At 48.6% G+C, this 56,456-nt stretch carries 58 protein-coding genes (1 of these 58 running past the window's edge); 24 read left to right on the forward strand and 34 right to left on the reverse strand.

From position 1 onward, the window contains the following. Nucleotides 1-104: 104 nt before the first annotated feature. Nucleotides 105-707 carry an alpha/beta family hydrolase gene (locus ACJAYR_RS08120; RefSeq protein WP_415236134.1) on the reverse strand — a complete coding sequence of 201 codons (603 nt, stop codon included), beginning with the start codon at nt 705-707 and terminating at the stop codon, nt 105-107. A 103-nt stretch (nt 708-810) separates the two neighbouring features. On the opposite strand from ACJAYR_RS08120, the gene ACJAYR_RS08125 reads away from it, so the two are divergent. Next, nucleotides 811-1,620: a sterol desaturase family protein gene (locus ACJAYR_RS08125; protein WP_415236135.1), complete on the forward strand. Its 810-nt coding sequence runs from the start codon at nt 811-813 to the stop codon at nt 1,618-1,620. Here ACJAYR_RS08125 and ACJAYR_RS08130 read toward each other — a convergent pair. Next, entirely contained in the window at nt 1,617-2,600 is a 984-nt protein-coding gene (locus tag ACJAYR_RS08130) for a CHAD domain-containing protein (protein ID WP_415236136.1), read from the reverse strand. The genes ACJAYR_RS08125 and ACJAYR_RS08130 overlap by 4 nt on opposite strands. Before the next feature lie 62 nt (nt 2,601-2,662). Between ACJAYR_RS08130 and ACJAYR_RS08135 the strand changes: the two genes are divergently transcribed. Continuing rightward, a complete protein-coding gene (locus ACJAYR_RS08135; RefSeq protein WP_415236137.1) occupies nt 2,663-3,502 on the forward strand; it encodes a MaoC family dehydratase N-terminal domain-containing protein in 840 nt (279 codons plus the stop codon). 36 nt (nt 3,503-3,538) lie between these two features. Here the strand turns inward: ACJAYR_RS08135 and ACJAYR_RS08140 are convergent, their stop codons facing one another. From ACJAYR_RS08140 to ACJAYR_RS08150, 3 genes are all read right to left on the reverse strand, one after another. Then, nucleotides 3,539-4,057 (reverse strand): copper chaperone PCu(A)C, encoded by a 519-nt coding sequence (locus ACJAYR_RS08140; RefSeq protein WP_415236138.1) that lies wholly within the window; start codon nt 4,055-4,057, stop codon nt 3,539-3,541. 14 nt (nt 4,058-4,071) lie between these two features. Further along, nucleotides 4,072-4,683 carry an SCO family protein gene (locus ACJAYR_RS08145; RefSeq protein ID WP_415236139.1) on the reverse strand — a complete coding sequence of 204 codons (612 nt, stop codon included), beginning with the start codon at nt 4,681-4,683 and terminating at the stop codon, nt 4,072-4,074. 83 nt (nt 4,684-4,766) lie between these two features. Continuing rightward, nucleotides 4,767-5,120, reverse strand: coding sequence for a hypothetical protein (locus ACJAYR_RS08150; protein WP_415236140.1), 354 nt, complete (start codon nt 5,118-5,120; stop codon nt 4,767-4,769). A gap of 350 nt (nt 5,121-5,470) precedes the next feature. Here ACJAYR_RS08150 and ACJAYR_RS08155 point away from each other — a divergent pair, with 350 nt between their 5' ends. Genes ACJAYR_RS08155 through ACJAYR_RS08170 form a run of 4 tightly spaced genes read left to right on the forward strand, consistent with a single transcriptional unit; the run spans nt 5,471 to nt 9,253 of the window. After that, nucleotides 5,471-6,421: an ABC transporter permease gene (locus ACJAYR_RS08155; protein ID WP_415236199.1), complete on the forward strand. Its 951-nt coding sequence runs from the start codon at nt 5,471-5,473 to the stop codon at nt 6,419-6,421. Further along, the gene (locus ACJAYR_RS08160) at nt 6,418-7,269 is read left to right on the forward strand and encodes an ABC transporter permease (RefSeq protein WP_169546259.1); all 852 of its coding nucleotides are present in this window, start codon (nt 6,418-6,420) and stop codon (nt 7,267-7,269) included. The genes ACJAYR_RS08155 and ACJAYR_RS08160 overlap by 4 nt, the downstream gene beginning before the upstream one ends. Before the next feature lie 2 nt (nt 7,270-7,271). Then, the gene (locus ACJAYR_RS08165) at nt 7,272-8,267 is read left to right on the forward strand and encodes an ABC transporter ATP-binding protein (protein ID WP_415236141.1); all 996 of its coding nucleotides are present in this window, start codon (nt 7,272-7,274) and stop codon (nt 8,265-8,267) included. Beyond that, entirely contained in the window at nt 8,264-9,253 is a 990-nt protein-coding gene (locus tag ACJAYR_RS08170; protein WP_415236142.1) for an ABC transporter ATP-binding protein, read from the forward strand. The genes ACJAYR_RS08165 and ACJAYR_RS08170 overlap by 4 nt, the downstream gene beginning before the upstream one ends. On the opposite strand, the gene msrB is transcribed toward ACJAYR_RS08170, so the two are convergent. Continuing rightward, complete coding sequence (gene msrB, locus ACJAYR_RS08175) at nt 9,254-9,655, reverse strand: peptide-methionine (R)-S-oxide reductase MsrB (RefSeq protein ID WP_415236143.1); 402 nt, start codon at nt 9,653-9,655, stop codon at nt 9,254-9,256. Between the two features lie 130 nt (nt 9,656-9,785). Here msrB and ACJAYR_RS08180 point away from each other — a divergent pair, with 130 nt between their 5' ends. Then, the gene (locus tag ACJAYR_RS08180; RefSeq protein WP_415236144.1) at nt 9,786-10,172 is read left to right on the forward strand and encodes a DUF2794 domain-containing protein; all 387 of its coding nucleotides are present in this window, start codon (nt 9,786-9,788) and stop codon (nt 10,170-10,172) included. 1 nt (nt 10,173) lies between these two features. On the opposite strand, the gene ACJAYR_RS08185 is transcribed toward ACJAYR_RS08180, so the two are convergent. The 5 genes from ACJAYR_RS08185 to ACJAYR_RS08205 all read right to left on the reverse strand — a co-directional run bounded on the left by ACJAYR_RS08185 (nt 10,174) and on the right by ACJAYR_RS08205 (nt 17,173). Continuing rightward, nucleotides 10,174-11,502, reverse strand: a complete 1,329-nt coding sequence (locus tag ACJAYR_RS08185) for a tetratricopeptide repeat protein (RefSeq protein WP_415236145.1) — start codon at nt 11,500-11,502, stop codon at nt 10,174-10,176. Next, on the reverse strand, nt 11,499-12,977 hold the full coding sequence (locus ACJAYR_RS08190) for a M81 family metallopeptidase (RefSeq protein ID WP_415236146.1): 1,479 nt from the start codon (nt 12,975-12,977) through the stop codon (nt 11,499-11,501). The genes ACJAYR_RS08185 and ACJAYR_RS08190 overlap by 4 nt, the downstream gene beginning before the upstream one ends. Nucleotides 12,978-13,123: 146 nt before the next feature. Further along, entirely contained in the window at nt 13,124-13,831 is a 708-nt protein-coding gene (locus tag ACJAYR_RS08195; RefSeq protein WP_415236147.1) for a Bax inhibitor-1/YccA family protein, read from the reverse strand. A 79-nt stretch (nt 13,832-13,910) separates the two neighbouring features. Then, complete coding sequence (locus ACJAYR_RS08200) at nt 13,911-16,460, reverse strand: ABC transporter permease (protein WP_415236148.1); 2,550 nt, start codon at nt 16,458-16,460, stop codon at nt 13,911-13,913. Then, on the reverse strand, nt 16,457-17,173 hold the full coding sequence (locus tag ACJAYR_RS08205; RefSeq protein ID WP_415236149.1) for an ABC transporter ATP-binding protein: 717 nt from the start codon (nt 17,171-17,173) through the stop codon (nt 16,457-16,459). The genes ACJAYR_RS08200 and ACJAYR_RS08205 overlap by 4 nt, the downstream gene beginning before the upstream one ends. 10 nt (nt 17,174-17,183) lie before the next feature. Between ACJAYR_RS08205 and ACJAYR_RS08210 the strand changes: the two genes are divergently transcribed. From ACJAYR_RS08210 to thpR, 3 genes are read left to right on the forward strand one after another with little or no spacing between them, the layout of a single operon-like run. Then, nucleotides 17,184-17,849 carry an arylesterase gene (locus ACJAYR_RS08210; protein WP_415236150.1) on the forward strand — a complete coding sequence of 222 codons (666 nt, stop codon included), beginning with the start codon at nt 17,184-17,186 and terminating at the stop codon, nt 17,847-17,849. 40 nt (nt 17,850-17,889) lie between these two features. Further along, complete coding sequence (locus tag ACJAYR_RS08215) at nt 17,890-18,933, forward strand: NADP(H)-dependent aldo-keto reductase (protein ID WP_415236151.1); 1,044 nt, start codon at nt 17,890-17,892, stop codon at nt 18,931-18,933. A 12-nt stretch (nt 18,934-18,945) separates the two neighbouring features. Then, a complete protein-coding gene (gene thpR, locus ACJAYR_RS08220) occupies nt 18,946-19,530 on the forward strand; it encodes an RNA 2',3'-cyclic phosphodiesterase (RefSeq protein WP_415236152.1) in 585 nt (194 codons plus the stop codon). A gap of 80 nt (nt 19,531-19,610) precedes the next feature. Here the strand turns inward: thpR and ACJAYR_RS08225 are convergent, their stop codons facing one another. Together ACJAYR_RS08225 and ACJAYR_RS08230 are read right to left on the reverse strand one after the other, a co-directional pair. Beyond that, nucleotides 19,611-20,498 (reverse strand): polyamine aminopropyltransferase, encoded by an 888-nt coding sequence (locus tag ACJAYR_RS08225; protein WP_415236153.1) that lies wholly within the window; start codon nt 20,496-20,498, stop codon nt 19,611-19,613. A 9-nt stretch (nt 20,499-20,507) separates the two neighbouring features. Then, nucleotides 20,508-20,984 carry a low molecular weight protein-tyrosine-phosphatase gene (locus tag ACJAYR_RS08230; protein WP_415236154.1) on the reverse strand — a complete coding sequence of 159 codons (477 nt, stop codon included), beginning with the start codon at nt 20,982-20,984 and terminating at the stop codon, nt 20,508-20,510. A 72-nt stretch (nt 20,985-21,056) separates the two neighbouring features. On the opposite strand from ACJAYR_RS08230, the gene ACJAYR_RS08235 reads away from it, so the two are divergent. Next, the gene (locus ACJAYR_RS08235) at nt 21,057-21,350 is read left to right on the forward strand and encodes a 4a-hydroxytetrahydrobiopterin dehydratase (protein ID WP_415236155.1); all 294 of its coding nucleotides are present in this window, start codon (nt 21,057-21,059) and stop codon (nt 21,348-21,350) included. Nucleotides 21,351-21,371: 21 nt separating this feature from the next. Here ACJAYR_RS08235 and ACJAYR_RS08240 read toward each other — a convergent pair whose 3' ends face one another. Then, on the reverse strand, nt 21,372-22,133 hold the full coding sequence (locus tag ACJAYR_RS08240; protein WP_415236156.1) for an SDR family NAD(P)-dependent oxidoreductase: 762 nt from the start codon (nt 22,131-22,133) through the stop codon (nt 21,372-21,374). Between the two features lie 122 nt (nt 22,134-22,255). Between ACJAYR_RS08240 and ACJAYR_RS08245 the strand changes: the two genes are divergently transcribed. Then, complete coding sequence (locus ACJAYR_RS08245) at nt 22,256-22,642, forward strand: YkvA family protein (RefSeq protein ID WP_415236157.1); 387 nt, start codon at nt 22,256-22,258, stop codon at nt 22,640-22,642. On the opposite strand, the gene ACJAYR_RS08250 is transcribed toward ACJAYR_RS08245, so the two are convergent. From ACJAYR_RS08250 to ACJAYR_RS08280, 7 genes are all read right to left on the reverse strand, one after another. Further along, nucleotides 22,639-23,577, reverse strand: a complete 939-nt coding sequence (locus ACJAYR_RS08250) for a DMT family transporter (RefSeq protein ID WP_415236158.1) — start codon at nt 23,575-23,577, stop codon at nt 22,639-22,641. The two genes, ACJAYR_RS08245 and ACJAYR_RS08250, sit on opposite strands and share 4 nt — an antisense overlap. Beyond that, nucleotides 23,574-24,467 carry a DMT family transporter gene (locus tag ACJAYR_RS08255; RefSeq protein ID WP_415236159.1) on the reverse strand — a complete coding sequence of 298 codons (894 nt, stop codon included), beginning with the start codon at nt 24,465-24,467 and terminating at the stop codon, nt 23,574-23,576. The genes ACJAYR_RS08250 and ACJAYR_RS08255 overlap by 4 nt, the downstream gene beginning before the upstream one ends. Nucleotides 24,468-24,647: 180 nt before the next feature. Beyond that, nucleotides 24,648-25,277 (reverse strand): CoA transferase subunit B, encoded by a 630-nt coding sequence (locus tag ACJAYR_RS08260; RefSeq protein ID WP_169546240.1) that lies wholly within the window; start codon nt 25,275-25,277, stop codon nt 24,648-24,650. Nucleotides 25,278-25,291: 14 nt separating this feature from the next. Next, nucleotides 25,292-25,990, reverse strand: a complete 699-nt coding sequence (locus tag ACJAYR_RS08265) for a CoA transferase subunit A (protein ID WP_415236160.1) — start codon at nt 25,988-25,990, stop codon at nt 25,292-25,294. A gap of 205 nt (nt 25,991-26,195) precedes the next feature. After that, on the reverse strand, nt 26,196-27,440 hold the full coding sequence (locus ACJAYR_RS08270; protein ID WP_415236161.1) for a class I SAM-dependent methyltransferase: 1,245 nt from the start codon (nt 27,438-27,440) through the stop codon (nt 26,196-26,198). A gap of 5 nt (nt 27,441-27,445) precedes the next feature. Next, the gene (locus tag ACJAYR_RS08275) at nt 27,446-28,426 is read right to left on the reverse strand and encodes an NADPH:quinone oxidoreductase family protein (RefSeq protein WP_415236162.1); all 981 of its coding nucleotides are present in this window, start codon (nt 28,424-28,426) and stop codon (nt 27,446-27,448) included. 83 nt (nt 28,427-28,509) lie between these two features. Next, complete coding sequence (locus tag ACJAYR_RS08280) at nt 28,510-29,553, reverse strand: asparaginase (protein ID WP_415236163.1); 1,044 nt, start codon at nt 29,551-29,553, stop codon at nt 28,510-28,512. 73 nt (nt 29,554-29,626) lie between these two features. Between ACJAYR_RS08280 and ACJAYR_RS08285 the strand changes: the two genes are divergently transcribed. The 4 genes from ACJAYR_RS08285 (at nt 29,627) to ACJAYR_RS08300 (ending at nt 33,310) form a co-directional block, all read left to right on the forward strand. Next, a complete protein-coding gene (locus tag ACJAYR_RS08285) occupies nt 29,627-30,163 on the forward strand; it encodes an RNA methyltransferase (RefSeq protein ID WP_415236164.1) in 537 nt (178 codons plus the stop codon). Between the two features lie 112 nt (nt 30,164-30,275). Continuing rightward, nucleotides 30,276-30,803, forward strand: a complete 528-nt coding sequence (locus ACJAYR_RS08290) for an invasion associated locus B family protein (protein ID WP_415236165.1) — start codon at nt 30,276-30,278, stop codon at nt 30,801-30,803. Between the two features lie 45 nt (nt 30,804-30,848). Continuing rightward, complete coding sequence (gene rlmN, locus ACJAYR_RS08295) at nt 30,849-32,000, forward strand: 23S rRNA (adenine(2503)-C(2))-methyltransferase RlmN (RefSeq protein WP_415236166.1); 1,152 nt, start codon at nt 30,849-30,851, stop codon at nt 31,998-32,000. Nucleotides 32,001-32,101: 101 nt separating this feature from the next. Next, the gene (locus tag ACJAYR_RS08300) at nt 32,102-33,310 is read left to right on the forward strand and encodes an argininosuccinate synthase (RefSeq protein ID WP_169546232.1); all 1,209 of its coding nucleotides are present in this window, start codon (nt 32,102-32,104) and stop codon (nt 33,308-33,310) included. 61 nt (nt 33,311-33,371) lie between these two features. Here the strand turns inward: ACJAYR_RS08300 and ACJAYR_RS08305 are convergent, their stop codons facing one another. From ACJAYR_RS08305 to ACJAYR_RS08330, 6 genes are all read right to left on the reverse strand, one after another. Further along, nucleotides 33,372-33,674 (reverse strand): hypothetical protein, encoded by a 303-nt coding sequence (locus tag ACJAYR_RS08305; protein WP_415236167.1) that lies wholly within the window; start codon nt 33,672-33,674, stop codon nt 33,372-33,374. 11 nt (nt 33,675-33,685) lie between these two features. Continuing rightward, on the reverse strand, nt 33,686-34,570 hold the full coding sequence (gene folD / locus ACJAYR_RS08310; protein ID WP_415236168.1) for a bifunctional methylenetetrahydrofolate dehydrogenase/methenyltetrahydrofolate cyclohydrolase FolD: 885 nt from the start codon (nt 34,568-34,570) through the stop codon (nt 33,686-33,688). 13 nt (nt 34,571-34,583) lie between these two features. After that, a complete protein-coding gene (locus tag ACJAYR_RS08315; RefSeq protein WP_415236169.1) occupies nt 34,584-34,925 on the reverse strand; it encodes a DUF167 family protein in 342 nt (113 codons plus the stop codon). Further along, the gene (locus ACJAYR_RS08320; RefSeq protein WP_415236170.1) at nt 34,903-35,187 is read right to left on the reverse strand and encodes a YggT family protein; all 285 of its coding nucleotides are present in this window, start codon (nt 35,185-35,187) and stop codon (nt 34,903-34,905) included. The genes ACJAYR_RS08315 and ACJAYR_RS08320 overlap by 23 nt, the downstream gene beginning before the upstream one ends. Before the next feature lie 121 nt (nt 35,188-35,308). After that, a complete protein-coding gene (locus ACJAYR_RS08325; protein ID WP_415236171.1) occupies nt 35,309-35,950 on the reverse strand; it encodes a hypothetical protein in 642 nt (213 codons plus the stop codon). Between the two features lie 103 nt (nt 35,951-36,053). Further along, on the reverse strand, nt 36,054-36,413 hold the full coding sequence (locus tag ACJAYR_RS08330) for a VanZ family protein (protein WP_415236172.1): 360 nt from the start codon (nt 36,411-36,413) through the stop codon (nt 36,054-36,056). A gap of 205 nt (nt 36,414-36,618) precedes the next feature. On the opposite strand from ACJAYR_RS08330, the gene ACJAYR_RS08335 reads away from it, so the two are divergent. The 6 genes from ACJAYR_RS08335 (at nt 36,619) to ACJAYR_RS08360 (ending at nt 44,394) form a co-directional block, all read left to right on the forward strand. Continuing rightward, nucleotides 36,619-38,073 (forward strand): undecaprenyl-phosphate glucose phosphotransferase, encoded by a 1,455-nt coding sequence (locus ACJAYR_RS08335; RefSeq protein ID WP_415236173.1) that lies wholly within the window; start codon nt 36,619-36,621, stop codon nt 38,071-38,073. Nucleotides 38,074-38,473: 400 nt separating this feature from the next. Then, nucleotides 38,474-39,103: a hypothetical protein gene (locus tag ACJAYR_RS08340; protein WP_415236174.1), complete on the forward strand. Its 630-nt coding sequence runs from the start codon at nt 38,474-38,476 to the stop codon at nt 39,101-39,103. 318 nt (nt 39,104-39,421) lie between these two features. Further along, on the forward strand, nt 39,422-41,083 hold the full coding sequence (locus tag ACJAYR_RS08345) for a GumC family protein (RefSeq protein ID WP_415236175.1): 1,662 nt from the start codon (nt 39,422-39,424) through the stop codon (nt 41,081-41,083). 9 nt (nt 41,084-41,092) lie between these two features. After that, entirely contained in the window at nt 41,093-41,902 is an 810-nt protein-coding gene (locus ACJAYR_RS08350; RefSeq protein WP_415236176.1) for a CpsD/CapB family tyrosine-protein kinase, read from the forward strand. Between the two features lie 90 nt (nt 41,903-41,992). Next, nucleotides 41,993-43,546, forward strand: coding sequence for a VPLPA-CTERM-specific exosortase XrtD (gene xrtD, locus ACJAYR_RS08355; protein WP_415236177.1), 1,554 nt, complete (start codon nt 41,993-41,995; stop codon nt 43,544-43,546). A gap of 11 nt (nt 43,547-43,557) precedes the next feature. After that, a complete protein-coding gene (locus tag ACJAYR_RS08360) occupies nt 43,558-44,394 on the forward strand; it encodes a PhzF family phenazine biosynthesis protein (RefSeq protein ID WP_415236178.1) in 837 nt (278 codons plus the stop codon). A gap of 13 nt (nt 44,395-44,407) precedes the next feature. Here the strand turns inward: ACJAYR_RS08360 and ACJAYR_RS08365 are convergent, their stop codons facing one another. Beyond that, complete coding sequence (locus ACJAYR_RS08365) at nt 44,408-45,718, reverse strand: HlyD family type I secretion periplasmic adaptor subunit (RefSeq protein WP_415236179.1); 1,311 nt, start codon at nt 45,716-45,718, stop codon at nt 44,408-44,410. A 33-nt stretch (nt 45,719-45,751) separates the two neighbouring features. Then, complete coding sequence (locus ACJAYR_RS08370; RefSeq protein WP_415236180.1) at nt 45,752-47,860, reverse strand: type I secretion system permease/ATPase; 2,109 nt, start codon at nt 47,858-47,860, stop codon at nt 45,752-45,754. 274 nt (nt 47,861-48,134) lie between these two features. Here ACJAYR_RS08370 and ACJAYR_RS08375 point away from each other — a divergent pair, with 274 nt between their 5' ends. Both ACJAYR_RS08375 and ACJAYR_RS08380 read left to right on the forward strand, forming a co-directional pair. Beyond that, nucleotides 48,135-48,767 carry an XrtA/PEP-CTERM system exopolysaccharide export protein gene (locus ACJAYR_RS08375; protein ID WP_219821770.1) on the forward strand — a complete coding sequence of 211 codons (633 nt, stop codon included), beginning with the start codon at nt 48,135-48,137 and terminating at the stop codon, nt 48,765-48,767. Nucleotides 48,768-48,848: 81 nt separating this feature from the next. Further along, nucleotides 48,849-50,291, forward strand: a complete 1,443-nt coding sequence (locus ACJAYR_RS08380; protein WP_415236181.1) for a TIGR03016 family PEP-CTERM system-associated outer membrane protein — start codon at nt 48,849-48,851, stop codon at nt 50,289-50,291. A 265-nt stretch (nt 50,292-50,556) separates the two neighbouring features. Here the strand turns inward: ACJAYR_RS08380 and ACJAYR_RS08385 are convergent, their stop codons facing one another. The 5 genes from ACJAYR_RS08385 to ACJAYR_RS08405 all read right to left on the reverse strand — a co-directional run. Then, entirely contained in the window at nt 50,557-51,501 is a 945-nt protein-coding gene (locus ACJAYR_RS08385) for an ExeA family protein (RefSeq protein ID WP_415236182.1), read from the reverse strand. Between the two features lie 113 nt (nt 51,502-51,614). Further along, nucleotides 51,615-54,035 carry a tetratricopeptide repeat protein gene (locus ACJAYR_RS08390; RefSeq protein ID WP_415236183.1) on the reverse strand — a complete coding sequence of 807 codons (2,421 nt, stop codon included), beginning with the start codon at nt 54,033-54,035 and terminating at the stop codon, nt 51,615-51,617. Between the two features lie 246 nt (nt 54,036-54,281). Then, complete coding sequence (locus ACJAYR_RS08395) at nt 54,282-55,484, reverse strand: glycosyltransferase (protein WP_415236184.1); 1,203 nt, start codon at nt 55,482-55,484, stop codon at nt 54,282-54,284. Between the two features lie 7 nt (nt 55,485-55,491). Further along, entirely contained in the window at nt 55,492-55,989 is a 498-nt protein-coding gene (locus ACJAYR_RS08400; RefSeq protein WP_415236185.1) for a glycosyltransferase, read from the reverse strand. Beyond that, nucleotides 55,986-56,456, reverse strand: partial view of a UDP-N-acetylglucosamine--LPS N-acetylglucosamine transferase gene (locus ACJAYR_RS08405; protein ID WP_415236186.1) — the 3' portion only. 15 nt of this gene lie beyond the right edge of the window; only the last 471 of its 486 coding nucleotides appear in the window; the start codon falls outside the window, past its right edge; the stop codon is at nt 55,986-55,988. The genes ACJAYR_RS08400 and ACJAYR_RS08405 overlap by 4 nt, the downstream gene beginning before the upstream one ends.

Here is a 56,456-nt window from a genome sequence, read left to right on the forward strand (position 1 = left end):
GCGTCTGACAATGAATATACTCTTGCCTTACCGATCTTGAACTGCCTTGGTAAATCCATCAGCCGGGTGGATAATTAAGGACCGCTTCACGTCACAACGGCCAGTTATATAAACTGCTTCACAGCATCAATAGCCGCGTCCCAATTTTCTATCTCGGTCCGGCCGGACGCTTTACGCGGCTTAAAGCTGTGATCACCGTCTTCTGTCCAAAAGACCTTAACGCTATCGGACAGATCATAATGTTCAACGGCGTCCCGGTTTCCCATGCTATCGCGCTCGCCCTGAACAACAAGCGTAGGGCATTTCAGGGTCTTTAAATGGTCAATCCGTGGTTTATCCTGCTTGCCGATGGCGTAAAAAGGGTAGCCCAGACAAACCAAACCTGAAACGCCACCCTCATCGGCGACCAACGACGCCATGCGTCCCCCCATTGACTTTCCACCAATGAACAGGCGGTCTGCGCCCGCGAAATCAGCGATTAGCTGGCGCCAACAGGCCAAGAGAATATCCTGCTTGTTAGGCGGGCGCTTTTTCCCGTTTTCCCGCCGCTCCTGCATATAGGGAAACTCGAACCGGATTATGTGAAGATCATCCCCCGCCAGTTTTTCGGCAAAATAGTCCATAAACGGGCTATCCATTGGGGCACCCGCACCATGTGCCAGAATAAGTTTTGTTTTAGAATTCGCGTTACCGTTTTCCAGATACATCCGTTACTCTTTTCACTGTAAAAATGAGATAACTTAATTTTGATCGTTTCGCTCTTCAGAATTCCTATATAGAAGAAAGATCAACAGCAATAAAAGAAGTAAAATGTCTGATTTTATTTTACAGAACGAGCCGACCATCCGCCTCGGTTTCTTCTTTGGCAGCCTTTTACTTGTTGGGTTGTGGGAATTTTTAAGTCCAACGCGAAAACTCCGCGCCCCAAAACTGTGGCGGTGGACCCAGAATCTGGGGCTTACATTCTTTAATTCTCTGCTTTTACGTTTTGTGTTTCCAATTCTGGCGGTTGGCATGGCCCTTATCGCCCAGGAAAATGGCTGGGGATTATTGAATATGGTCTCACTTCCCCTTTGGGTTTCGGTTGTTATCGCCATTATTGTTCAGGATTTAGTTATTTATGGACAACATGTAGCCTTCCACTATGTGCCTGCTCTTTGGCGCCTTCACAAAGTTCATCATGCCGATATTGACTATGATGTAACGACCGGGGCGCGTTTTCATCCTGTCGAGATAGCCCTTTCAATGGGAATTAAGTTGGGCGTCATTCTTCTTCTCGGCCCCCCTGTGCTTAGCGTCATTCTGTTTGAAATCATTCTCAGTTCCATGGCCATGTTCAACCATGCCAACGCCAGTTTGCCAAAACCGGTTGATGGAATTTTACGGCTGTTTGTCGTGACGCCAGATATGCATCGGGTGCACCATTCTATTCTGATCCCAGAATTAAACCGAAATTTTGGGTTCAACCTGGCGATCTGGGACAGGCTGTTCCGGACCTATCAAGCCACCCCTCAAAAAGGGCAGATTGGCATGACAATCGGTTTATCACGCTACCAGAAAGAAGAGCGCCAATCGTTTTTCTGGATGATCCTCCTGCCGTTTCGTAAAGAAAAAGCTTAACTGGGCAACAAATCATCCTGAGTGATGACGAATTCCTCATAGCGGTGCCAGAGAGTTGTGAACTCTGACAAATGCTCCTGCACTTCTTCTCCCGCCTCCGAGATTTTTTCGGCGATCAACAACAGGATATTAGCGATGTGATCAGCTCTCACCTCGCCCCCGAGGATCCCCATCAGGCGTAACGCCTCTTTCACATCATTTACGTGCCCCAGACTATCCTGCATTTTCACAAGAATATCATACCCCTGATGTCGCTTTTCCGCAGCAATCAAAGACGCAAAAAATCTCAGATGATAGCGGGAACGCTTTATAAATTTGCGGACTTTATGCAGCTCCTGTGTGGATAGCTCCTCAATGGACGCGCCACGGCTAAGCATTTCCTGACGGCCATCCTCGATCACCTCAAGAGCAAATTCCCGTACAGCCGCGCTCAGAATTTTCTGTCCTGTCCGGCCCAGCCGTTTTGACCAGTCTTCATTTCGCCAGTTGTCAAAATTCTCCAGTTGCATGGCAAACCGGCCACCCCGAATTTCAACCGCAATAAGCTTATATTCCTTTTCGCGCATAATGAGCGCATGATGGCGCAATTCTTCGTAGGCATCCTCCAGACCATCCAACGGGCAATCTTCGCTCAAAATCCCTCGCAGAAACACATCCATGTCCCGCGCTTCGCCTAAAAGCCTGCCAAAATATTTGTATTCCCGGGAAAAATTTTTCAAAACTTCAGGATGGATAATCTGACGGAAAACCCGCATCGCGACCCTTGTCCGGCGCATCCCAATTCTGATCTGCATTAAAGATGGTTCGTCTTCATGAACCACAAAACGTTCAAAATTTGTCCTAAGATGAACGGAACATTCTTTAAAAATACGCCGGGCAGCGGCTTCGACAGTGGTTGCATCGCGCAGATCAAGGGGCGGCAATTTATACGCGTCCTCCGGTCGATCATTGCCTGCACCTGCACGTTTTTCAGTGACCATTATTTACGACCTGTATTTATTCTTTTATGCTACAGCTAAAAAACAGGAGCTGCTTACCCACCATGACTGAGAATAAGATAGAACTGTCCGATTGGATCGGCAATCAGGAAAAGCGCACTGAAATCATTCATCAGCAGTCCCTTGATGGTTTTGCCGCTTTCATGGATCAGGAGGCCCCCGCATCACCCTATGTTCCATCGGGCGGACATTGGATGTATTTCCTGCCAACGGACAAGCAATCCAATCTGGCACGGGATGGGCATAGTTATAAGGGAGGTTTCCTGCCTCCGGTAGATCTTCCAAGACGGATGTGGGCCGGCGGAAGGCTTACCTTCAATCGTCCCATAAAGGCAGGAGACGTCATCGAAAAGGTCTCGACGGTTAAGTCTATCGTTGAAAAAAACGGACGCACAGGCCGCCTGGTTTTTGTAACAGTGGAGCATGAACTCAAAGGGGAAAACGGCCGCTATATTATGGAAGAACATGATATTGTTTATCGAGATGACCCACAGGAAAATGCTCCAAAGAAAAACCCTGAAAAAGCATCAACCGACTATGACTGGCATCAGACCATCGTTCCGGACCCGGTCATGTTATTCCGCTATTCTGCCTTAACCTTCAACGGGCACCGTATTCATTATGATCGAGAATATGTGACCGGTGTTGAGGGATATCCGGGTCTCATCGTCCACGGGCCATTGATCGGGACCTATTTGATGCAACTTGCATCCGACCATATGCAAGGGAAAAGCCTGAAAAACTTTGAATTCAGGAATTTCAATCCGATCTTTGACATTGCACCCTTTAAGATATGCGGGAAAAAAATCGACGACAGCCTGTGCAGTGTCTGGGCCATGGGCCCGGAGGGGGAACTGGCAGTTTCAGCAACGGCGCAGTTTTAGAGAAAAGGGAGGCAACAAATTGCCTCCCCTAAAGACTTAGTTGGTTTTTTTCATGGATCCATGATCCATTTTCTTCATGCCACCATGGCCACCGTGCCCCATGGAACCCGCTTTCTTGACCGAGACCAGAATATCCACGTCACCGGCTTTTTCAAATTTCAAGGTCACCGGAATTTCCTTTCCTTCTGCAAGCACCTCTGTCAGCCCCATAAACATGATATGATAGCTACCCGGCTTCATCTGAACGGTTTCACCGGCCTTGACCGTAATGCCCTCTTTCACCTGAATCATCTTCATCACGCCGTCTGTCATTTTGGTTGTGTGAATTTCAGTCCGTTTCGCAATTTTGGATGTCGCACCGATCAAACGGTCATCTTCCTTGCTCATATTGTGAAGCGTTACGAACGCGCCTGCAACCTTTGCAGAGGCGGTGCGGGACCGCGCCCATCCGTCTTTTGCCATCATCATACCATCTGCATAAGAGGGCGCAGAAAACAAACCAGACATAAGAGTGACTGCAACAGCGGTTGCAATGCCAAATTTAAAGAATTTCATGATATTTCTTTCAACTAGAGTTGTTCTTTTATGTGCTTGGTGATTTCTTCCGGTGTTGTTCCGTAACGAAATACTGTTGAAAGCTGGCCATCCGGGCCCATCAGATATGTGAAAGATGTGTGATCCACCAAGTAGTATTCCGGATCCCCATCTTCCTGCTTCTGACTATAGGCACGATACATTTTTTTCACTGCCTCGACCTGCGCTTCACTGCCTGTCAATCCGACGATCGCCGGATGAAAGGACTGAACAAACTCATCTACAACCTCGACTGTATCACGGGACGGATCAACAGTAATGAAGATGGGTGTTACCTGCTCTGCGTCGTCTCCAAGAGCTTCCACCACTTGAGCAAAGGTCTGCATTTCCGTCGGGCATACATCGGGACAGAAAGTATAACCGAAGAAAATAAGAGACATTTTCCCGTGGAAAGTCTTGTCGGTAACAGTGTTACCTTTGTTATCAACGAGCTCAAACGCCCCGCCAATTTGCGGAGCCCCTGCAATAATGCCTGATCCCTGACTGGTACCACGGGATCCGGGAATAAGACCCGTAAAAAACAGGACGGCAATTGTAAAGCCTGCAACAACAAGAGCGGCGACTGAATAGGTAAAGATTTTGTTCATTTATTTCACCTTGAAACTGAACACCGGAAGAAACCGGAATATCTGTTAAGTAGAACGTCTTGCACTGAAGAAGACGGGATTAATCAGATCAAGGTAACAGGCGGTGCCCTTTGTGCGGGTCGCATCCATGGGGGGGCTTTATCCGAAATTTTTTGAGACAAAACCGCGAGGGATATACCGTTTCGAAAATCGAACGCAATTTGCGTATTGTTTGAAAGTATCGCAGCTTTCAACAGGTTTAATGAATAAAACGGACAATCTGCACAGGCTCTGCAGTCAGAATTATCGGCCTCAAAATTCTCTACGCCCTCTCCTGCATCAACACGAACCAGTTGAATGCCCGAGGGCGTACACATTTCCACAAGCATTCCTGCCTGCGCCGAGAAAAGAAAACCATGCGTTACAGGAACCAGAAAATTCAGAAGAACAGACACCACAGCTAATGCCCCCAGAAGGCGATGCCCCCTGACGCCAAAGCGTATATTTCCTCTTTTCTGGTTTCTGCCTAAAAACATGGCAGGACATTAGATCAACTCCAATACCCCGACAATACCAAACTCCCGCCTGCGACAATTTGTTCCCTGTTTCCTTAACGTCAGAACAAACTGTAATACATCATTAAAGCCAATCCAGCCTATGCATCCAGCGCCTTCAAGAATGATTGACGACAAACAATTCTAAGGCTAGTGTGGGAATTTAGATGACGGCCGTAAAAAAGTGCTACAATAATGCGGCTGATAATAAAAATGCGTATGTTAAACTGGGCAAGGGCGGTCTTACAAAATTCATGAGTGTTTTTTTCGCAAAACGTTTTATGACACTTCTTGCGACTCTCGTTGGCGCATCAATTGTCATTTTTACTGTAATGGAAATTCTGCCTGGGGACCCTGCACTGGTTATCCTTGGGGTCGATGCTACCGATGAAGCGGTGCTTGCACTGACCAAGGAACTTGGGCTCGATCGCCCTGTTATGGAGCGATATTTCGACTGGATTTTTGGCATTCTACAAGGGGAACTGGGGAACAGCTACGCCTATCGGGTACCGGTCTGGGAACTGGTGGAAGGGGCCCTTAAAATCACTGTTCCTTTGGCCATCCTGTCCATGAGTTTAAGTGTCGTCATTGCTTTGGTAATTGGCCTTTATGCGGCTGCCAACCACAATAAAGCCAGTGATATTTCCCTAATGGGTGTGAGCCAATTGGGAATTTCTGTCCCCAATTTCTGGCTTGCGGTTCTGCTTATTCTATTCTTTGCGGTCAAGCTGCGCTGGCTTCCGCCGGGTGGTTTTCCAGGATGGGAAGAAGGCTTTTGGGCCTGCTTCAGAGCCTTGCTCCTGCCCGCAATTGCGCTCGCGACTGTTCAGGGCGCGATCCTTGCCCGAATTACCCGCTCTTCCGTACTGGAAGTATTCCGCGAAGATTATGTTCGCACAGCCAGGGCAAAAGGCCTCAGCCAAAGAAAAACACTGTGGCTGCATGTGTTGCGCAACGCGATGATACCGGTCCTTACCGTCACCGGTCTTCAATTTGCCAACCTTCTTGCCGGAACCGTCGTCGTGGAGAATGTCTTCCACCTGCCTGGTCTAGGGTCAACTGTCCTGAAAGCCATCAACAATCGCGATACAATTGTTGTTGAAAACGTTGTTCTGATGTTGGCTGGCATGGTTGTCGTCACGAATTTTGTCGTTGATATGTTATACGCGGTTATCGACCCAAGATTGAAAGCCCACGATATATGAGTAGTTCTGCCTCCCAGTCCTTTTTTAGTCGTTGCCTGCAAAGTCGCAGCTTTCTCGTCGGTGGATTGCTGACAGGATTTCTATTGCTGTGCGCACTGGTTTCATTATTTTGGACCCCTGGCGAAGTATATGACATTGTCATTTCTGACCGCTTCTTACCTCCCTCGGCTGACCACTGGCTTGGAACAGATCAATTTGGTCGGGATGTCATGTCGATGCTTATGACAGGCACTCAAAATTCGATCACAGTCGGTATTGTTGCCGTTTCGATTGGCTTGTTTGCTGGTGTTGGTTTTGGATTGCTGGCGTCAGCTAAACGCGGCTGGACCGAAGAAATTATAATGCGAATGAGTGATTTCTCGTTCGCATTTCCGGCTATTTTGTCAGCCATCATGATCACCGCTATTCTGGGCCCAGGCGGGGTCAATTCAATCATTGCCATTGGTATCTACAATGTCCCGGTCTTCGCCCGCCTGACCCGCGGCACAGCCAATTCCATTTGGGCCCGCGAATATGTAATGGCCGCCCGGGCATCCGGCAAAGGCAAGTTCAGAATTACCATTGAGCATGTATTGCCGAACATTCTGTCTATCGTCATTGTTCAGGCAACCATTCAGTTCGCTATTGCGATCCTGGCAGAGGCAGCACTGTCCTATCTTGGCCTTGGCACACAGCCACCGCACCCTTCTTGGGGCCGTATGCTCAATGAAGCCCAGACCCTTATGTTCTTACAGCCAATGCAGGCTATCTATCCCGGGGCCGCGATCGCCATTGCCGTCTTTGGGCTGAACCTGTTGGGAGATGGCCTAAGAGATGTCCTTGATCCACGTCTAAGCAGGAAGCGTTAGTGATGAGTTTACTTGATGTTCGCAACCTGACCGTCATGCTGAATACGGCCTCAGGGCTGGCCCCTGCGGTTCGAAACCTGAACATTCACCTTGAAAAAGGGGAAACACTTGGGATCGTCGGAGAAAGCGGCTGTGGTAAATCCATGACAGCCCTCGCCTTGATGGGATTATTGCCGGAGAACGCAGTAACAACAGGCGAATTATTACTCAACGGGGAAAACCTGCTTAAGAAGTCTGAAAAACAAATGTGCCATATCCGCGGAAACCAGATGGCGATGATTTTTCAGGAACCCATGACCTCTCTGAATCCGGTCCATACGGTTGGGCGTCAGATCATGGAGCCCTTAAGGCTGCATCGCGGTTTGTCCAAAGCAGAAGCTTTTGAAGAAGCTTTGCGGCTTATGGATCGCGTAGGCATTCCAAACCCGTCAGAGCGGATCCACAACCATCCTCACCAGCTCTCTGGGGGTCAACGTCAACGGGTTATGATTGCCCTGGCCCTGTCCTGCTCCCCCGACATTCTGATTGCGGATGAGCCAACGACGGCGCTGGATGTGACCATTCAGGATCAAATCCTCGAACTTATACAAACCCTTGTGGCTGAAGAGGGGATGGCCCTTATCCTCATATCCCATGATTTAGGGGTTATTGCGGAAAACACACAAAAAGTAATGGTTATGTACGGGGGAACGGTTGTTGAAAGCGGAACAACCGATAATATTTTTGACGAATTGACCCACCCCTATACTCAAGGACTATTTGCTGCCATGCCAAAAATCGGTATGGGGCGACAAAAAAGATTAACAACCATTCCCGGAACGGTTCCAGACCTGATCAACCTTCCCAAAGGCTGCACATTTACCGATCGCTGCCCGATTGCATCATCTGGCTGCGGTATGACTGTTCCGTCAGAAACAGATCTGGGCAGTGGTCATAAGGTCGTTTGTCACAATATGGAACAAGCTATTCAGGCCAGAACGACAGGACTGTATCAATGAGTAAAACTGTACTTGAGGTCACCGACCTGGTCCGCCACTACCCTCTACCAAAAGAAAGCCTGTTTGCCAAACCACGGTTTGTCTATGCCCTGAACGGCGTCAGCTTTCAGATAAAAGAAGGTAAAAGCTTTGGCATTGTGGGGGAAAGTGGCTGCGGCAAGTCAACACTTGCGCGCAATGTTATGGCTCTCGAAGAAACCGACTCCGGATCAGTTAAAATTCTTGGAGATGAGGTTGTTGGAAAAAACTTCAACGAACTTCGACCAATGCGCCAACATTTTCAAATGGTATTTCAGGACCCTTATGGATCGTTGGACCCGCATCACACGGTTGGCCGTATTGTCGCGGAACCACTGGCCGCCCTTGCACCGCTCAGTGCTCAGGAAAAAAGCGACCGTGTAAAGGAAGTATTGATGTCGGTTGGCCTGAAAGCCACCGATACAGAAAAATATCCCCATGAATTTTCCGGCGGACAACGCCAGCGTATTGCAATTGCACGGGCTCTTATTACGCGCCCTGCGTTGATCGTTGCGGATGAACCGGTCTCGGCGCTGGACGTTTCTGTTCAGGCGCAGGTTCTTAACCTACTGCGGGATCTTCAGGATAGTTTCGGCGTGACCTATATGTTTATCAGTCACGATCTGGCCGTTGTCGAATATCTATGTGACGAAGTTGCGGTCATGTATTTGGGGTCAATTGTTGAAAAAGGTCGGACCGAAGACTTGTTTGCCCGTCCCGCACACCCTTACACACGGATCCTGCTGGACGCGGTGCCCAAGCCGGCCGCCGGCAATAAAAGAAACCGGATCCGGCTCTCTGGGAATGTGACAGGTCAGACTGAAAAACGCTCTGGCTGTTCCTTTCAGGACCGCTGCCCGATGGCAACAAACCGGTGCAAGGAAGAAGCGCCCAAATTGCGAAAAGTGGAAAGCGACCATTTGGCCGCCTGCCATTTCTCCGATGATCTGCTCAGTCAGGCTGACTAATTAATCTTCTTTTTTCTTGAAATCCAACGCAGCCGAATTCAGGCAATATCTTTGACCTGTTGGGGCAGGACCATCCGGGAAAACGTGCCCCAGATGTGCATCGCATTTATTGCAAACAACTTCGGTCCGGCGCATAAAAAGACTGCGATCTGGAACCTCCCCAACCATTTCGGGATTTAAAGGCTGCCAGAAACTGGGCCATCCGGTGCCGGAATCATATTTGGTTTCAGATGAAAACAGAGGCTCACCGCAGCAAAGGCACTCATAAATGCCGGCTTCCTTGTTATCATGATAAATACCAGTAAAGGCTCGTTCTGTCCCCTTTTTACGAGCAACCTTATATTGCTCTTTGGAGAGTTGCTCGCGCCATTCCGCATCACTTTTTACAATCTTGTCTACCATGGTATGACTTTCCTCCAATAACTGGTACCTACCCCCTATATATAGGAAAAGATACGGAATTTCGCCTCACAATACTTGACGAACCTGTGTATTTAAGGAAAAATCGAAATTAAGCAAGATAGGAGCGCCAATGAGCGAGGTTGTTAGTTTCAACGATCACTATCAGGCCCGGTCTGGGACCACCCAGCGGCCGGGCCCACGAACGCAATTGACATCCCCTCCTGTGTTTTTTGACCGAAAAGAACTGGCTCAAATCCTTCAAGTTTACGGACAAATGGTCGCCAAATCAGAATGGCGGGATTATGCGATCGGCCAAGAGAAACATCTTTGCGTATTTGCCATTTTCCACCGAACCACGGAAAAACCTGTATATCGGATCTTTAAAGAGCCAAAACTGGCTAAAAAACAGGGTGCCTACTCCGTTCAGGCTCAAAATGGTCGGACCTTAAAGCGAGGACAGTCACTGTCTCAGGTTTTGAAGGTTTTTGATCGCAAGCGTTTTGACACGGTCGAATAGCTTAAGAATAAGCAGACTGTGCGTTTCTGGCTCTCATCATCAGGGTTTGGTCCAACTTCACGGGATGGCGGAATTCAAGACGTTTCTCGATCAACGGCATAACGGTTTCAAAGTCCCTGACTTTAAGAAGACTATCAATCCAGACCTGCTCGAATAAATCCCGTTGTGCATGGCTCCCACCAATGCTTTGCATCCTGACACGCGCGGGGCCCAGCAAATCGATCACCTTGCCAAACTCACCCTTAGCATATGCTACGAACGCTTCAGCCGCAGGAACAGCAACACCCCCCCAGACTGTGCGGGTCATCGCAGGGCCTTCTTTCGCTTGCTTATACATGCCCGCCAGCAGCCCCTGAACCGCCTCGTCTTTTCCGCCGCGGGCCAGCGCGAATATATACTGCATATCCAAAAAAGGCTGATCATTATTGAAACTACGATCGGCGACATAATTGGCAACATCCATCCAGCGATCACCAACATCGACACCGGCAAGCTCTAGACGCCATAACAATGAAATGGCGTTTATCTGATCCTGACTATAGGTTTTCTCCCGGCCCCAGACACTGCGATCATACAGAGACAAAGCTTCATCGAACTCCTCTTTTTCCAAGTGGAAAAGCGCCAGGTGCCACCAATTATGGGTATACATAAAAGAATTGCATCCGTCCCATTCATCACTAAGCGTTTGCATCCACTGAATACCGTCATCCAAACGCCCCTGTGTAATCATCACATGGGCAACCGCGTGATGTGCCCAAGGCTCACACCGTTTCATTTCGGTGGCTTTTCGCCCCTCTTCTTCGGCTTCTTCCAATCGGCTCATCTGCTCAAGACCGAAGGCCCGCATCCCATGGGCATAGGCGTTATCCTGATGGGCGTCCAGTACTTGATCCGCAAGCCACAGCATACCTTCGTCATTTCCAAGATTAAAATACAGAGTCTGACCGATTTTGGCCGACAAAAGATCTTCAGGAAATTCGGCGGCAAGTTTGCGGTGGCAGGAAATTGCCTTTGCATAGTCGGCATTCCGATGAGCCAACATAGCTTCTACAAATAACTGTTCCCGACGGGTCGCCCGCGGCGCGGCCTCAACAGCGCGCGTCAGATACTTATCTGTTATGGCAAGGCGGTCGGGGCTTTCCAAAAACAACCCCAGCTGGGTTGCCAACGCGGCCAGAACAGCACAATCCGGGTCCGCATCCGACTGCTCAAAAACGATGGGGAAGTCCGTCCCATACCCGATCAAACTGTTTGAAAACCGATTTATCGCGTCGATGGTTTCTTCTGATGTCGTTGAAACAGTGTTGCCGAACCCGTCCTGCATCATCATGCCTCGTTAATTAAATCCAGCGGATAAATCGGCCGGCGCACATTCTTATATTCAAGCAACTTGTTATCCGAGGTCGTAACCCCTTTTCCGTCCAAACGCAGAGTTGCTTTTGCAATCGGGGCGAAACCAGCCCGATAATGAATACGGCTTTTCAGAACCACATATCGTTTATGTTCTGGCTGAATACCAACAGAAGTAAAGACGCCCTGGTCCCAAGGTTCATGGTGATTGGACACAATTACGATTTCCATATTGCCAGTATCAAGAACGGCAGTTGGTCCCATAAAGACTTTGACGCCAGTATACATCGGCCCCCGGACAGTCCATTCGCCATTACTGATGACCTTAACCGTTCCCGTAATTTCGAGCGGCTCGCCCACCTCGTTAATTGACGGCATATCCGTTTTACCGCCAAGTTTGAGCGTCACAGTATTGCCCACACCGGCTTTTTGCATTTCCTGCACGGCGGCAGGATCCCAAACCGCACCAACAGCGACGTCTTCCAAGCCCTGTCGCATGATTTCTGCAATCACGGTCATCACATCCTGCGTCGCACCAGACCCGCAGTTATCTGCGTGATCCAGCAACAGAATTGGCCCCTCTGTCAGGGACTTGGCTTCTGCTACCTTTTCTTCAAGCGGCGCGTGTTTGTAGACAAAATCCTCCCGAAGTGCCCAAGCTTTGGCAAGAATACGGTCTCTTATAGCATCAGCCTTTGCCTGATCGCCATCGGTGACAACAATAACGGAATTACCGGAATCTTTCATATCTGCCAGAGCAAAACCGCCAAAGGCCGTTGCGGCAATGACGCCCTCTTCCCGCTCTGCTTCTTTACACAGGCGGATCAAGGTTGCCATCGGCTCATCATCCGTCCCCTGACACAGGGTCTGGCTTAGAACAGGAACATTTCCCCAAGACATAACGGGATCAACCTTGCCCGCTATGCTATCCAGCAGTGCCTGACCAATTTGCAACCCCACTTCATACATATCAACATGAGGATAGGTCTTGTAACCGATCAGGGTCGTGCAGTTCCGCACCATCTTATCTGTCAGGTTACAATGCAAGTCCAGCGTGACAGCAATCGGCAAATCAGGGTCAATTTCGCGGATACGTTCAAGGAGTGTACCTTCACCGTCAGGGGTTACTTCCGAGACCATCGCGCCATGCAGGTCCAGCATCGCGGCGTCCACCCCATTTCGCACGGCCTCTAAAATAGGCTCAACAAGGTTATTATAGGCTTCTTTGGTTACCAGCCCCGCGGGCATCGCTTCAGCAGCGACAGGTGTAACAATTTCCGCGTCAATTGAACGGGCAAGTTCAATATAGGCCCCCATGGGCATCGCGGTTCCTTCATAGGCTTTTAATGCGTCTTCCCCAAGGTGCGCGCCCCAGTCCTGAAATCGCTTCCAGTCAGCAACAATTGGAGAGAAAGTGTTTGTTTCATGTTTCATCATCGCGATGAGAATACGCATCTGGCTCACATTCCGTTAAAATACTATGTTTGCTTTCAAACTATCTTAACAGCTTGATCGCCTCTGCCAAGATAAAAATTCGGGCAGAGAGCGGCCATAAAAAAAGCCCGGAATAAACCGGGCTTTTCTTCAGATTTTCGAACAGTCTATTCGCGATTGCCAAACAGGCTCAGCAGCATCATGAACAGGTTCAGGAAATTCAGGTAGAGAGAAACCGCACCCATAATGGCGCCTTTCTCGAGAATCTCATTGTCGTGCCCGTGGTAATATTCAGACTTGATCCGCTGTGTATCATACGCTGTCAGACCGGTGAAGATCAGAACACCAAGCACAGATACGACGAACTGAAGCATGGAAGACCCCAGGAAGATATTAACGACAGATGCAATCAGGATACCGACAAGACCCATAATCAGGAAGGAGCCCATGCCGGACAGATCACGCTTCGTCGTGTAGCCCCACAAGCTCATGGAGCCAAATGTCACAGCCGTGATGAAGAAAACCCGGACGACGCTTTCTGATGTATAGACATGGAAGATGTAAGAGATGGACACACCGAAGGTGGCGACCATCAACCAATACATGATCTTTGTTGTCTGAACACTTCCGCGTCCCATGATGAACAACATGCCCAATGGCGCTAACATAACAACCCACTGCAATGGTGTTCCAAAGACAGCATTGTAAATAACAGGTGTATTTGCTGTAAATGCTGCGGCAGCGCCACTGAGCGCGAGGCCAGAGGCCACGTAGTTATAAACTTTCAGCATGTAGGCGCGAAGGCCTTCATCCATCACAGCTTGTTCGGCTGCGCTGGTTTGTGCTGTTTTCATTCTTGTATATTCGGTTGCCATATACCCTTACCCTCTAAGGAATTTAACTTAGGCTAGATATTGGAGTAGTTACCATAAAATTCAAGGAAAATAATTGCGTTTAATCAGATCGAAGAACCGGCGCTACTTTTTCACCAAGTGCCCGCCAAGACCCAAGCAATCCAAACAGAACCGTAATACCAACACTCACAACGATCGTTCCGATCAGCGTTCCCGGTAAACTTGTCCATTTTGCTTCAAGTACATCGGTGATGACCAGATAGGCAGCGGCCCATCCGGCAAACGCTGCAATGCAGGAGGTCACAAGCCCCAACAGGGCATACTCCAACAAAAATGTTTTGAAAATATCGCGTCTTGTTGCACCCAGAACTTTCAAAATGACCGCATCATACACACGCTTGCGATGCCCAGCGGCAAAAGCCCCTGCCAAAACCAGAATACCCGCAACCAATGTAATGGATGCCGTTGCCGTCACAGCAGACGACAACTGCTCAAGGATTTTGGAAATGGTCTGCAGCGCTTCCTTCATCCGAACAACCGAAATATTGGGAAATTCAGTTGTGATCGTTCGAAACAATGTGGTTTCCGCCTGATCCTGCGCTTTTGCCGTCGCGAGCAGGCTATGAGGGGCCGCAGCCAAAGTATTATGGTCGAAGACGATCACAAAGTTAATCGCAAGGGTGCTCCAGTCAATTTCACGTAAATTTGCGATCTCGGCTGTAATTTCACGACCCATAACGTTCACCGTTAGCGTGTCACCGATCCCAATTCCCATTCCGATCGCAGCTTCCTGATCCATGCTGATCAGCGGTTTACCCTGATAATCCTCGGGCCACCAATCCCCTTCAACAACCGTTGCATTCGCCGGAATTTTCTGGGAATAGGTCAGACCGCGATCACCGCGCAGCACCCATTTCACGTCACTGGCAACTTTGACCTGTGCAGCGGGAACACCGTCAACAGCGACAATGCGTCCGCGCAGATTGGGTAGATAGTTTACATCACTCACGCCTTCAATTGCGCTGGCACGGTCGACGAATTGATCAAGCTGGCTATTCTGAATATCGATGAAGAAAAACGCAGGTGCATTTTCCGGTAATTGATCCTGGACCTGCGCCCGTAAGTTCCCTTCAATCAAGGCCACCGTGACAAAAAGGGTCAAACCCAATCCCATCGACAAAATTACGCTTGCCGTGGCGGCACCCGGGCGATGGAGATTGGCAATCGCCAGTCGCAAAACAGGAATGTTAGCTCTTGGGGCATGACGGGCCAGCCATTGGACGATAAATCCGACTGCCATCAAAATGCTAAAAATCAATAAGGCTGCGATTACAAAACCGATCGCGAATATTTTTTCTTCCACCGTCAGGATCGACAATGCCACCAAGGACATAAAGGTCACGGCAATAAGAAGAAGGTAACGGGGTCGCGGCCAGCGCCGTACGGACACCACATCCCTAAAAAGCGACGCTGCGGGTGTTTCCCGTGCCCTCGCAAGCGGCCAGATCGCAAACAATGTTGCAGTGAGCAATCCGTACGCGGCGGCCAAAATCAGGGGGCCTGCCTGCAACGTTACGACAGCAGGTACCGGCAAGGCGGTTGCCAAAAACTGCGACGCAACCAATGCACCGCCAAACCCGATCACCAATCCGGTAACCGACCCGACAAATGCCAGTATCATCACTTGAAAATAGTGAACACGGAAGATAAACCGACTGCTCGCCCCGAGACATTTCAAGGTCGCGATCGTTTCAATTTTACCGTCCAAATAGGCGCGAATTGCATTCCCCACGCCGACCCCGCCAACGATCAGGGCGGTCAGCCCGACCAGCGTCAGAAACATGGCCACCCGGTCAACAAACCGCTTTATTCCGGGGGCACCGTTAGAACTGTCCGTGATCCGCCACCCTGCATCTGACTGCGCGACCTTCACGGCATCCCGGAAATCAGGGATACTGGTATCAGGCGCCAAATCCAGTCGATAGTGATAACGGATCAGACTGCCAGGCTGGATCAAACCGGATTTTTCCAGCGCCTGAGTAGAGACAATTACGCGGGGCCCCAGACTCATTCCCTGACTGGCTTTGTCAGGTTCATTTTCGATGATCCCGCGAACGATGACAGACAACGTCCCTATTTTCAAAGAGTCGCCAACCGTCACGCCAAGCCTGTCCAATAAAATTGGCTCAACCATGGCGCCATAGTTACCCCCTTCCGGGCGCAACAGCTCCTGTTCAGAACGCTCTGTGTTGCTTTTCTCAGAAACTGTCAGTGCCCCGAATAAAGGGTAAAGGTCATCCACCGCTTTTAATTCGCTAAGCAACCGTTTGTCGGTTTTTTCCGCACGAACCATGGCACGAAGGATCTGCGTTTCACTCACTTTTCCCTGTGATCGCAGCCAGGTCAATTCGTCGCCACTGGCCGGCCGGGAGGTCAACCGAACGTCCACATCACCGCCAAGGATAAGCTTCCCGTTCGACCGTAACCCTTCAGAAATTGAGCTGGACAACGTGCCGACCCCGGCAATGGCGGCAACCCCTAACACCAGACAGGCAATAAAAATTCGAAACCCTTTAAGGCCGCCCCGCAATTCCCGAAATGTAAATCTCAGGGCAAGCATCAGGCTTTCATCAGAACCGGTTTTTCTCATGATGGCTGTGCTTCCACCGGCCGCGGCTGATCTGCTGGCATTTCGACAACCCGGCCATCTTCCACCCGGATCACCCGATCACATTTCGCAGCCAGTTGATCATCATGGGTAATAAGGATCATGGTTGTATCGTGGGCGTCATGTAATTCAAACATCAGGTCCACAATCAATTCACCAGTTTTCCCGTCCAGATTTCCGGTTGGCTCATCTGCAAGAAAAATCTTCGGCTCTGTGCAAACGGCCCGTGCCAAAGCGACCCGTTGCTGTTCTCCCCCTGAAAGCTGTGAAGGATAGTGTGTGGCGCGTGCCCCCAGCCCAACGGCTTCCAATTTCTGCCTCGCCACCTCAAACGCGTCTTTACGTCCAGCAAGTTCAAGCGGGATGGCCACATTTTCCTGCGCGGTCATGGTTGGCACCAGATGAAAGGACTGAAATACAATACCCACATTATCGCGCCGAAACCGCGCCAATGCATCTTCATCCATCTTGTCCAGTTGGTTCCCAGCGACCTCGACCTTACCCTCGGTTGGTGTTTCCAGCCCCGCCATTATGGACATTAAGGTTGACTTTCCGGACCCGGACGGCCCAACAATACCAACAGTCTCTCCGGCCAGTACTGACAGGTTTATACCACGCAGGATATTGACAGGGCCCGCATCTGAATTAAGTGTGAGATGTATAGAATTTAAACTGACGATCGGCGAGTGGGGCACGTTCATTCCAATGCAAAAACAAAAACATGATTTCTTGGCATATGGCAAATTTACTCGTTTTTTCAACATATTTGCCGTCGCTGCCCTCTTTTTTCTTCAAATTCAGAGTGTAACGGCAAACGAGACACGCCGCCTTGTCGCTTTTGGGGACAGTCTGACAGCGGGATATGGCCTTCCACAAACCGAAGCCTTTACGGTCCAGCTGGAAGCTGCGCTTCAAAAGGCGGGTCTGGATATAAAGGTTGAAAATGCGGGTGTTTCTGGGGATACCTCGACCGGCGGACTTCAACGTCTGGACTGGGCGATCGGCAATGGTGCGGACTTCGTCCTGCTGGAACTTGGGGCCAATGATGCTTTGCGGGGAATTGAACCTTCCGTCACGCGGAAAAGCCTGATGCAAATAATTGAAAAACTTCAGGAAAAAGACATCCCGGTTATGCTGGCAGGTATGAAAGCTCCGCCCAACATGGGGCCCGAATATCAGGAAGAATTTGATCGGATCTATCCTGAGCTTGCAAAAAAGTACGAGATCGCCTTTTATCCTTTCTTCTTGGAAGGTGTTGCTTCGATTCCCGATCTGAATCAGGAGGATGCCATCCACCCGAATAAAGAGGGCGTTGCGTTAATTGTGGAAAAAATGACGCCATCCCTCGTCAAATTTGTATCCAAACACTGAGTAATCCGGGGCGCACCCGCTAAAATTTACAGGACAAATTATGGAATATAGAAAACTGGGTCAAACAGATCTGGACGTAAGTGCTATCTGCCTTGGAACTATGACTTGGGGCGAACAGAATACAGAAGAAGAAGCCCACCAACAACTTGACATGGCAGTGGCGAGCGGCATCAATTTTATTGATACGGCTGAACTGTATCCGGTCCCGCCCAAAGAAGAAACTCAGGGTCTGACGGAAAAGTATATTGGAAGCTGGCTCAAAAACCGCGCGAAGCGGGATGATGTCATTCTAGCCACCAAAGTGGTTGGAAAATCTGATAACACCTACTTTCGCGGAAACGGAGAGATTAGCCGACTTCATGCACGACATATCAATGATGCCGTCGACAAAAGCCTGGAACGACTGCAAACAGACTATATCGACTTATACCAGCTTCACTGGCCAGAGCGCAGCACCAATTATTTTGGCAAACTGGGCTATGTCCACGAAGAAGAAGAGGATGCTGTCGAGATTCTTGAAACACTGGAAGCCCTGGACGTCCTCGTTAAAAGTGGCAAGATACGGCATGTCGGACTATCCAATGAAAGCGCATGGGGGACCATGCGATATCTGCATCTTAGCGATAAATATGATCTGCCTAGGATGGTGTCTGTCCAAAACCCCTATAATCTTCTGAACCGATCTTACGAAGTGGGCCTGGCCGAAGTCTCGATCCGCGAACAATGTGGATTACTGGCTTATTCTCCGCTTGCGATGGGCATGCTCAGCGGGAAATATCAAGGGGGGCAGAAGCCCGAAGGGTCGCGTTTTTCTCTATTTACTCGGTTTGTTCGTTACTCCACCGAGATCGCCCACAAGATGACAGACCAATATGTGGCCCTTGCCAACGAAAATGGGCTGGACCCGTCACAGATGGCACTCGCCTACATCAATTCACGGCGCTTTGTGACGTCCAATATTATTGGCGCGACCAATCTGGAGCAGCTTAAAACCAATATTGGCAGTATTGACATTAAACTTTCAGACGACATTCTCTCAAAAATAGAGGATATTCATAGTCAGCATCCTTATCCTTGTCCTTAAGGAGGTTCTGAAATGCGGTTATTCGTTGCTCTTTCCTTACCCGAAGACGTTAAGCGACGAATTGAGACATTGCGCGGTGGCATTCCAGATGCGCGATGGATTTCAAGTGAAAATGCGCATTTGACGCTTTCCTTTATTGGAGAAATTCCGGAGGCCGAAATACTGGATATCGGAATGGCGTTAAGCAGAATCTCACACGCTGCATTTGACGTGACAATTGAAAATGTGGGGGTGTTTGGAAATTCCAGACGCCCCCGTATTCTTTGGGCCGGCATCAAATCCAGCCCTGACCTGATGAGCCTCCAACAAAAAGTGGTGAAGAACCTGGCACTGGCTGGTTTCAAACTAGAGGACCGGCGTTTCAAGCCACATATAACACTTGCCCGGATCCATATGTCGCCTTACGAAAAAGTCCGGCAATATCTGTCCGACAACGCGCTGTTTCGAATTCCTCCCGTTCAGGTGGATCACTTCACATTATTCTCCAGCCACCTTGCCCATACCGGCGCCATTTATACCGAAGAGATGTATTTCGACCTGATCAACGCCTCCGCGACCACCGAACAGTCCTCATTGGCAAGCATGTCAGGCGAATAGCCCGAGCCAAGGGTCTTGGGTAGCCGAACCGCGACGCCAAAGAAGCGCTTCCGGCGTGCGGCGTGTCATTCGGCCGGATCCTAAAATCCTAAATTGGTTTTCCACCAGGTCGGCAAAGCAAAAGAGGCTTTATGAAGGGCTTCATTATAGTGGCGCCCTACATGGGCTTTAACCGGGTTTGAATAATCGTAACCATCACGGCTATAGAGGAAAAACCCAAATTCTGCGGCCGGATATAACTGCACGATTGACCGATATCCTGAGACGTGAGGCAGAAGATGTTTGTTCTGCATGATGCTGACAAGATTTTGATCTTTATCCCCGCAAAGCTCCTGCAGGAAATAGGCGCGCTCTTTGCCAACAAAAATACTATCGCTGTCTAGAACAACCCCAGTATCCGTTATGCAGGCTGAAAAATTCTGGCAGAATTCTTCTGTGAAGACAGTTGCCGATGGCCCGACCGGCTCACTCAGGTCCAGAATGATCAGGTCGAACTTATCCCCCGATGCCCGTGCCTTTTTCATGTAATCGGCAGCGTCACCGATGATTAGCTCAACCCTTGGATCATCATAATTCCCGTGAATACCAAGATATTCCTTTGACAATTCAACGACCCGCTCATCGATTTCAACCATAACAACGCGGGATACGAAATCATGCAGTAACACTTCACGAAGAATGCCACCATCGCCACCACCGACGATCAGAACACTCGCATTTTCACGCACGCGCCCCAATAGCGGCACATGAACAGCCATCTCATGATACATGAATTCATCGGATTCTGACGCCTGCACCAACCCATCCAATGTCAAAATCCGACCAAAGGTCTCATGGTCAAAAATTTCAATTTTCTGGTAGGGGCTTTGCTCTTCATGCAGCTTTTTCATATCGAGCGCATGGGTAAAGGCAACGCCTTCCGTTTCTTCGTGCCACCAGGTACGGCTAATTTCACTAATTTTGGTCATAATACTTTCTCAACGATCCAGGTCGTTCTCAATAATGTGCTTGAGCAATGCTTCTGATGCTGGTTTCAGCAAATCGAAAACATGCTCATAATCGGACAAATCACCGTAATATGGATCCGGCACTTCGGTTTCTTCGCTTGCACCAAAATCCAGCATTTTACAAAGTCGGCCCTTAAAATGATCAGGCTTCATGCGTGACAGATTGGCGTAATTATCATTGTCCATTGCCAGGATATACTGAAACTGCTCAAAATCTGAGGTTCGCACCTGACGTGCCCGTAAATCCGACATTTGAATATATCTGGTTTTGCCAATTAGCTGCGCCCGTTCATCAGGTGGATTACCAACATGCCAAGCCCCGGTTCCCGCACTATCCGTTATAATCCTGTTCTCAAGATTTTTCGCCGCGACCATGTCCCGAAACACCGCTTCCGCGGACGGTGATCTACAAATATTCCCAAGACAGACAAACAAAACCTGTATCATACTACCCTCGATCCTTGGCAGGCCACAGTTAGGGAACATATACAGGGTAACGATGGAGGTGCGAAGATAGAAATGGCAGGGAAACTTGAAAAAACTGATCGAGATCAGAAAATCGCGACTTTAAAAGGATGGAAAGCTCAATCAGGGCGCGATGCGATTGAGAAAAGCTTTCGATTTAAATCGTTCAATGAGGCTTTTGCCTTTATGACACGCGTTGCATTGAAGGCAGAAAAAATGGACCACCATCCAGAATGGTTCAACGTTTACAATCGTGTTGACGTGACGTTGACAACCCATGACGCCAATGGTGTCAGCGAAAAGGATATAAAACTTGCCGCATTTATGGACAAGGTAGGCGACCCTTAAGCCGCCGCCCTTAAAACGTCTTTATTTTGGCGCCATACGGATCGCGCCATCAAGACGGATCACTTCACCATTAAGCATCTGGTTCTCACAGATATGCTTTGCCAAAGACGCAAATTCTGCTGGATTACCCAAACGACTAGGGAAAGGAACACTGGCTCCAAGCGAGTCTTGCACATCCTGAGGGAGACTCATAAGCAGTGGTGTTCCAAAAATACCGGGGGCAATCGTCATGACCCGCACACCAACATTGGATAGATCGCGGGCAATCGGAAGCGTCATACCAACGATACCCCCTTTGGACGCCGCATAGGCAGCCTGCCCAATTTGACCATCATAAGCAGCTACAGATGCTGTATTAATGCAAACGCCGCGCTCGCCACTTTCCATGGGATCCAGCTTGACCATGTCGTCGGCCGCCCGGCGAATACAATTGAAGGTTCCGATCAGGTTGATATTCAGTACCTGCTGGAACTTATCCAAGGGATGCATTCCACGGCTTGATACTGTTTTTGCAGCAGGACCAATACCCGCGCAATTGACCAGAATACGCGCAGGACCGTGTGCCGTGCGAGCAGCCTCAAAGCCGGCTTCAACTGACGCATCCTCTGCCACATTTACTGTGAACGCTGATCCACCAATTTTTTCCGCCATTGCTTCGGCGGCCTCAGTATTCAAATCGAAAATAGCAACTTTTGCGCCCGCTTCAGCCAGCGCTGTTGCTGTCGCCGCTCCCAAGCCAGATGCACCACCTGTTACAATAGCAGCTTTTCCGCTGATATCCATTATCCGTCTCCCGATAATCTAACGTTTGTTTTTCAAAAATATGCCTCTTGAATACACCTCTCTTGGCAAAAAGGAAAGAACCCTCTGTTGCAAATCAGGGCACGACCATCATATACAGGAGCATGCAAAAACCTGATGATGATACCTCCGCGTTTGATGCGGATAAAATGCAGAGTGACAAACGCCTCGTCATGCGGGAGTTTGCTCAGAAGCTGCGCAGCAATCTTGGAAAGATCCCGTTTGCCGAAGATGTGACGGCCTCGTTCTATTGTGCCATGGACAGCAAAAGCCCCGCTTTTGTAAAGGCTGTTTTATTTGGCGCGCTTGCCTACTTCATCATGCCAGCAGACGTTATCCCTGATTTTATCGCGGCCTTGGGTTATACGGATGATGCCAGTGTCCTGCTTGCTGCGATGAAAACGGTACAGAGTCATATTGCGCCTGATCATCGCGAAAAAGCGTTGGCCTTTTTGGAAAAACAGCCCCGCCCGGAACCTGCCGAAGACTAGGGCTCAACCGATTGTTCTATTGGCTGCTTTTGAGCCTTCTTCAGGCCCGCTTCACGGCGGACGATATACAGGCTTGAGGCAACAATAATGCTCGCGCCGGTGAGCATCCACAAAGTCGGGATTTCACTAAAAACCAGAAAACCAAAGAGACCGGAAAATACCAGCCGCATGTAATCAAAGGGTGCCACGGCGGTCGCTTCTGCCACACTAAACGCCCGGATCGCGCAATAATTAGCGCCAGAACCAAACAACGCACCGCCGCCCAGTATGGCCAGTTGTTGCCAGGTTGGCGTTTGCCAAACAAATAGGGCGGGAATAAACGCAATACTGGCCCCGATTACCCCGAAGTAAAACATCATGGTAATGGGATCTTCGGTGCGGCTCAGTTTTTTAAGAAAAACCGAAACAAGGGCCACCATAAACGCGCCGAACAAGGCGACAAAGGACGCATGACTGAACTCACCGTCGGCCTGCACCATGACAAGAACCCCTAAAAACCCAACTCCGGTCGCCAACCAGCGACGCCAACGAATGATCTCACCTAGAAAAAGAACGGCCAGCAAAATAAGAAAGAGTGGTCTGGTGAAGGTCAATGCCACGGCATCCGCAAGGGGTAAATGCGTCACTGCATAAAAGATACTCAGCATTCCGGAAATACCGACGACAGCGCGAAAGAAATGAAGTTTGAAAACCTTTGTTCTAAGAGAGCCTATCCCTCTTTTAAAAACAAAAGGCAGCACGACAATCACCCCGAATACAGCACGGATGAAGCCAAGTTGAAAGCTGTCCAGCTCCTGACCGAGATACTTAATGACCAGGCTCATGATGGAAAAACAAAACCCGCCAAGCAGCATCCACAATGCCCCTTGGGCATTTGCAGGGATGGTCTCCCATATCCCCAACCACCGCAGTCGCTGGGACGCTGCAAAATTCATTGGCTCTCCCCGACTTTACTGGCGGCATCCTTCGCGTTCTGAACACTTTTCGGGTTGCCCGTCGCCCCGCTTAACCGAGCTTCACGCATGGCGATATAAACCGACGATGCAAAAATAATCGAGGCACCGACCCACACATAAATACTTGGATCTTGGGCAAAAAACAAAGCCCCGATAATGGCCGAGAAAACCAGACGGAAGAAATCAAACGGCAGAACATAGGTCGCGTCTGCAACGGCAAATGAGCGGGTAAAAAACAGATGCCCCAGTGTCGCACTCAGGCCCATGCCCGCCACCAGCATCAACTGATCCCAACTTGGTGTTACCCAGACAAGCATTGCCGGGATAAAAGACATCGGCAAAATGATGATCTGTGTCCAGGCAACAATGGACGGCGTACTTTCAGTCCCGGAAAGCATTTTCACACAGGTGACCGAACAGGCCATCGTCGCTGCGGCCAGCAGGGCTGCATAGGCGCCGGTGCTCATATCAATCACACCCGGCCGAAGAATGATCATAGCGCCTACAAAACCAACCAGAATAGCCATCCAGCGGCGAAACCGAACAACTTCTTTCAGGACGACGATCGCAAGCAGCGTGCCAAAGATCGGCGCGGTAAAATTAAGCGCGACCGCTTCTGCAAGCGGAATAACCGTTACGGCGTAGAACCAGGCAACCATAGAGACAAACCCGAATATACCGCGCACCAGGAACAATCCGGGTCTTCCGGTCTTCAATCCGGAAACGCCATATTTCAGGAACCACGGTGCAAGCGCAATCAGGCCCGCCATATTTCTAAGGAAGACAATCTCAAAAACCGGCATACCACTTGTTGAAAGTGATTTGATCAATCCCCCCAAGATGGAAAGGAACACACAACCGATAATCATTAAAAAAGCAGCCTGTATGGCTGCCGGCGCCTCGCGAAAGGGCCTCAGTAGGGGGAACGAAAACATTTTCCCATATTAGTTCGCATGCGTACCAACTTAAAGTGCAAACTTTGCAACCCTGCCCTGCACCCATAAAAAAGGGCCGCAAAAGCAGCCCTTTTTCATAGTTTCGCAATAGAGTTATGCAACCAGTGTGGCTTCGGTTTTTTCCCGAACTTCGTCCATTGTGACATCCGGTGCAAGCTCAACCACTTTCAGACCGCCCTCGACGACATCGAAAACACCCAGTCCAGTGATAATCCGGTCAACAACAGCCTGCCCAGTAAGCGGCAATGTGCAGGATTTCAACAATTTGGATTCACCCGCTTTGTTCGCGTGATCCATGATAATCACAACCCGTTGGACACCGGCAACCAGATCCATCGCACCGCCCATACCTTTTACCAGTTTGCCTGGTATCATCCAGTTTGCCAGATCCCCTGTTTCTGAGACTTCCATGGCGCCCAGAATAGACAAGGCAATATGGCCACCGCGGATCATGGCAAAGCTATCGGCGGAGTTGAAGTAACTCGTACGGTCCATTTCTGTAATGGTTTGCTTGCCCGCATTGATCAAGTCAGCGTCAATTTCATCCTCTGTCGGAAAAGGGCCCATGCCAAGCATGCCATTTTCTGACTGAAGGGTGACATCCACACCTTCCGGAATATAGTTTGAGACGAGGGTCGGAATACCGATCCCCAAATTGACATAGGTGCCATCTTCGAGTTCCTGAGCGGCCCGCTCAGCCATTTGATTACGATCCCAAGGCATTATTCGTTCTCCTCTCAGGCAACCCGTGTGGTGCGTTGTTCAATCCGTTTTTCATGTTCCCCTTTCAGCAACCGCTGAACGTAAACACTTGGCGTATGAATGTTATCCGGATCCAATGAGCCGACCGGCAGCAGCTCTTCTACTTCTGCAACCGTTACTTTCCCGCAGGTTGCCGCAAGAGGGTTAAAGTTCCGCGCTGTTTTACGGTATACAAGATTACCCTGCTCGTCCCCTTTCCAGGCTTTTACGATCGCAAGGTCGGCAACAATACCCCGTTCCAAAACATAGGTAACGCCGTCAAATTCTTTCAGTTCCTTGCCTTCAGCAACCTGTGTGCCGACGCCCGTTTTCGTATAGAAACCCGGAATACCAGCGCCGCCAGCACGCATTCTTTCTGCAAGCGTTCCTTGCGGATTAAATTCCAGCTCCAATTCGCCGGAAAGATACTGACGCATAAACTCTGCGTTCTCACCAACGTATGAGGAAACCATTTTTTTTACCTGTTTGGTCTGCAACAGGACACCGAGACCAAAATCGTCAACACCGGCATTATTCGAATAGATGGTCAGATTTTTGACGCCTGAATCACGGATGGCCGCGATCAGGTTTTCTGGAATACCACAAAGTCCAAAACCGCCCGCTGCAATGGTCATCCCATCAAACAGCAGTCCCTCCAGCGCCGAACCTGCATCTGCATATTGTTTCTGTGCCATTAAATGCACCCTACCCTTTCCCTGTATAAAAGAGGTACCAGTTAAAAAAACTGGCAAGGTCGTTTTACCCGCCATCCGTAAATCCGGCAGACCTTGAATTCGGGGCTGATCATAGACAGAATGTCGAAGTCTGAAAACTCAAAAACCGCCTGACAGCGACGGAAAAATCATTTTTTTCGCAACTGCACAAAAATTTCAAGGGATTTCAAGACCTTTGGCGTAACCAAAGAATATTCAGGGCACTTAAAAACTTGAAACAAGGCGCAAAAACCGAGCGAAACTGATCCCATGGCAGAGACATTTCCTGCTGAATTTGGGCCAGTGTCTTTTCCCCGTCAATCATTGCCACGATTTGATCTGTTTTTAAAGGAACCGGTAATAACACCTCTTCCCCGTCAAAACTGATGGCGAACTCCTTCTTCCCTTTTAACGTCCCTGCAAACACTTTAGGGGGCACTCGATCTGCCAGAACAGGGACCATCGATGGCGCTATGGTTGCAATGGTGGAAGCCCCCGCCGATCGCTTCTTAACATAGAAAATATGGGTTTTCAGGCTTCCGCTCAGATTTTCTGCGAGCGCCGCCTTTTGCATTGTTGTTAAGGTTTTGATCCGTTTCAGAACATCTTTGTCTTTGATGAAGTTTGCCGGATCATATTTCACTGGTTCAATAAACGCGACGGGTTCCAGATCAGCCGAAGCCAGAAATTCTTCAATTTCCGGCACCAGATAGCTACGATCCCGCGGATGCAGCAAAAGATCAAAAAAGGCGGCATCCTCGCCCATCTTGTGATCGCCCACGAACGGATTGCGTACCAACCAATTGGTTTTCGGTAAGCCCGCCACCAGTTTTTTGGCGATCGAAAGCTGCTCCGTCAAGTCTTGATCGCCAACAAGGGTCCGAAGAGCCCGCTGAACATGATACACACCCGTCCGTCCCAAAGTCGCATACAGCATCAGGCCCATGCCGCCGCCTTCTTTCAGAACAGAAGCGAGGGCCGAAAGTCCCTCCTCCGGATGTTCCAAATGATGCAGAACACCGCAACAGTCAATATAGTCAAATGGCTCGAGGCCCATTTCAGGCAAATCAAGAAGTGAGGCAGTGTGATATTCGATATTGTCAAGGCCGCGAACTTCAGCCCGTTTTTCCACCACCGCCCGGCTCGCCGATGACAAATCAATATAGGTTACAGTACCGTGCGGGCCATAATCAGCAAGCTGTTGCGCCAGCATTATCACAGCATCTCCGGTACCGCCACCGGCAACAAGGGCCCGAAAAGGTTTAGAAAAATCCCGCGCCCCATTGAACAGATAATGGTTCACTTCCACTAGTTGGCTGGGGCTACCGGTGATCAATCGTGTGCGTTCCTCTTCAGGATCGCGGGGAGGATAGGGCAATTGTTCGTACTGCTGCTTTACAGCCTTATCCCTGCGTGTCCTCCCCTTGCTCACGGTAATCAGTCCTTTACTGTAATAATCACTTTACCCGTTGTCTTGCGTGACAACAGAGCTTTCATGGCGTCCGCGCCCTGCTCCAACGGGAAATGCGTGGAAACGTGCGGCTTGATTTTGCCTTCTTCCACCATTTTCAGCATTGCATTGAAATTGGCCCTGTTTTTCTCTGGCGTCCGGCGCGCAAACTCGCCCCAGAATACACCCATCACAGAACATCCCTTCAGCAATGCCAGATTTGTTTTCAGTTCAGCAATCCGACCCGACGCAAATCCAATCACCAAAAGGCGACCTTCCCAATTTATGCATCGCATGGACTGATCAAACGCATCACCGCCAACAGGATCATAAATTACGTCAGCGCCTTTGCCGTCTGTCAATTCCTTGACGCGATCCTTGATGCTTTCTGTTGAATAATTGATGACATGATCCGCACCATATTGACGGACGATATCCATTTTTTCGTCAGAACCAACGGTTCCGATCACCGTGGCACCCAGTGCCTTGCCCAGTTCGACTGCGTTCAAGCCAACACCGCCAGCGGCGCCATGAACAAGCAGAACCTCACCCGGCTTAATCTGTGCCCGGTCCACCAGACCGTGATAGGTCGTGCCATAAGTAACAGGAAAGCCAGCGGCCTGATCAAAGGGCATGCTGTCTGGAATGACATATGTGCCGTCTTCAGGGGCAACAACATATTCTGCGAAACCGCCAAAGCCATGATTGGCCATCACGCGATCCCCCACTTTGATGCTGGTTACGCCTTCACCGACTTCTGTTACGATACCGGATGATTCCATCCCCGGAGAGAACGGAAAAGCAGGCTTGAACTGATATTTACCTGCAATCATAAGCGTATCGGGGAAATTCAATCCAACAGAATGAATTTGAATTTTTACCGTTCCGGCTGAAACTGTCGGTTCAGCGATATCCTCCATTACCAAGATGTCTGGTTCGCCAAATTCTTTACAAACAAGTGCTTTCATCGTTTTCCCATTTTTTTTATGCCGACAAAGAAGTCGGGGGTTTATTGCGCTGCAAACAAATTAACCGTTAACTGATATCAAGGTCAATTCGAACCTTTTTGTTCGTCGGCCTGAACGTTCATATGACCCACAGTTATATTGTTCCAGTTTTTCTGAACTGGCTTAACAAAAGCGTCAATCTCTCGGTGCATTTCCTCAGTCATAACGCCCAGATCCTGCAAAATCTGTCCCAGCGCGACTTCGGCACCCCGTGTTGTACCGTCTATATTTTTCACGGCAACACCCAATCCAAGATTGGGAAGGGCCGCCAAATACACACCTTCTGCCCCTGTCTTTGCAACGACCGCCCCTTTGGCTGATCGATTAAGAGCCGTACAAAGACGATCTGAACCGGCGATCATTTCTGGTTCCGTTGCGATGGCATTCTGCAATCGGCGACAGGCAGCCGCGCGTTCGTCAGGCAGTCTTTCGGGGTTGGCGAAACGGGCAATAGCGAGGGCGGCCCCAGACAGCGGAATGCCTATCGTTGGGATGGAACAACCGTCAATCCCGACCGGAGCCTCCGCCAAATCCAGATCGGTAAAATCTTCCAGAACTTTAACAAGACGTTTCTGCACTGGGTGATCCAGATGGATATATCCCTTCAAATCTTCTCCCAGATGAAGCGCCGTTGTCAGAAAACCCGCATGTTTCCCGGAACAGTTATTATGGGCTGCAGTGGGCTTTTTTCCTTCTGCCGCCAGTGCATAAGCCGCCTCCGGAAATGTTGGCCAGTGGGCACCGCATTCCAGCGCGTCCAAGGTCAGGCCCATTTTTTGCAGCCAAGCCGTGACCGCGGCAACATGTATTGGTTCGCCCGTATGAGAGGCACAGGATAAAGACAGCTCCTTGTCCGTCAGGTCGAACGCATCCGCCGCCCCTGATTCAATTAACGGCACCGACTGAAGCAACTTGATCGCCGACCGTAAATAGACAGGTTTTTCCGTATTTCCCCACTTTTTCAAGATGTTTCCTGACGCATCGGATACAACAGCATTTACCATATGCTGACACTCAACCATCGGGCCTCGATAAACGTTGACCACAATTGGCGATTGGGTAGAAACTGTTGCAGAGTGCTTTTTCATCTGGATAATCCTGAATAGACATAATACCAAGAGCTGCACAGTATCCACTTTTGGGTTTGGAGTGAAGGAAATCATGAGCGCTAGAGGCTATTTTGGCATTGGCATTGAAGGTGTCAGCAAACCAATGAACGCAGGGAATCTGTTTCGAACGGCCAATGCGTTTGGCGGCAGTTTTGTTTTTACGGTCGGGGCAGAATATTCTGTCCGCAAAGCCAAGTCGGATACCAGTGTCGCTCCAAAAAGTATTCCCTGGTACGATTTCGATACCATTGAAGACATGAAGCTGCCTCGTCTTTGTAAAATTGTCGGTGTAGAATTGTTGGATGAAGCGGAAGAACTGCCCAGTTTTTTTCACCCCATCAATGCGGCCTACATCCTGGGACGCGAACGGGGTTCCCTTTCTCCTGCCATGCAAGAAAAATGTGACTATTTCATCAAAATTCCGACAAAATTCTGTTTGAATGTTGCAACTGCTGGCGCCATCGTTATGTATGACAGGATTGTCACGCATGGGCGATTTGCACAACGCCCGACAGGCGAACTCGGAAAGGCGATTGAATTGCCAGACCATGTACAGGGCAGACCGATCCAAAGGACGATCGACACCTAGAAGGAATGAAATGTCCCTTTTTGGGCGATCATTCGAAGGGAACAGAGCAAGCGGATAAAACCGTTTTGCAACATTGCTGGAAAAAACTGATAAAGGGCCTTATCCTGACGTCATGATTAAACTGAATTTGCATATACTGTCTCCGCTGGCCGCATTCTTGGTCATTTCCCTCACAACGCTGAGTGCTCAGGCACAAAGTACAGACCCAAGGGCTCTTGGCACTTTTAAAGATTGGCAGGCCTACACATGGCTCGAAGGTGGGAAAAAAGTGTGTTACATGCTTTCCCGGCCTAACAAATCGTTGCCGCAAAATGTTAAGCGCGGGGATATTTACCTGATGGTCACCTACCGACCAAAATCCCGCTCCAAAGAAGAAGTCAGCCACGTGACCGGATACACTTACAAAAACCGTTCTACTGTCGAGCTGGCAATTGGAAATCGAAAGTTCAAACTGGCGACAGATGCCGATGTCGCATGGGTGCCCGAAGGTGAAAGCGACGCCAAACTGATCTCCGCCATGCGAAGAGGGGCCAAGGTTATTGTGAAAGGTCGCTCCTCCCGCGGAACACTCACGACGGATAGTTATTCACTGCAGGGCTTTACAGCTGCGCATAAGCAGATTAGAAAAAGCTGCAGTTAAAGAGGGCTGAGCATTCGCCCCAATTTTTAGAAGTATTGTAGAGCTATGGAACATTTGATTCCGGATGTAGAGGCTGTTGACAGACAGCCCGAGCTTCTCGCCATCCGTAAAAACCTGGTCGGTTTGACCCGCAAGGAAATTGCGGCAGCCCTCGTTGAAGCCGGAGAAGCCGAGAAAGCCGCCAAAATGCGGGCTCGGCAGCTGTTTCACTGGCTCTATTATCGGGGTGCTGACAACTTCGATGACATGACATCCATCTCGAAAGAATTGCGGGCAAAATTGCCTGAAAATTTCACAGTGGACCGCCCTGAAATTACCAATTTACAGGAATCTGTTGACGGTACGCGCAAGTGGCTGGTCAAGTTTCCCGACGGTCAGGAAGTCGAATCAGTTCATATTCCTGAAGAAGATCGCGGTGCATTATGTGTGTCCAGTCAGGTCGGATGTACGCTGACCTGTAGTTTTTGTCATACCGGAACCATGAAACTTGTCCGTAATTTGACGGCCGGTGAAATCGTGTCCCAGATGATGATTGCCCGTGACACGTTAGGTGAATGGCCCAGCCCCAAGGGCAACCGCATGATTTCCAACATTGTCATGATGGGCATGGGTGAGCCGCTGCTGAATTATGAAAATGTGGCGAAGGCCCTGAATATTGTCATGGACGGCGAAGGGATCTCTTTATCCAAGCGTCGCATTACACTCTCCACCTCCGGCGTTGTCCCTAAGATTCATCAGTGCGGCGAAGAGCTGGGCGTGAATTTAGCGATATCATTACACGCGGTGACCGATGATGTTCGGGATATCCTTGTCCCGATCAACAAACGCTACCCGATCAAGGAACTGCTTCAAGCCTGCCGGGACTACCCCGCCAGCAACAACGCCCGCCGGATCACTTTCGAATATGTCATGCTAAATGGCATTAATGACAGCCCGGCCGATGCGCGTGAACTTGTCCGTCTACTGAAAGGGATCCCGGCAAAGGTAAACCTGATCCCGTTCAATCCTTGGCCGGGCAGCAATTATATCTGTTCCAGCAATAACGCTATTCACCGTTTTGCAAAAATCGTAAATGATGCCGGCTATTCCTCCCCTGTTCGCGTATCGCGGGGACAGGATATCATGGCCGCCTGCGGTCAGCTTAAATCCGCCAGCACCAAAGAACCTGCCTCTGCAAGACGCACAGCAAACGCGTAAAAAACACCCCTCTCCTCTTTCCCTTGCGAGAGGGGGATTTTTCGCCTATTTTGCGCGCTTCTGATAATTATCAAAATAGATTTCCATCGAAGGTACGCGTCATGTCACAAGACATCAAGAAAGTCGTATTGGCCTATTCTGGAGGCCTGGACACCTCTGTAATCCTGAAATGGTTACAGACAACTTATAACTGTGAAGTTGTCACTTTTACTGCCGATCTGGGGCAGGGTGAAGAACTTGAACCCGCCCGCCAGAAAGCCGAGCTTCTTGGTATCAAAGACATCTTTATCGACGATCTGCGAGAAGAATTTGTCCGTGACTTTGTTTTTCCAATGTTCCGTGCGAACGCTGTCTACGAAGGTCAATATCTGCTAGGCACGTCGATCGCCCGCCCGTTGATTTCAAAACGCCAGATCGAAATTGCCCGGGAAGTTGGCGCGGATGCCGTTGCGCATGGCGCCACAGGAAAAGGTAATGATCAAGTTCGCTTCGAACTGGGCTATTATGCCCTGAACCCGGATATCAAAGTGATTTCCCCTTGGCGCGAATGGGATTTGAATTCCAGAACCAAGTTAATTGATTTTGCAGAGAAGAACCAGATCCCTATTCCAAAAGACAAGCGCGGTGAAGCTCCTTTCTCGGTTGATGCCAACCTGCTGCATATTTCTGCTGAAGGAAAAGCACTGGAAGATCCGTGGGAAGAAGCCGCTGAATATGTCTATACTCGGACAGTTGCTCCTGAAGATGCGCCAGATACGCCCACTTATATCGAAATTGAGTATGAAAAAGGCGATCCGGTTGGCCTGGACGGAAAGCGCCTTAGCCCGGCGACCTTGCTGACAGCCTTGAATAAGCTTGCGGGCGACAATGGTATTGGACGCCTTGACCTTGTTGAGGGCCGGTTTGTTGGCATGAAATCTCGCGGTATCTATGAAACACCCGGCGGGACCATTATGCTCGAAGCCCATCGTGGCATCGAACAAATCACTTTGGACCGCGGCGCCATGCATCTGAAAGATGACATCATGCCGCGCTATGCCGAATTGATCTATAATGGACTTTGGTTCTCTCCTGAGCGGGAAATGCTTCAGGCTTTGATCGATAAGAGCCAGGAAAAAGTAAGTGGTGTGGTTCGTCTGAAACTGTTCAAGGGACGCGTCAGCGTTGTCGGAAGAAAGAGTAAATACTCTCTTTATTCCATGGAACATGTCACCTTTGAAGAAGACACCGTTTATGATCAGCGGGATGCAGAGGGCTTTATCAAACTGAATGCCTTACGCCTGCGTTTGCTCCATCGGCAAAAAGGCTAATCTCATTTGCCATTAAAAATTAAGGCGGCTGATCTTTCAGCCGCCTTTTTTATGTCTTGCTTTAACGGCCAAAAGGATCATCCGGATCCTCTTCAAAATCATGGACTTCTTCTACATATGGAATGTAGCGGTCCTTGATAAAAAGAATACCTGCAAAGCCGCCTCCTGCAAGCGCGCCAAACACTAAAACAGTGATAGCATCGGGAAACCAGCTTAAATCCCAGGACAGATTAAAAACACCAACGACAAAAAGAATGGCCGCCCCCGGCATTGCAATAAAGACAATTGCCAAAACAATCCCGGTCAATGCTCCCAATCCAACTGATTTGGAAAATTGGGCGACTAATTCAGGACTAAAGCGCACTTGTATCCCCTCTACACTTCCGGGACATCGACATTTGCGATCCGGCAGGCAGCCGTGATCGTATTTGCCAATAAGCAGGCGATCGTCATCGGGCCAACCCCGCCAGGGACAGGCGTAATCGCACCGGCCACTTCTTTCGCAGCTTCAAAATCCACATCCCCCACAAGTCGGGTTTTACCATCGTCTTTTGCAATTCTGTTAATACCAACATCAATAACCGTTGCGCCGGGCTTAACCCAATCGCCTTGAATCATTTTCGGGCGCCCCACGGCAGCAACCAGAATATCTGCGCCTCTGCAGACCTCTTCAAGATTTCGGGTTCGCGAATGAGCAATTGTCACGGTACAGTTTTCAGCAAGCAATAAGCTGGCCATTGGTTTACCGACGATATTAGAGCGGCCCACAACAACGGCATTTAGCCCGGAGAGGTCGCCTAATCGATCTTTCAACATCATGATGCAGCCAAGCGGCGTACAGGGAACCATAGCCGGCAATCCGACCGCCTGACGCCCCGTATTGATCACATGAAAGCCATCCACGTCTTTTTCCGGGTTAATGGCATCCAGAACAGCTGTTTCATCTACTTGGTCCGGTAAGGGCAATTGCACGAGAATACCGTGAATGTCCGGATCATCGTTCAGACGGTGAACCACAGCAAGAACCTCTTCCTGAGAAGTTGTTTCCGGCAGCCGAATTTCTTCGGATTTCATGCCCGCTTCAATCGTCGCTTTGTTTTTGTTACGAACATAGACATGACTTGCCGGATCTTCGCCCACAAGAACGACCGCCAGACCAGGCGTCAATCCCGCATTCTCTTTCAGATATTCGGTTTGTCGAGCGACCTTCGCCCGTACTTTTTCGGCAAATAATTTGCCATCAATGATTTCGGCCGTCATAGTCCTGTTTCTTTCATTGAACGGGTGCGAACAATCGCTGCAATGTCTTCTCCAGGCTGTCCGCATCGCCCTTAAGAAGAAGTGTTTTGTTTCTATCAGTTGCCCCAGACACCAAATCGATGTCACGCTGCGCAACGCCCAGATGTTTACTCAAAATTTTAATGAGAGCTTTGTTAGCCTTTCCTTTTTCAGGAACAACTGTCACAGCCACTTTCGCTCGCGTCAGTCCATCACCGGACTTTTCGACCCCCTGCAATCGATTGGAGGAGGCGCTCGGGCTTAACCTGACGCGCAAATTCAGCCCATCGGCATGACGGAACCAAGCTTTTTCATCAACCGTAGACAAAAAACTCATACATCAAATTCTGCAGGAAAATGAGCAGCAAAATCAGCACAATCGGAGAAATATCGATACCGCCGAACGCTGGGATTATCCTGCGGATGGGGCGCAAAACAGGCTCTGTTATTTTATAGAGGAATTCGCCGACAGTTGCGACAAACTGATTGCGGGCATTTACAACGTTGAATGCAACAAGCCAGCTTAAAATCGCATTGGCGATAAGGAGCCAGATAAATATCTGTATAATCGAGCTTACGAGAGTGACGACTGAAGCCATATTTCTACCTTGCTTGATAAGAACTCCCCTACATTTAGTCGTCCCTGCAGGGGAGAGCAAGACAAGTCTCACCATATTGCCTCAAAATATTGACCGAATGGCAATCTGGGCGGATTAAATCCTATTTTACAGTGCTTTTTACAACACGCCTGGATACTTCTTTTATCAATATTCCAGCGAAATCCGCTGCGGAAAGGGGATTGGTCTTATTTCCCAGCGCAGCCATCCGTATTTCAGGAACGGTTCCGCGACGCAGCGTCCTTTTACCAAACAATGTCATTTGAAGCGTTGTACTGCCCTTGGCAATCGAAACCTTATTGATAATCAACTTGCGCCCGCTTGGCATTTTCCCAGCAGATGCAACATAGGCAACGGCTGTTGAAACCAATGCTGATGTACTGAGTTTTTTTCCATTACTCTCAACAAACATTTTGTAGGGGCCGACATCCAATGACTTAATAATCAGTGGGCCGGACAAAACACTGACCGGATCATATTCAAATGTCACTTTTTCGACTTCAAAAAGGGGCGTATTGGCTGAGGTTTTTAAAACAAACCCCTCGATTATCCCGATCCCCTTCGCAATATTCAGTGAGGTCTCGCGGATCGAAACGGCACTACCGGAGGCACCTCCCCCCGTCTTAGCTACGCTCTCCTGTAACTCTTGGGTCACCACTTCGTTCGCGTAAAACGCACCTGCGATCAACATAGAGATGCCCAGAACGGCACCGCCCGATAAAACCAACCATTTCTTTGAAGTCATCTGCCTTCTCACTCCCTTTAACATCATTGATTGTCTCGATGTGGAAGTTGAGGGATTTAATTCAACATTAAATCAACTTAAGCGTTCATAATATCATACAAGGCTATGCTTTTCGGACCCAACGGTCCAGCGCACTGGAGGACAGAACGAATATTAGGACACCAGCCACCAGGCCGACACTGTTTGCTATAATATCACCTGTCTCAAAATACCGGCCTGTCATTGGCTGTATAAATTCAATGGCGATCCCTAGCAGAAAGGACAGGAAAATCATCATCCCTTTTTGTTGCCATCCTCTGCCCGCACTGACGGCTGCAATGGATAACGCCGCATAACCAATAAAGTGCTGAACTTTGTCGGATAAAATAGAAGGGACCTGTTCAACGGCCTGGATTGGGATCAAGGATCCAATAATAATCGTCAGGGCCAATCCGCACCAACAAATGAAGCCAGCGATTTTCATGGGTGTATATCCGCGTCCATTCCTGAATACCTGTTGTGACATTGCCACACATTTCTTATCATCGTTAACCGTTAGTGCATATAATTTGGTTAGGCTTCTTATACCGGTACATATAGGGGGAAGCATCATTCTTTTGTCCAAGATGCAAATGAACGGACCTCCGTGATCTACCGATTGTGTAAATGAGCGAAGAAAACGGCCAGAAATGAACAGACCAGAAAAACTTGCAGCAACTAACAAATTTGACGCTCCTGCAACAGGCTATCCTGTTTCAGCGCCAGTCTTAAGTGGATTGTTCAGTTTTCTGGATATCTTCTTTTTGATCCTCGCAGGTGCCCTCGCGTATAAATGGATTGTTGGAAATCCTCTTTATATGAGAGAGATCTATTCGTTCGCTATTGCGTTTATCGGCCTTGCCTATTTCTTTGTTGGCCGTTTTGCCGGGATTTATTCGTTTGCCGCCCTTTTGAACCCTTTTAGAAATGCCTCCAAGCTTGGCGTGACGTGTTTGACTGTTTTCCTTCTTCTTCTTGCAATCGCTTTTACGCTCAGGATTTCTGATAGCTACTCTCGCATCTGGCTTTACAGCTTCACCGCTATGGCCTTCTCTTTTGTCTTTGCCTATCGCCTCTTGGCAGCGTTCATTCTTTCTTCGAATGTCCAGCACGGACGCTTTAACCGCAACGTTGTCATTTTTGGGTCCGGTGAACAGGCCTCACGGTTGATCAAACAACTAAGTCAAGGCCAGCATAATTTTTACAGGATTATCGGGGTTTTCGACGACCGACAAACCCGAACAGGGGATCTGGGCGAGGGATACACTATTTCAGGAAACATGAAGGATCTGAAAAAACTCGTCCGTCAGCAGGACGTGGATGATGTTATTGTTGCTCTCCCGTGGAATGCGGATGATCGGCAGGTAGGTATCGTACAACAATTGCGTGAGCTTCCCTGCCATGTTCACCTGGTTTCAGATTTGGTCGGGTTTCGTTTTCCCAATAAACCGTCCCCTTCTCATTTTGGCAACCTACCCATGATCGAAGTAATTGACTCTCCTGTCTCTGGTTGGGGAAGCGTCCTGAAGTGGCTTGAAGACCGGATTTTGAGCAGTCTTCTCCTGTTAATCTTCATGCCGGTCCTTATTTGCATCGCCGTGGCCATAAAACTGGAAAGCAAAGGTCCGGTATTGTTCAAACAAAAACGATACGGCTACAACAATCAGATATTCGAAATTTATAAATTTCGCTCCATGTACGTAGAAGAGAGAACACCGGACGTTACGCAACAGGCGACCAAAAATGATCCTCGTATTACCAAGGTGGGTCGTTTTATCCGACGAACCAGTCTTGATGAGTTACCTCAATTATTGAACGTCTTTCTTGGCTCAATGTCTCTGGTGGGCCCCCGCCCTCATGCGATCGATCACAATGAAGAATATTCGGTTCTTATTGATGGTTACTTTACCCGCCACAAAGTTAAACCCGGTATTACAGGTTGGGCACAAGTAAACGGGTTGCGTGGTGAAACCGATACCCTAGAAAAAATGGAAGCGCGTGTAGAACACGATACCTACTATTGTGAGCATTGGTCTTTACTGTTTGATGTCCAGATCTTGATAATGACTGCCTTCGTTGGGTTTATTAATAAAAATGCGTACTAATCGCAAGAAAACCGAACCCATCGAATAGATTTTCAACAAAATGATTCTTTTTTCGACAATCTTAATTACCATTCGCACCTTCTTCACTCGCTTGGCGATTATATTTTTTAACTTTCGGTGATAAAAAGAGAAAATTAACCTTAACAGCCCGAATTCACAGACAAATTTAGCTATTTATTTACTTCTTATTAATGTTTTTGCTGGGCGGGCGCCCTCTACAGGCGTAAATTAATAGAACCGAATATTACATCGGATTGGTGAGGGGCCAAAAATTTAAGACAACTGATGCCACTCCCCAGGATATAAAAGCAGCTCAACAGAAGGCCTGCACCAACCAGTGAATAAGTTCCTGCATTGTGCAGAATTTATTCAATCACAAGACTGAGCAGGAGTAAGCAGAATGAAAAGATTTTTGAGATTAACACTAATAAGTACGTTCGCCGGCTTATTTAGCATTGGAATGGCCAATGCTGCCACATTTGACTATGCCGCAATCGCTGATGCCCCTCCTGGCGAGATGGGCGGGCAACCTCTAATTCATAGTGATGGTGGTATCACAGTTGAAGCAAGGGGATATCTATCCGGCGCTCCAACCGCAGCCTACCTGGATTCCGGTAGCGCCGGCATGGGCGTTTGTAGCACGGGACTGACAGGAACTCTTCAATGCGTCTCTCCAAGTGATGACAATGTGACGTCTGATGAAACATTGGAACTTACATTCAATAAAATCGTAACGATCGATTCAATAGCGTTTGCTGACAGTGTTCACGGTACAGCCGGTCTGGTCGGTGGCGTCCTTGCCCTCACAATCGATGGTTCCCCAATCTTGGGCGGCATGTCTCTCGATCCTGCTGACTGGGGCTTGTTTGCGGGACTGACAGGTACAGTTTTTGAGTTTTCATACGTGGACACTCAATTCTATCTTGAAGCGATCACAGTGAGTGCTGTTCCGCTGCCACCTGCCCTCCTATTATTTGGTGCTGCCCTTGCAGGACTTGGTTGGATTGGCCGCAGAAGAAAGCAATCTTAAGAGACAGGAAAACCTTCTCTTAAACAGCAAACCTACAATGGTTCGAAAAGAAGGCCTCGATTTTTCGAGGCCTTTTGTTTTTCAGCCTGATTGTGCACTTTTTCTTTACTATTGCGGGTTTAATTTGAGAACGTGTATTGTGCGTTTTTTACTTTTATTCGTTTTCGGCTAAAAACTCTGATTATTCATAAAGTTATTTTATGGTGGGGTCATTAAGCTGATAGTCGTTTTGTTTTGGTTATTGATTGCGTTATAGACGCTAATCGAAACATTAAGTACTTCAAAAAACAACCATTAATAACAGTTAGAAAATCAGGCATGACAACTGATACTTACGAGCAAGAAGAACAAGCTTCTCCGCTAGATCTAAATCAAATTCTAGCAATTGCAAAGCGTCGCTTCTTTTACTTTCTAATCCCTGTGGTAATTGCAGGAAGCATAGTTGTGGCAATCGCTTTTCTCCTGCCACCAAGGTACGAATCCTATGCGACGGTTCTTGTCGAATCTCAACAGATACCCGTCGAGTTTGTTCAATCGACTGTTACGTCAGATCCAAATCAGCGCATCACTGTAATAAAACAACGGGTTATGACACGTACCAACTTACTCAGAATTGTTGACAAATATAATGTTTTTGCTGAAGAGCGGAAAAGGCTATCGGTCACCAAATTAATTGAGGAAATGCAGCGCTTGGTTAGTGTCGACGTCATAACGGCTGAAAATGGCCAAGGACGGCGAGGCGCAACGACCATTGCCTTTCGTCTCTCTTTTCAGCATGAAAACCCTCAAACCGCCACAAAAGTCGCCAACGAACTGGTAACATTATTTCTGAGCGAAAACGTGAAAACCCGCACGGAAAGAGCAAGTGAAACTACAGAATTCCTGGAACAAGAGGCTCAGAAACTAAAAGAGCAAATGATAATCGCTGAAGCCGCCATCTCAAATTACAAGCAATTACATAGAGATAATTTACCAGAGCACCTGAATCTGCGCCTTAGTCGTCTGGAAAGAATTCAAGCTGAAATTAAAGCTTTAGAACAACAATTGATCAATTTGAGAGAAGAGCGCCGATATTTAGATGTTGAAATGGCAAGCGCTGAAGCAGGAGAAGACCCTTCAGCAGGCTCACAATCAGTCGTCAGCGACACTGAAAAAGAACTAAATCTTCTTAAGGATGCCCTTACAACAGCGTCAGTAAAATTGACCGACGCACATCCGGATATTAAAGCACTGAAACGTCGGATTGGGATGCTTGAAAAGAAACTTGAAGATGAGCTCTCTACTAGTCAAGAAGACAATGATATAGATCGAAAAGCGGCAAAATCCACAAACCCCAAAATTCAGCGTTTGTTGGACAGACTACAAATTCGGATATCAAGCAACACAGCAAGTATTCAAAAATTTGAAAAGGATTTGACGGAATTAAGGGCCAAAGCATCGGAAATCGAAGAACGCGTTCTGAAAACTCCTGAAGTAGAAAGAGAGCTTATAACACTCGCCCGCAATCACCGCGAAATCTTTGAAAAATATTCAGAGCTCCAGGCGAAACAAGGGAAAGCCCAACTCGCCCAAAATCTGGAAGAAGAAAAGAAGGCTGAGCGTTTTATTCTTTTAGAACCACCCGTAACCCCAACCGAACCTGTATGGCCTGATAGGCTAAAGATTTTCGGGATCGGCGGCTTCTTGGCCATCGCGAGCGGGATCGGCACTGCGCTATTGGTCGAGCTGGTAGACAAGCGAATAAGAACAGCGTCTGAATTGGAGACGCTGTTAAAGCGCCCTCCTCTGGTTTCAATCCCTTATATTCAGACCCATCGGGACGTTCAGAAAAAACGATATCGATATGGCATGGTCTTGCTGGTCCCCACATTGATGGGACTTGGCGTCTTGGCCGCCATACATGTTTTGTACAAACCTTTAGACGTGCTCTTTTATCGCGTTTGGGTTTATCTTGAAAAACTTAACCTTTTGCCATTTTAAGAGGCCGCAATGGAACGCATCAAAGAAGCAATTTCAAAGGCCCGAAATTCACAAGGCCTAAAAGAACAAATCAAAAGCCGGGCTCAGGTCGATATTCATCGCGATGAGCTCAACAACGATGAGATAACGTATCAGGAAACAAAGGTTGTCCAATTGGACACCAAACACCTTGAGAATAACCGGATCGTCACCTTTGACAGTGAAGATCCAGACTCCGTAGCCTTCGATATTCTGCGCACCCAGATATTGACCAAGATGAAAGAAAACAACTGGCGCACTCTGGCAATTACCAGTCCGACGCCTGAATGTGGCAAAACCGTTGTTGCGCTTAATCTTGCAATGAGCATCGCCAAACAAACCGAGCATACAGCCCTCCTCGTTGATTTTGACCTTCGCAAACCGCGCATATCTCAATATTTAGGGTTACCTGCCGGAAAGTCCCTATTCGATTTTCTGGAAAACAAGGCTGAAATAAAAGACGTCCTTGTTAATCCAGGCCTGCCGAGATTAGTTGTTTTGCCAAACACAACCCCTGTCAGAAATGCAGCGGAAACGCTCACCTCTCGCCGAATAAAATCTATGGTGACAGACTTAAGAGATCGTTATGAAAGCCGGGTCATTATTTTTGACCTTCCCCCGCTCATGGCTGCTGACGATGCGATGGCGTTTCTCCCTCAGGTTGATTGCGTTCTTTTGATTGTGGCAAGCGACGAGTCAACCCCGGCCGAAATCAAAGAAAGTAGACGACAACTGCAATCGTCTAATTTGATTGGTGTTGTCTTAAATAAATCTCACGAAAAACAATCTCACTACTATTAACCATCACGATAAAACTACAATCAGAAGATTTATCCTGCCAAAATAATAGTGTAGCATGGCGTACCCGTCATTATTGGAAGGCAAACGGCTGTGACAAATATTGTGGAAGCGAGCTCAATGCGGTTTGATGTACCCAAAATTCTGTTGGCACTCACTGTGCTTCTGGCTCTCGCCTTTTACGCTCCAGATGCTGAATTGCTTTGGACTTCGTGGATGGAATTGGAAGAGTTCAGTCACGGCCCTTTAATGCTGGTTGTTTCCTTCTTTCTTTTATGGAAACGCAAGGAATTATTAAATACACCGGATAACAAAGGTCGCTTCGTAGGTGTGGCAATTGTTTTCTTCTCAATTGTCATTTATGGCCTGGCAATCAAGGCGGGCATCCAAAATGCCCGTCACTTAAGCATTCTGGCACTTTTGTTTGGTTTATTTCTGACATTTGGCGGCTTTAATTATGCCCGCTATGTTTTCCCAGCCCTTATTCTTTTACCATTCGTTGTTCCGCCCCCCAGTTTCCTGAACTCAAACCTTTCCTATGGACTTCAGCTTTTTTCAACAGATGTCAGTGTCTTTTCACTCCGCGCCATTGGCGTAACAGTCTTTCAAGATGGCAATATCATTGATCTGGGTGAAATGAAATTGGAAGTCGCCGAGGCGTGCAGCGGGTTGCGCTACCTCTATCCTATGGTTGGGTTGGGGGCCCTTTCAGGCATGCTGTTCGATATTGCGCTCTGGAAAAGAGGACTTTTTCTTGTTCTCGCCGCCGCCATATCGATCGTTATGAATAGTGTTCGAATTTTCCTGACCGGCGCTTTCGTTGAATTTACGGATATGGGCGTTTCTGAAGGCTTTTTCCATCTGTTTGAAGGATGGGTCTTCTTCCTGATTTCTTTTGTCCTCGTTCTGGGAGCTTGCTGGCTGACCCTGACAAAAAAAGAAAAATCAACGGTCGGAAATGGTGTTCTGAATGTCCGCAATATCAGAAAGCCTTCTGAAGAACCAAAGCTAACGGCCCCTATTTATGGCGCTGTTATTTTATGTATTGCTTTGGTCCCGCTTACGGTTTACCTGAGAAACCTTGAGCCAACCATTCCTGAGCGTACCAGCTTCGCAAGTTTCCCTTTGAAAATCGGAGACCTGATAGCCGAAGAGGATCAAATCCCGGGCATCGAAGCAGAAGTTCTGCAAATGAGTGATTATTTTCTGGGCCATTACAGGGAAGCAAACCTTCCTGCAATTTCACTCTTTATTGGTTATTATGATCAACAATCGGCAGGGCGCACCCCACACTCTCCCCGGGTCTGCATTCCGTCCGGAGGCTGGGAAATCAGAGACCTTCAGACAATCGAATTAATGAAGGATGGCAATCCTGTCCCTGTTAATCGGGTTCTGATTGGCAAAGGGGAACAACGGCTTCTCGTCTATTATTGGTTCCAGCAACGCGGAAAATTTATTGCCAACGAATATGCTGCAAAATTCAACCTTTTACTGGGCGGACTAACCTCCTCTCGAACAGATGGTGCGCTTGTGCGATTATCCATGCCGATCTCATCTACGATGTCTGAGATTGTCGCGGATAAACGTCTGGAAGAATTTTCGAAAAATTTATTCCCGGTTCTGCCGAAATATATACCTGATTCTTGACGGAGAAAATAATGGATATCACCCGGATTGCAGCATTCTCCTCCCAGAATAATGGCGGCAACCCGGCAGGAGTGGCAATGTTTGAAACACTGCCCTACGCTATGGAAATGCAAAAAATAGCTGCGGAAATCGGGTATTCGGAAACCGCCTTTCTTGAACCTCTGGCAGAGGGATGGCGCATTCGGTATTTTGCCCCCGAACAGGAGGTTGCCTTTTGTGGTCACGCAACCATCGCCAGTGCCGCCGAATTGGGTCGGCGTTATGGTGCGGGCACCTATCATCTTCATCTAAATGATGCACAGATCTCGGTTGATGCTTTCAAATCAAAGACGGGCGAATGGTCGGCCTCCTTAAATAGTCCGCCGACCTGGTCGACATTGGTCTCGTTCGATGAGTTTAAAACGGTGTTGGAAAATTTTAGGATCTCACCCACGGATATGGACGCTCGTTTCCCGCTTGCTTTGGCAGGGGCAGGAGCGCGCCATCTGATGATCGGCCTTGCAGACCACGAAAAACTCAAAACCATGTCCTATGATTTTGATATTATTAAAAATATCATGATTGAACGCGATTTGACCACGTTGAACCTTTTCTATTGTGAAAGTAACACCGTTTTTCATAGCCGAAACCCCTTTGCGTTTGGTGGGGTTTACGAAGACCCTGCAACAGGTGCCGCCGCGGCGGCTTTGGGTGGCTATTTAAGGGATGCCCGTTTTATCAAAGAAGAAACAGCCATAACCGTTCATCAGGGCGTTGACATGGGCAGCCCCTCACTTCTTCAAGTCCATATCGGTAAAGACAAAGGGCAATCAGTAACAGTATCGGGCGAAACCCGTGTTATTGAATAAACGGTGCCTTACTTTATTGTTCTGTCATCGCCCTATTGAAGCTAAGTAGAATAGGGTTCAGGAAATAATCCAGCGCAGTCCGTTCACCGGTTGCAATCATGACATCAGCCTGCATCCCAGGACGAAGCTGATCCATCGATAGATTGCTTTGCTCAATGTTATCGATCCGAACAAGGGCCTGATAGAAAAACGCCCCGGTCCGCTCGTTTTGGATACTGTCAGCCGACACCCCGATAATTGTACCTTCAACCGGTTTAGACGTCCTTTGGCTGAAGGCGGGAAAGCGGATGTGAGCAGTCGCTCCAACATGTACAATGTCAATGTCTGTTGGATCGACCTCTGCCTCTACAATCAATTTCTGATCCACGGGCACAATATCCATTAGTGGCTGTCCGGAAGAAATAACGGCCCCTTTGGTAAACACTGTCAGATTGACGACAAGGCCGGTATTCGGCGCGCGAACCTCGGTTCTCCCCATCACGTCAATAGACGCCCGTTCTTGCTCCTCCAGATCAAACAACATGGATTGAACATTTTTCAACTCTGCAACCGCTTCATTGAGGACCGCATTTTGAATTTCTGTAATCTGAAGCCTAATCTCGCCTATTGCCTGCTTGGATTGTGCAATTCGAGCCACATTCTGACCGCGGTTCCCGGCTAACTCTGACGCTGTTCTCTGCAAAGCCCTTAACCGACTCCGTTTTGCCAGCTTTTTATCGACCAGTTGTTGCACATCTGCCAATTCTTCCCGGATGAGTTTCAACTGTGTATCACCCGCCCGTATCTGGCCTTGTAAACCCTTCATTTCTTCTTCGAGCTGCGCAATTTTTTGCTCAAGGATCGTTATTTGCCCCTTCCGAGCTAGACGCCTTGCGTTGAAGATACTCACCTGTCCATCCATCGTCTTGGCAACATTTTCATTGGAACGACGATCTTCCAGCCATTTTGGAAACGTAATATTCTCCAGATTATCTCGCTCTGCTGTTAGGCGGGCCATCTCTGCCAATGCCACCATCTTACGCCCTTGAATCAGCTTTAGCGAAGCCTCCGCCTGCGTCTCGTCCAATGTCAACAGGACTTGGTTTTTCTGAACCAGATCACCATCTTTCACCAAAATATCCTGAACAATGCCACCTTCAAAATGTTGAATGGTCTTTCGGTTACCTTCAACACTAATGACGCCAGAGGCCAGCGCCGCGCTATCAAGCGGAGCAAATGCTGCCCATCCCATAAATCCACCAAAAAAAAGCAGAAGGATTACTACACCTGCCAGTATAGGCTTGCCGACGCCCATCTGATCTTTCGTCTGTTCTGCATTATTCATCAATAAGGTCACTTCTATGCTTTCGTTGGATAATCAGCCAACACCTTTTAATTTTTCCAACATTTTTTGTTTGTCGCCAGCCGAATACAATGTGTAGATTTCCTGCACTTCTGTTTCAGTAAGGCTCCGGTCCGCAAGCGACAGTATTTCCGCACGGACTTTATCTGAAATCGGCGCAACCGGGGCCTGTGGCGCGGAGGCATCACTCACTTCAGGCTTGGATCCGTCTTCTACCGGCTCGGGACGTTGGGTGCTTTTGGCAAGGGCTTCCTTTTCCCGTACATCCGCCCGCCGTTTCATCGCCTGGAGTTTTGCAATACGCGCCGCTCGCCCCTTGTCTTCAAACTGATGAAGTTCAGCGACTTGCCCATTTCCAGTCTCGTCGGGATCGCCAGAGACAGCATCAGACTTTAATCGGCGGGGTGCATGTTCTGTTTCGCCTGCCGGTCCAGTCAAGGCTCGATGAGATGGCCCCTGGAGTTTTTCAAGTATTTCATCGCGCCAGCCAAAGTCATCCACAATACCATTGCGAAGGACGACAATCTTATCAACATGTTTCAGTATATTCGGGCGATGTGCAATCACGATAATGGTCATGCCCTGATCACGTAACGTCTGCATAGCCTGCATCAACGCGTTTTCACCGACACTGTCAAGGCTGGCATTGGGTTCATCTAAAACCATAAAAGCAGGATTTCCATAGATGGCTCTTGCAAGCGCAATCCGTTGCCGTTGTCCTCCAGACAACGCTGCTCCCCCATCCCCAATTTGGGTATCATATCCTTTTTCCATGCGCAGGATCATTTCATGAACCCCTGCTTTTTCTGCGGCGGCAATTACTTCGTCAGGATCACCGTCCGACATTCGCGCGATATTTTCCCGAATTGTTCCAGCGAACAACTCAATATCCTGCGGCAGATACCCGATATATTGGCCCCTATCATCGGCAGGCCATTCAGCCACATCCATATTATCAAGCCGGGCATGACCACTACGGGGCATCAAGTTCCCAACCAGTATCCGCGCCAATGTCGATTTTCCGGCTGCAGTTGGACCGATCAGCCCCACTACTTCGCCCGGGTTAATTTTAAAGCTGACATTTCTTAGAACAGGTTCTGCACTGCCGGCATGGGCATAACTGACCGCTTCCACATCAATGGCGCCGCTGGGCCTGGGCAGGGGCATGGTTTTCTCTGCCTCTGTGTCCATCCCAATTCGCGCCTTTAACCGCGCATAGGCAGAGCGGGCACCCAAGAACCCTTTCCAGGCACCAATAGCCTGTTCCACCGGGGCAAGGGCGCGCCCCATAATGATTGAACTCGCAATCATTGCCCCCGGAGACATATCGCCGGCGATGACAAGCCAGGCCCCTGCGCTTGAGACTGCAATTTGAAGCGTGGTCCGGAAGAATTTCGACAAGGATGAAATGATACCACCGCGATCACTTGCCTTCGCCTGCATATCCAAAGCCTTACTGTTGGCTTTTTCCCACCGCGCGATGAGATTGGGCATCATCCCCATCGCCTCGATGACATCAGAATTGCGAGCTGCGGCTTCGGCCTGTCCCATCGCCAGAATAGACTGCTGGCCTGACTGATTTAATAATCGGCGTGTCGCAATTTCATTAAACAGAGCGAGCAAAAACAGAATGCCCGCGCCCGCCAATGCGATGCCCCCCAGCATAGGGTGAAGCAAAAACATGATACCCAGGAAAACCGGCGCAAAAGGCGCATCCAGAATCGGAAAAATGCCGGCGCCTGTCAGAAATCCGCGAAAGGTACTGAGATCACGCAATCCCTGAACGCTTGGAGTTTCCCCCTTTTTAAGCGGCGAAAGAATACTCGACTTTAAAGCAAGGCTGCCGATCCGCACATCAAGCCAGTTGCTCAACCGAACCAGAACGAATGTCCGAACAGATTCCAGTGCCGACATTGTAACAAGCGCGATGATCGCGACCAGCACGAGCATGAAAAGTGTATCCGTATTTCGACTTGTTATGACCCGATCGAAGACCTGCATCATAAACAATGGCGCTGTCAGCATAAGCAAATTTATGCCCAGGCCGAACAAGGCAACAATGACAAATACCCGTTTACACCGGCTAAGAGTTTCCTGAAGGAGGGATGTTTGATTCTGTTTCAATTTTTACCTGTCTAAAACCGTGGACATTGGCAATGAGGCTCTCAACAACCCACTTACAAGAAAAGAGCATGTTCTCATCATGTCAAAACCCTACCAAAAGACCTTCTTTTTCAAACAAACGTTGCCTATTAACAACGTTGTTCCAAATAATAACGCTCGACGGCATCGTTATGTGTTTTATTCTGCTCGGAAACTCAAATATAATGGCCACTATATGAATATAGATTTAAGATGCATCGCAAATTTGGAATTTTTAAGGCCTTGGGAGACACTCGTGTTCAAAAGTAATTCAATCAAGAGACTGGCAACCTGGGTCCTTGTCGCTAGTGTTGCAGCCGTCTTATCTGCCTGCGCAACCCCGCCTGAACTATCAGGGGCCGCACCAGAAAAACTGACAACGGCACCAGACTATGTAATTGGCGCCCGGGATGAGCTTAATATTTTTGTTTGGCAAAATCCGGACTTGTCCGTGACTGTGCCAGTTCGGCCAGACGGAAAAATTTCCACGCCGTTAATTGGTGATGTTCAGGCGTCTGAAAAAACACCATCTGTTTTGGCTGCCGATATTGCAACTAAGCTCGAAAAGTTCATTGTCGACCCTGTTGTGACTGTATCGGTCACAAGATTTTCTGGCCCGTATAACCAACAGGTTCGCATCGTTGGTCAAGCTGTCCAGCCTATGGCTATTTCTTTTAATGACCGCATGACATTGCTGGATGCCATGATTGCTGTCGGTGGCATGACAGAATTTGCCGCGGGCAATCGTTCGGTTATTGTTCGCGTAGAAAACGGTGCTGAAAAATCTTACACCGTTCGCCTCGATGACCTTTTGCTGGATGGCGATGTCTCCGCGAACGTGCCCCTGCTCCCCGGTGATATTATTATCATTCCTGAAAGCTGGTTCTAGAATAGACCCAACTTAAACAGTTTATTAAAGTGAGTGGGTTCGATTGTGAAAAATGCCCGAATAAAGGGATACCCCTATAGAATGCCGACAGCACGGCTCAAAAAACGGTTATCATGTTATTTGATGATGACGGTAGGGGTGTATGGAGCAAGTTTTTCGCAAGCGGTGGCTGGCGAATGGGACTTCTCACCTTTTGTTGGCGTTAGCGAGCAGTTTACAGACAATGCCAGAAGCTCAACAACAAATAAAGAGAGTGATTTTATTACCTCTGTTGATCTTGGCTTTACCCTGTCTGGAGAAACTCGAAAAACAGAACTGACTACTTCTTACAGTATTTCTCAGGATTACTACGCTCGTAATCACGATCTTGACGGATATCGGCAAAATTTTTTGGGAAGCGGAAGCATTGAGTTGATTGACGAGAGTTTTTTCGTTGATGCCCGGGTTACGTTTACCGAAGAAAATCTGGGCGAAACGGGAAGTACCTCTGCAACTGACCGTACACAAGCCAGTGATCGCACCCAGGTATTTAATGGTCAGATCAGCCCTTATTATGTACAGGATTTTGGTGGATGGGCCACAGGTGTCGCCCGCTACAGTTATTCGGAAACCATTTTTAAAGAGCCTGATGTTGGAGCGTCCACGACGGACACACCGGATCGTAACAGCAATGAATTTCGATTAACGCTCGACAGTGGCAGGCGGTTCGCCCGCCTAAGCTGGAGTGCAGATACTGGCATCATTAAATCAGAATCCGATGATGGCGACAATTTCGAGCATTTTTCCAGCATCGGAACAGCTCAGCTTCCAATTAACCGGCTCTTTTCGATTATTGGGACTGTCGGTTATGACGATTTTGATGCCGATAATATCGACAACGAAGAAATTAGTGGCGCTTTTGGAGGCGCGGGGATTCGCTTGCATCCGAGCAGCAGAACGGACGCCAGTTTTCAAATTGGCTACCGTTTTGGAGAGCCCGTTTTCGATATGGACGTTCAATACGCCCCAACCAGCGCAGATCAGCTATCCGCTACATACCGAGTAAGTGTACAGACAGCCGATCAAAGCTTAGCCAACACACGCCTGCTTGATGACAATGGTGATCTAATAAAACCAAACTTTTCAGTCACAGACTACGTTGATGACGTCACCAAGTCTAATAACCTTGAGGTCCGCTGGACGCGCACACGCGGCCGTAATAATTACGGATTGTCCGGAAATTATATTGAGCGGGAATTTCTAAGCGACAACACGGATGATACAACCCTGTCCATCAGCGGCAATTTCGGCCGTCGCTTAACGCCACGGGCGGACTTGTCCCTAACAACGGGATACTCAGAAACACTGGACACGCGCACATCTGGCTCAGGCGAAATAAGCTATGAAGTAGGAGCCACCTATTCCTACGATTTTGGCAGAGGCTTTACAGGGAACGTTTCGTACAATTTCCTCAATCGGGACAACAAAGTTGGCGAAGACCTCACTGAAAATGCCCTATCCGTGTCTTTCAGGAAAAACTTCTGATCCCTATTGCTGATACTCCACAGCACCAACGTCAACACCCTTACCCGAAGGTCTTGGGTTGCCAAAAAATCCTACCAAATCTCAGAGAACAGTGAGCCTGCATGAATAGCTGGGTTGTCTGATTTTATACGATTAATTTCTTTTGTAGGCTCAACAACGAGGTTGCTGCACACACGTAGCTGACACTAACGGATTCGGTACCAACAATGGCAGCGTCAAACAAACTTCCAGCTGAATTGTCTACGCATCGATAAACCTAAATTTCTCAACTCTGCAATTTTGACAATAGTAGTTTGGCGAGGTCTTTGTCTCGAATAACAAGGGCAGGCCCATCATCGTCATCGTTGACGCCCAGATCATTGGGGCTGATCAAAGGAGGAGGGGCGGGTTCTTCTTCACCCATTTTGAAAACCCCATGCTCTTTCTTATCAGCAATCACCTCATCCACAATCGCGCTATCAATTTGATCCGCCATTTGAGCGAAGCCGTAAACAAGGCTCGTGTCACTGAGAATATTAATAATACGAGGGATACCACGGCTGGCTTCATAAATCCGCTCACAGGCAAGGTCCGTAAAAAGGGGCTCGTGCCGACCCGCAACTTCTAAACGATGATTAATATACTCTTTGACATCCTCTTGTGTCAGCGGCACCAGATGGAAATCCGACGCAACACGTTGCGCAAACTGTGTTAGCTCTGGTGCTTGCAGTAAGGTCTTGAGCTGTGGTTGCCCGACGAGAATAAGCTGTAAAAGCTGGTCACAGTCCGCGTTAATATTGGACAGCAACCGCAGTTGTTCAAGCAACTTAGGGCCCAAATTTTGAGCCTCATCAACAATCAGGATTGTTCTTTTACCGTGGGCATATTGATCAATCAGGAATTTTTGCAGTTGATCGTGAAGGGCGACATGAGATTTATTTTCATAGGGTTGGTCGAATGCTGACAGGACCCATTCCAGTAGATTCCCATCTTGAATATTTGACACCAGGCCGACTTTATATTCCTGATCCAAACGATTGAGCAGATGCCGAATGAGAGTTGTCTTACCGCATCCGATCTCTCCGGAGATGACCGTAAAACCGGCATGGTTCATCACGCCATATTCAAGCATCGCATAGGCAAGCGAATGGGTCCGGCCCCAATAGATATAATCGGGATCGGGCTGAATAGAAAACGGCTTCTGTGCCAGCCCATAAAACTCTTCATACATATGTTAGACCACTTGCCAATTTGATATCGAGACATACCCGTCGGAGGGGAGGCGTCATTCCTCCCCTGTTATATAGGCCATACGTTAATAAATAACGACTGGTGTTTCCAATATCAGGACGCTTTCAATGATTTCAATTGCGCGTCGACATCTTCCATTCCCGGAATTGAGTTTCCTTGTGTCAACTCCAACGCTTTGCTCAATTCTTCGATAGCACGCGTTTTATTACCGGCGGCTTTATAAGACATCCCCAAATGATATCGCATCAGCGCAAAGTTCGGCAGCGCTTTTACGGCATCCTCGAGTAAAGGAGTGGCAAGCTCATATTCGCCCAGTTGATAGTGAATCCAGCCCAACGTGTCCTTAAAGTGCGGAACAGGAGAGCTTCTAAATCGTTTCGCATAGGAATATGCACGTCGTAAATTGGCTTCATCTGAATAAACAGTAGAGATCAAACTCGCAAGATTGTTCACCACAACATCAGAGTTAGGAAGCCGTTTCAAAACATCTTCATACACCGCGATCGCATCTTCATATTGTTGGGCCTGCTCAAACATACCGGCCTGTGCCATCTGCAAAGGGAAACTTTCTGGCAGTTCTTTTAAACCCTCTTCAAGCACTGTTTTCGCAGTCTCTACGTCCTTTTTGCGCATATAGTGCGTAAACAGAATGTAGTGGGCTGATTGTGCCTTCGGATTTTCTGCAATCACTTTTTTGTATTCTGCAATGGCAGCTGCCTCATCCCCCGAGACGTTCAAAGTCTGGGCGTACAAAAGCCGCGCAGGAACATTTTCAGGAGACGCTGCAATCACTTCTTTCAACGTCGACAACGCTTTTTCTATATTGCCCTGATTAATATGCAGCCGCACCAAAGCAACAAGAGTATTCACCCCGTTAGGAGCATTCTTATGGGCTTTTTCAAATGCTTCCAGGCTTTTTTCCATATCATTCTGTCCCGCAAAAGAGCGAGCCAGAATCTGATCGGAAAGGATATTCTCTTTATTAACTGACCGAAGACGTTCTGCGATTTCTTCAGCCCCCTTCCAATCCTTTCTGATCAGTTTGACCTGAGCAAGATTGGTCAGCAATGGCTGGTTATTCGGTGCCCTTTTCAGCGCCCGTTCAAGAATTTCTTCCGCACGGTCATATTCTGTCCGCCGGTTTAAGAACTGCGCATATTGTAAAGACGCCTGAGGCGCCGCATTCGCCATTTTATAGGCAGCGTCAAACCTGTCTTCGGCAAGTTCAATTGCGCCTGTCAACTCATGCCCGCGCGCGAGTAACAATGTTGCTTTGACAGAGTCAGGCTGTTCCCGAAGAGCCGATCGCAAATCAGTGATGGCATTTTCCACGTCCCCATTATCGATCCGCATCGCCGCCCGCAACATCAACGCCACCACATTGCGATTGTCTTTGGCCAGAACCTCTTCAACCAACACCAAAGAACCAGCCTGATCCCCTTCGCGCATCAGGATTTCGGCCATTTTCGTACGGCCACTTAGTCCGTCATCCTCTAAACCCGCTTTATCAATGACGTTTTGCAACAGCACTTTTGCCCCGTCAACATCGCGTTCCTGAAGCAATAATTCTGCCAATGCAAACTGCAAAATATAATTGTCTGGCTCCTCAGCAATCATTTTCTCCAGTTCTTTACGGGCAAGCTCACTCCCCCCAACGGACCGCATATACCGAACAATGTTCAGCTTCGCCTTTTCATCTTCTGGATTTTCTTCCGCAATCGCGCGGATTTCTGCCTCCGCTTTCTTCGTGTCTCCCTGCTTCAGATAAAAACGGGTAAGGTTATTCCGAAAGTTAACTTCATCCGGATTTGCCCGAATAAGATCCCGAAAAACGGTCTCGATACCAGCGGCATCGCCTTTTTTCTCAAGCGCCTGCATTTTGGCCAATTGCAGAGGGATATTGTCATTATTCAGCTCAAGGCTTTTGTCGATAATTGTGAGTGCGTCCTCCAGACGATTTTCCGTGATCGCGTTCACAGCAATAATCAGTGTCGCTTCAACATGCCCGGGCTCAATTTCCAATGCTTTACGAGCGGCAGTCACCGCCTCATCCGTTTTTTTCTGACGGAACAGAACTGCTGCTTTTAAGGACCAGACATCCGCTTTTTCCGGGGCAAGGCGTAACACCAATTCACTTTTGGTTTCTGCTTCCTCCATACGACCGGAGAAAAGTAATATCTTTGCCAGGCGGACATGGGCGTTGACATGTTGGGAATCCAGCTCGATCGTTTTGTAAAGGTCACCGGCATATTCCCGGAATTTACCTTCTTTTTCCTCAACAAGCCCAAGATAGTACCAAGCGTCAGCGAGATTACCGTTTAATTGCAAGGCATTGCGGAACTCCAGTCCCGCTTTGACATAATTCTCTTCTTTAAAAAGCTGCTTCCCGTTTTCATAGTGAGATTGCGCTTTTTCCTCCGGAGAGTCGCACGCAGCAAGTGCAAACATTGCCACGCCGACCAGTAAAGAGGTCAAGAGTGAACGAAACGGTTTCTTATTTTGAATTCTGGTCATGTGCCCTAGTCGCCTTTTAGCCGTGTATCGAGTATCGATAAGCTCTACCGCAAACCCCTTTTGCGCTAAAACTTCCCCATGTAATCAACTGCCAAGTAACCACTATAATATAAAGACATCGTAAACATTACACAAATCCACAGGAGAATGCGCTTTAAAAGATATTAAGAAAAAACGGGTTACAAACAAGAAGACACAAGATCCTCCCTGCCTAGCAGATAATATTCTATTTGTTGGTGGGCTTCTTCACATTACTGAACGGAATACCTGTTCCGCTTTTGACGCCCAAGTATGGTCTTTCACTCTGTTTCGCCGGCTCTCTACATCGCCTGGTGCTTTCAGATACTTACGCACTTCTTCGACAAAGTCCGCGTCTGTCCGGACCACGGCAATATGATCTTTAAAAAATTCAACCTCGGGGAAATAAGTACTAACAACGGGTCGACCGACGGCCAGATACTCTTTCATCTTAACAGGATTGCAAGCCTTTATCCAATCACTCTGGTTCCAAGGCATAATCAAAATGTCGCTTGCAGCCATATATTCAGCAACCTTTTCATAAGGTCTCTGCCCCAGAAAATGAACATTCTCAAGTGGACACCAGTTATCCGGCAACGAGCAAGCGCCGATCATGACAAAAGAAATGTCCGGCAACGCAACAGCGACATCAATAAACAACTGAGGATCAAAAGTATGAGCATCGATCCCGCCAATAAAACCAACGCGCGGATGGGGGATCCCCGCTAAGTCCTCAGGTTCAGTTTTAAAGGTATCGTACGCGACGCCAGCTTTTTCGAAATGGTCAAAATCCACACCATGATCGACAAATAATGATCCTGGATTCTCAGTCTTCTCTGCCTCAAAAAGTTCCCTCGCACAAAATAGAACGGTATCGGCCCTTTGTTTCAAAAGGACATCAAACTCCTTAATTCGCCGAGGATTTACACCTGCAAAATCCTCAAAGCGGTCCGTTCTTTGGTAGACGACCTTTATAGGATTAAGACTATCGACAACGATCTGAGCCGGGGGACAAGCCACCCAAACAAGTGGGCGCTTAATACCGGAGCGCCACGCCGCATATTTAACCTGCAACGCTAATGCCCACTTGGCGATCAGCGCACTGAACCAACCACTTCCTCCGCCTGGAAGTGTGGCCGGACTAAAAACTGAGAAATTTTCCCGAATAGGCACCAGCCCTCGAAAGAGGCTCTTAAGTTTGCGCTTAACCCGCGTTAAGAACATAGCCCCTTCCCCAACTTTCGGCGCTTTCATACCAATAGAATTCACATATAATACCGGGACGCGGCGGCTGAACTCGCGCATCATCTGCAAATCATAGTGACCGCGATTATGATACCACCAGTCAACGCCACCAAAGCAGATGACGCCGTCAAATTGGGCGGTCCTTTGAGGGCTCTTCTCAGGTGACGACTGTTCTATTCTGTTCATGGATTACTCAGTTTTGAATAAAGTGGCGCACGGCATCAATGAGCTTCGGATCAGCAAATTCGCTTACTTCCTGCCCCCCTGTGCCATCGGATGACTGACTAAGCAAAGCATCAACAGCACTGCCAAGCGCGCTTTCTTCCTTTGCCACTCGAACGCCAACCCGGTTTTGAAATTGATCTGCTGTCGCTAATTGGTGATCATTTCGATGCTCACCCAATTTTGCAAACCGCGGCATTATGACGATCGGTTTTGCGTTGGTCAGTGCCGAAATTATGGAGCCCATACCCGCATGGGCAACAACAATCTTGGATTGCCCAAATCGGATTGCAAATTCATCAGGCTCAACAAATTTTTGCCACTCGAAGAATTCCGGATAATATCCGCCGGCCCCGGGGTCAGCAATCTGTCCAAACACTTCCTGCTGGGGATTACCTTTCGCCCAATCATCCATCGCCCGAACAAGTCGGTCAAAGGGTAACTGGGTTCCAACCGTCAGGAAAATCATATGACACTCCCGGCATAGTTTGGTTTTTCAGGTTCTTCGCCGGACAACTGTTCCCATTGGGTGAGCCAAAGGTCCGCGGCGGACCTTACTTTTTGCCCGGACAATGACAGTTCTTCCGCATTGGCAATGCTGTCCACCCAGATAGTTTTTGCACCAAAGATCTTACCGAATTTCAACGCGAAAAAACCCGGAGCAGCGCCCGTTGATATGATAACGTCCGGACGCAACCGAACGAGCAAAAAGAAAATCTCCAGGATCTGACGGATTAACCTTAGCTTCTGCCACCGGTTTGCATCGGTAACGGTGTAATAGCCCGGCTCACTCTGCTGACGTTTTTTCGCATCTGTCTGCACCTGAGCCAAATACCCGGATTTGGTTGTCACATAGCTCACCTGACAACCATCCCAAGCCGGCCGCATACGCTGCAACTGCACCCAATGCCCCCCGGCTGACGCAATCGCCAAAAC

The sequence above is a fragment of the Sneathiella sp. genome, assembly GCF_047631475.1.
Taxonomy (GTDB): domain Bacteria; phylum Pseudomonadota; class Alphaproteobacteria; order Sneathiellales; family Sneathiellaceae; genus Sneathiella.

Excerpts from the sequence above, each read along its gene's own strand:
- ACJAYR_RS08120 (WP_415236134.1), bottom strand. The coding sequence starts at position 707 with ATGTATCTGGAAAACGGTAACGCGAATTCTAAAACAAAACTTATTCTG.
- ACJAYR_RS08125 (WP_415236135.1), top strand. The coding sequence starts at position 811 with ATGTCTGATTTTATTTTACAGAACGAGCCGACCATCCGCCTCGGTTTC.
- ACJAYR_RS08130 (WP_415236136.1), bottom strand. The coding sequence starts at position 2,600 with ATGGTCACTGAAAAACGTGCAGGTGCAGGCAATGATCGACCGGAGGAC.
- ACJAYR_RS08135 (WP_415236137.1), top strand. The coding sequence starts at position 2,663 with ATGACTGAGAATAAGATAGAACTGTCCGATTGGATCGGCAATCAGGAA.
- ACJAYR_RS08140 (WP_415236138.1), bottom strand. The coding sequence starts at position 4,057 with ATGAAATTCTTTAAATTTGGCATTGCAACCGCTGTTGCAGTCACTCTT.
- ACJAYR_RS08145 (WP_415236139.1), bottom strand. The coding sequence starts at position 4,683 with ATGAACAAAATCTTTACCTATTCAGTCGCCGCTCTTGTTGTTGCAGGC.
- ACJAYR_RS08155 (WP_415236199.1), top strand. The coding sequence starts at position 5,471 with ATGAGTGTTTTTTTCGCAAAACGTTTTATGACACTTCTTGCGACTCTC.
- ACJAYR_RS08160 (WP_169546259.1), top strand. The coding sequence starts at position 6,418 with ATGAGTAGTTCTGCCTCCCAGTCCTTTTTTAGTCGTTGCCTGCAAAGT.
- ACJAYR_RS08165 (WP_415236141.1), top strand. The coding sequence starts at position 7,272 with ATGAGTTTACTTGATGTTCGCAACCTGACCGTCATGCTGAATACGGCC.
- ACJAYR_RS08170 (WP_415236142.1), top strand. The coding sequence starts at position 8,264 with ATGAGTAAAACTGTACTTGAGGTCACCGACCTGGTCCGCCACTACCCT.
- msrB (WP_415236143.1), bottom strand. The coding sequence starts at position 9,655 with ATGGTAGACAAGATTGTAAAAAGTGATGCGGAATGGCGCGAGCAACTC.
- ACJAYR_RS08180 (WP_415236144.1), top strand. The coding sequence starts at position 9,786 with ATGAGCGAGGTTGTTAGTTTCAACGATCACTATCAGGCCCGGTCTGGG.
- ACJAYR_RS08185 (WP_415236145.1), bottom strand. The coding sequence starts at position 11,502 with ATGATGATGCAGGACGGGTTCGGCAACACTGTTTCAACGACATCAGAA.
- ACJAYR_RS08190 (WP_415236146.1), bottom strand. The coding sequence starts at position 12,977 with ATGCGTATTCTCATCGCGATGATGAAACATGAAACAAACACTTTCTCT.
- ACJAYR_RS08195 (WP_415236147.1), bottom strand. The coding sequence starts at position 13,831 with ATGGCAACCGAATATACAAGAATGAAAACAGCACAAACCAGCGCAGCC.
- ACJAYR_RS08200 (WP_415236148.1), bottom strand. The coding sequence starts at position 16,460 with ATGAGAAAAACCGGTTCTGATGAAAGCCTGATGCTTGCCCTGAGATTT.
- ACJAYR_RS08210 (WP_415236150.1), top strand. The coding sequence starts at position 17,184 with ATGCAAAAACAAAAACATGATTTCTTGGCATATGGCAAATTTACTCGT.
- ACJAYR_RS08215 (WP_415236151.1), top strand. The coding sequence starts at position 17,890 with ATGGAATATAGAAAACTGGGTCAAACAGATCTGGACGTAAGTGCTATC.
- thpR (WP_415236152.1), top strand. The coding sequence starts at position 18,946 with ATGCGGTTATTCGTTGCTCTTTCCTTACCCGAAGACGTTAAGCGACGA.
- ACJAYR_RS08225 (WP_415236153.1), bottom strand. The coding sequence starts at position 20,498 with ATGACCAAAATTAGTGAAATTAGCCGTACCTGGTGGCACGAAGAAACG.
- ACJAYR_RS08230 (WP_415236154.1), bottom strand. The coding sequence starts at position 20,984 with ATGATACAGGTTTTGTTTGTCTGTCTTGGGAATATTTGTAGATCACCG.
- ACJAYR_RS08235 (WP_415236155.1), top strand. The coding sequence starts at position 21,057 with ATGGCAGGGAAACTTGAAAAAACTGATCGAGATCAGAAAATCGCGACT.
- ACJAYR_RS08240 (WP_415236156.1), bottom strand. The coding sequence starts at position 22,133 with ATGGATATCAGCGGAAAAGCTGCTATTGTAACAGGTGGTGCATCTGGC.
- ACJAYR_RS08245 (WP_415236157.1), top strand. The coding sequence starts at position 22,256 with ATGCAAAAACCTGATGATGATACCTCCGCGTTTGATGCGGATAAAATG.
- ACJAYR_RS08250 (WP_415236158.1), bottom strand. The coding sequence starts at position 23,577 with ATGAATTTTGCAGCGTCCCAGCGACTGCGGTGGTTGGGGATATGGGAG.
- ACJAYR_RS08255 (WP_415236159.1), bottom strand. The coding sequence starts at position 24,467 with ATGATTATCGGTTGTGTGTTCCTTTCCATCTTGGGGGGATTGATCAAA.
- ACJAYR_RS08260 (WP_169546240.1), bottom strand. The coding sequence starts at position 25,277 with ATGCCTTGGGATCGTAATCAAATGGCTGAGCGGGCCGCTCAGGAACTC.
- ACJAYR_RS08265 (WP_415236160.1), bottom strand. The coding sequence starts at position 25,990 with ATGGCACAGAAACAATATGCAGATGCAGGTTCGGCGCTGGAGGGACTG.
- ACJAYR_RS08275 (WP_415236162.1), bottom strand. The coding sequence starts at position 28,426 with ATGAAAGCACTTGTTTGTAAAGAATTTGGCGAACCAGACATCTTGGTA.
- ACJAYR_RS08280 (WP_415236163.1), bottom strand. The coding sequence starts at position 29,553 with ATGAAAAAGCACTCTGCAACAGTTTCTACCCAATCGCCAATTGTGGTC.
- ACJAYR_RS08285 (WP_415236164.1), top strand. The coding sequence starts at position 29,627 with ATGAGCGCTAGAGGCTATTTTGGCATTGGCATTGAAGGTGTCAGCAAA.
- ACJAYR_RS08290 (WP_415236165.1), top strand. The coding sequence starts at position 30,276 with ATGATTAAACTGAATTTGCATATACTGTCTCCGCTGGCCGCATTCTTG.
- rlmN (WP_415236166.1), top strand. The coding sequence starts at position 30,849 with ATGGAACATTTGATTCCGGATGTAGAGGCTGTTGACAGACAGCCCGAG.
- ACJAYR_RS08300 (WP_169546232.1), top strand. The coding sequence starts at position 32,102 with ATGTCACAAGACATCAAGAAAGTCGTATTGGCCTATTCTGGAGGCCTG.
- folD (WP_415236168.1), bottom strand. The coding sequence starts at position 34,570 with ATGACGGCCGAAATCATTGATGGCAAATTATTTGCCGAAAAAGTACGG.
- ACJAYR_RS08315 (WP_415236169.1), bottom strand. The coding sequence starts at position 34,925 with ATGAGTTTTTTGTCTACGGTTGATGAAAAAGCTTGGTTCCGTCATGCC.
- ACJAYR_RS08320 (WP_415236170.1), bottom strand. The coding sequence starts at position 35,187 with ATGGCTTCAGTCGTCACTCTCGTAAGCTCGATTATACAGATATTTATC.
- ACJAYR_RS08325 (WP_415236171.1), bottom strand. The coding sequence starts at position 35,950 with ATGACTTCAAAGAAATGGTTGGTTTTATCGGGCGGTGCCGTTCTGGGC.
- ACJAYR_RS08330 (WP_415236172.1), bottom strand. The coding sequence starts at position 36,413 with ATGAAAATCGCTGGCTTCATTTGTTGGTGCGGATTGGCCCTGACGATT.
- ACJAYR_RS08335 (WP_415236173.1), top strand. The coding sequence starts at position 36,619 with ATGAACAGACCAGAAAAACTTGCAGCAACTAACAAATTTGACGCTCCT.
- ACJAYR_RS08340 (WP_415236174.1), top strand. The coding sequence starts at position 38,474 with ATGAAAAGATTTTTGAGATTAACACTAATAAGTACGTTCGCCGGCTTA.
- ACJAYR_RS08345 (WP_415236175.1), top strand. The coding sequence starts at position 39,422 with ATGACAACTGATACTTACGAGCAAGAAGAACAAGCTTCTCCGCTAGAT.
- ACJAYR_RS08350 (WP_415236176.1), top strand. The coding sequence starts at position 41,093 with ATGGAACGCATCAAAGAAGCAATTTCAAAGGCCCGAAATTCACAAGGC.
- ACJAYR_RS08360 (WP_415236178.1), top strand. The coding sequence starts at position 43,558 with ATGGATATCACCCGGATTGCAGCATTCTCCTCCCAGAATAATGGCGGC.
- ACJAYR_RS08365 (WP_415236179.1), bottom strand. The coding sequence starts at position 45,718 with ATGAATAATGCAGAACAGACGAAAGATCAGATGGGCGTCGGCAAGCCT.
- ACJAYR_RS08380 (WP_415236181.1), top strand. The coding sequence starts at position 48,849 with ATGCCGACAGCACGGCTCAAAAAACGGTTATCATGTTATTTGATGATG.
- ACJAYR_RS08385 (WP_415236182.1), bottom strand. The coding sequence starts at position 51,501 with ATGTATGAAGAGTTTTATGGGCTGGCACAGAAGCCGTTTTCTATTCAG.
- ACJAYR_RS08390 (WP_415236183.1), bottom strand. The coding sequence starts at position 54,035 with ATGACCAGAATTCAAAATAAGAAACCGTTTCGTTCACTCTTGACCTCT.
- ACJAYR_RS08395 (WP_415236184.1), bottom strand. The coding sequence starts at position 55,484 with ATGAACAGAATAGAACAGTCGTCACCTGAGAAGAGCCCTCAAAGGACC.
- ACJAYR_RS08400 (WP_415236185.1), bottom strand. The coding sequence starts at position 55,989 with ATGATTTTCCTGACGGTTGGAACCCAGTTACCCTTTGACCGACTTGTT.